This window comes from Diaphorobacter caeni (assembly GCF_015354245.1).
In the GTDB taxonomy this organism is placed as follows: domain Bacteria; phylum Pseudomonadota; class Gammaproteobacteria; order Burkholderiales; family Burkholderiaceae_C; genus Diaphorobacter_A; species Diaphorobacter_A caeni.
Genome location: NZ_JADKYZ010000006.1, coordinates 115080 through 172376, shown reverse-complemented (window position 1 = coordinate 172376; position 57297 = coordinate 115080). Strand labels below are relative to the sequence as shown.

Below are 57297 nucleotides of genomic sequence, written 5' to 3'. Positions count from 1 at the left end.
GCCTTCTGGAAGGATTCCTGGAAGGTACGGCCGATGGCCATCACTTCACCCACGGACTTCATCTGCGTGGTCAGGCGGTTGTCGGCAGCCGGGAATTTCTCGAACGCGAAACGAGGAATCTTGGTGACCACGTAGTCGATCGATGGTTCGAACGATGCCGGCGTCTTGCCGCCGGTGATTTCGTTCTTGAGCTCGTCGAGCGTGAAGCCCACGGCCAGCTTGGCGGCGATCTTGGCGATCGGGAAACCCGTGGCCTTCGACGCCAGAGCGGACGAACGCGACACGCGCGGGTTCATCTCGATGACGATCATGCGGCCGTCCTTCGGATTCACCGAGAACTGCACGTTGGAGCCGCCCGTGTCCACACCGATCTCACGCAGCACTGCCAGCGAGGCGTTGCGCATGATCTGGTATTCCTTGTCGGTCAGCGTCTGGGCGGGAGCCACGGTGATCGAGTCACCGGTGTGCACGCCCATCGGGTCCAGATTCTCGATCGAGCAGATGATGATGCAGTTGTCCGCCTTGTCGCGGACCACTTCCATCTCGTACTCCTTCCAGCCGAGCAGCGATTCTTCGATCAGCAGCTCATTGGTCGGCGAGGCTTCCAGACCGCGCTTGCAGATGGTCTCGAACTCTTCCGAGTTGTAGGCGATGCCGCCGCCCGTGCCGCCGAGCGTGAAGCTGGGGCGGATCACGGTCGGAAAGCCCACCTGCTTCTGCACAGCCCAGGCTTCGTCCATCGAGTGGGCGATGCCCGAGCGTGCCGATCCCAGACCGATGCGGGTCATCGCATCCTTGAACTTCAGACGGTCTTCCGCCTTGTCGATGGCTTCGGGCGTCGCGCCGATCAGCTCCACCTTGTACTTGTGCAGCACGCCGTTGCGCCACAGGTCGAGCGCGCAGTTCAGCGCGGTCTGACCACCCATGGTCGGCAGGATCGCGTCGGGACGCTCCTTGGCGATGATCTTCTCGACCGTCTGCCAAGTGATGGGCTCGATGTAGGTAACGTCGGCGGTGGCCGGGTCCGTCATGATCGTGGCGGGGTTGCTGTTGATCAGAACGACCTTGTAGCCCTCTTCGCGCAGCGCCTTGCAGGCCTGCACGCCGGAGTAGTCGAACTCGCAGGCCTGGCCGATGACGATGGGGCCGGCGCCGATGATCAGGATGGTCTTCAGGTCTGTGCGCTTTGGCATTATTTGTTCTCCTTGGCCTTGGCCATCAATGCCGTGAAGCGGTCAAACAGGTATCCGATGTCGTGCGGGCCGGGCGAAGCCTCAGGGTGACCCTGGAAGCAGAACGCCGGCTTGTCCTTGTGCTCGAGGCCTTGCAGCGTGCCGTCGAACAGGCTGATGTGCGTGGCGCGCAGGTTCGCAGGCAGCGAGTCCAGCTCCACCGCAAAGCCGTGGTTCTGGCTCGTGATGCTCACGCGGCCGTTGTCCAGGTCCTTCACGGGATGGTTCGCGCCGTGGTGGCTGTTGTCCATCTTGAAGGTCTTGGCACCGGCGGCCAGCGCCATGATCTGGTGACCGAGGCAAATGCCGAAAGTCGGCTTGCCCGATTCCACGATTTCCTTGACGGCGGCAATCGCGTAGTCGCAAGGCGCTGGATCGCCAGGGCCGTTCGAGAGGAACACGCCATCGGGATTCATCGCCAGCACTTCGGCTGCCGAGGTCTTGGCAGGCACGACGGTGAGCTTGCAGCCACGTTCAGCCAGCATGCGCAGGATGTTGAACTTCACGCCGAAGTCATACGCCACCACATTGAAGCGCGGCGCGGTCTGCTTGCCGTAGCCCTGACCCAGCACCCACTCAGCCTCGTCCCACGTGTAATTCTTTTCGGTGGTGACGACCTGTGCGAGGTCCAGACCCTTCATGCTCGGAGCGGCCTTGGCGGCAGCCACGGCCGCATCGATGCGCGCCTGCGTGACTTCTTCACCGTCGGCCAGGCCGACGATGGCGCCGTTCTGCGCGCCCTTGTCGCGCAGCAGTCGGGTGAGCTTGCGGGTGTCGATGTTGGCGATCGCAACGGTGTTCTGGCGCACAAGGTATTGGGGCAGCGTCTCTTCCATGCGGAAGTTGCTGGCCAAAAGCGGCAGGTTCTTGATGATCAGACCGGCAGCATGGATCTTGTTGGCTTCGACATCCTCGGAATTGACGCCGTAGTTACCGATGTGCGGATACGTCAGAGTGACGATCTGCTGGCAGTAGCTGGGGTCGGTGAGGATTTCCTGATAGCCGGTGAGCGAGGTGTTGAACACCACTTCACCGACCGTGGTGCCGGTGGCACCGATCGAGTTGCCAATAAAGACCGTGCCGTCTGCGAGCGCCAGAATGGCGGATGGGAAGGTTCCCTTGAGAGACAAAAGCACTGGGTTCTCCGAATGGTTACGGGTCGCCCGGGAGCCTGCGGGCATGCCTGTGACATGTCCTGCTGACTGCTGCGTTGAATAAGTTGCTTTGATGCGGCCGGGCGACTGATTTCTGGAAAGCCGCTAATTATAACGCGTGGGGATTAACCCTGATAGGTAGGACGGGTGCGCAACCCGGCTCGGGCATGCTCGCCCTCGCCGGATCACGCATCCAGAACGCCGCAAGTCAATCACTCGACCGTTGCGCCCGACTCCTTGTCGAGCTTGGCATGCTTGCGGCCACCGTGGACTACGACAAGCTGCTCACCCAAAGCGACCACTCGGGCCTTGGTCGCATCGTCGACCGCTGGCTTGAAGAGAACATGGTCGAGCAGATCAACCCGCCCGTGATCACCAACAGCCTGCTGCCGCTGATCGGCCTGACCGCAGCAGGCATGGGCATCAGCTACACGCCCAAGGACTGCCTGCGTCCGCTGATCGACGCGGGACAGCTGCAGCTGCTCGCCACCATAGACCCCGGCCCGGCCGTGCCCTACGTCGCGCTCTTCAAGCCCCAACTCAAGAGTGTGTTGGTGTCGGATATCTGCCTGCTCGCACAAGAGTGTTGCGATTTTTCGGGGATGTTCACTGCATGAGACGGGTAGGAAGCGCCCCAGCTCGGGGGCGGGTAAATCAGGTCGGAAACACCTGAAAACTTATGAGTTTTCGCCTATTCTCCGGTGCAGGAAGCGACCCACAACAGACATTCGTCCATCAACCGCATAGCGGTCTGTCATACTCCGTGAACAACTAGGCCAGCAAGCCTACCGGGTTTCATGGAATTTTATGTGCAAATCGCACGAAGGAGATTCAATGAGCCCACAGTTACCTAACCCCTCATTCAGCGGGAAGCCCCACGGCGCCCGTTAATTCGAACGTTAGAGCTCATGAATCCAGTTGAGTTGCGCGAAAGAATCCTAGATGCGTTTGAAGCCGTGCGGCACCCAGAGCGAAATCAGATCGCGCCTCACATTTGCGAAGAGTGCAACGAGCTTGCTGACGATTTTTTCCCGTATAAACCAATGGACATTCCGCCCGATGTCTTTCATAGGCACGTATGGGACATGCCACTTCTGTCAGCGGAAGCCAAACGCTATTTCTTTCCCGCTTGGCTGATTTATGGTCTTGATGCCAGCGGGCCCTGGCTATGTGATGCGGCGAGCGCAGTTCTTTATGCTTTGACGAACTCGGAACATCGCTGGGATCCGATCGAGCCATACTCGCGCGAACAGTGGCTAGCGTTTCAAGATTGGCTCTCATACGCCGCAGGGATCGCCGATGATATCGATTCCGAAGCAATTGAAGCAGCAAAGGAGCGCGTCACGAATGAGCTCTAACCTTTCATTCTCGCGGACCGCCTTCGGCGGCCGCTGAATTCAAACGTTGAATGTCAGCGTCTTGATTCCATCAGCGACGGCTTCTGGCCGAAAGCCGCAGTAGACAGCAAGCAACCCGAGTCATCGAAGTCCCAAGCTGCCTCGACAAGTCGAAACTGCACATCGAGGGTATGAAATGCCCGCTCCGAAGCCTCGCCGGAGGGCGTGGGCGTCCCCGCCCCGTGCCTCGGCATCTGCGCCACCAGCGAGGAGCGCACGCCGAACACCACGTCGCTTTCGAGATACTGGTCGCCCTCGCGAAAGATGTGGGTGACGAGGGTTCGGTAGCCCGGCGCTTCGATCATGAAGTGGACGTGCGCGGGGCGCCAGGGGTGGCGGCCCGAGGCGCGCAGGATGTCGCCCACCGGGCCGTCGGTGGGCACGGGGTAGGCGACGGGCAGGATGGAGCGGAAATGGATGCGCCCTTGCCCATCGGTGCGGAAGTTGCCGCGCGCCTGCATCTCCTGATCGGGGCGCTGCACGTCGTAGAAGCCATCGCTGTCGGCCTGCCAGGTGTGGACCAGCGCGTTGGCGATGGGCTGGCCGTTCAGGTCACTCACCGTGGCGATGACGTAGAGCGGCTCGCCCTGCGCGCCGTTGGCGATGTCGTCGCCGTGCGCGTAGCTTGGCGCGCCGTCCACGTAGAACGGGCCGAACACGGTGGCCTCGGTGGCTTGAGGCGGGAACTTGTTGTTCTGCGCGACGGCGAGCATCGAGAGGCCGAGCACGTCGCTCAGCAGAATGAATTCCTGACGCTTGTCGTCACACTTCTGGCCGGTGGCGGTGAGAAAGCCGATGGCCGCCATCAGTTCGGACTCGGTCAGCTCGACCTTGCGGGCGTAGTCGTGCAGACTCTGCACCAGTTCGGTCAGCAAGTACTTCAGGCGCGGCTGGGTGCAGTCGGCAAAGCGCGCGATGACCTCGGGGGTGATGCTCAGGTGGTCGATATTCTTCATGGGTTCATCTCCTGGTGGATGCGATGTCGAGCTTCAGCTGCCGCGCCGTGGGGAACAGGGACCAGCCCCAGCGCTGCTGCGCGTAGCCCCACAGACCTTGCTTGAACTGGATGGTCACGGCAATGGCGAGCAACCCGAGTCCCATGAGATACCAGCTGCCGTAGTCCGCAAAGCACTTGTTGAGCGCCCAGAACAGCAGCGCGCCGATGATCGGGCCTTCGATGCGGCCGAGCCCACCGATCATCACCATGAAGATGGCAAAGGCCGTCCAGTTCACGCTGAACGCCGCGTTCGGGCTGATGCGCAGGTTGCCGACGAAATACAGCGCCCCTGCCAGTCCCGCGCCAAAGGCCGCGACGATGTAGACCGCGAGCTTCATGCGCCCCACGTCGATGCCCTGCGACTTGGCCGCCACTTCGTTGTCGCGGATCGCGAGCAGCGCAAGGCCGCGCTTGCTGCGCAGAAACAGATAGACCAGCACGACCACCAGCACCACGCAGGCCAGCGCCATCCAGTAGGTGGTCGATTCACGGGTGAACTTGCTGATGCCGCGCAGCGCCGTGAGCGTGGTGCCCGAGCCGCCGCCGACGGCGGAGATGTTGGAAAAGCTCAGGCGGAACACCTCGGCGATCACCCAGGTGCCGATGGCGAAGTAGCCGCCCTGCAATCGGAACGCAAGGCGCGAGACGGGAATCGCGATGATCGCCGATGCCAGCGCGCCGAGCACGATGCCGACGAAGGGATTCACGCCCCAGAAGTTGCCGAGCATGAGCATCACGTAGCCGCCGAAGCCGAAGAACGCCTGCTGGCCGATGGACACCATGCCGCCGTAGCCGGCCAGCAGGTTCCACATCATCGCGAAGATGAAGTAGCAGGCGATCTCGACGAACTCGCGCATCCAGCTCGATTCGCCCCAGAACGGCAGACTGGCCGCGACGATCACCAGCGCCGCTGCGATCACGGCGAAGCTCTGGCTCGCGCGCGTCTGGCGCTGCACGCTGAACGCCGGAGGTGCGGAAGTGCTTGCATGCATGGCTCACTCCTTCCGTTCAATCAAGCTGCAGCTTGAGTTGTTGCGCGACCTCGCCCCAGCGCTGATTTTCTCGACGTATGCGCCGCGCCGCTTCTTCGGGACTGTTGGCCAGCGGCTCCAGATCCAGGGTCGCCATGCGCTCGCGCACCGTCGCCGACGCCATGGCCTTGGCCACTTCGGTCTGCAGGCGATTCACGATGGCGACGGGCGTGCCGCGCGGCATGGCCATCATCTCGGCGAACTCGGCCGCATAGCCCGAAACGCCCGACTCCGCGACGGTCGGCACCGACGGCTGGCTGCTCAGGCGGCGCGAGCCGGAGACCGCGATGGGCACGAGCTTGTTGTCCTTGATCATCGGACTCACCACGGGCGATGCCAGAAAGCCGCAGGGCACGGCGCCGCCCAGCACATCCTGCATCGCGGGACTCGGGCCGCGATAAGGCACATGCTGCATGGTCACACCGGTGCGCGCGAGCAGCATCTCCATCGCCATGTGGCCGGGCACGCCCGCGCCGCCCGATGCATAGCTCATCGGCGCCTTTTTGGCGTTGGCCAGCAGATCGTCCAGCTTGCGCACGCCGACGGACGGATTGCACACCAGCTCCTGACTGAAGGCAGCAAGCTGCGTGACCGGCACGAAGTCCTCCATCGGCTTGAAGGTCAGCTTCTTGTACAGGTGCGGATTGATGGTCAGCATCGTGTCGGGCCCGAGCAGCACCGAGTGCTGATCCGCCGCACGCAGCACTTCCTGCATGCCGATGTTGCCCCCTGCTCCGGGCTTGTTTTCAACGATCACCGGCTTGCCGAGCGCCTGCTGCAGCTGCGGCTGGATCACGCGGGCGATGATGTCCCCGGGCGCGCCCGCAGGAAAGGCCACGATCAGCCGCAACGGCTTCGTGGGCCAGTCCGCATCCGCCGCGCATGCACCAGCGGCCAGCATCGCCGCCGCGCAACCCACCGTCCACATACGAATCGAGCTTTTCATTTGTTTGTCTCCTTCATTTCCGTGTTGAATGTCCAAACCCCTGCCGTCACCAGGCGCCGATGAGAATCCCCGCCTCGACCTCGCGCCGGTTCCACGCGGCAATCGCCTTCGGGTCCATCGTCGGGAAGCGCCGCCGCTCCCGCAGCCAGCCAAACATGCGCTCCAGCATCTGCTCGCGCACGGCTGCGAATCGCGGGTCGCGTCCGAGATCGTTCAACTCCAGCGGATCGGTCTCGAGGTCGAACAGCATCGGCGGCAGGTCTTCGACATGGACGAACTTCCAGCGCTTGTCGCACAGCATCGTCATGTGGCATCGCTCGACGGGCTGACCCAGCGGCAATCGAACGGCGTCGCGGAACGCGTAGCTGTTCTCGCAGACCACGAACTGCTTCCCTTTGGCGGTGCCCGGCGCGCGCAGCATCGGCAACAGCGACTGCCCTTCGAGCCACTGCGTCGGCGGCTCGATGCCCAGCGCCTCGAGGATCGTCGGCACGATATCGATGCACTCCACCAGTTCGCCGCTGACGCCGCCGCGCCCCGCGTCGGCCTGCGCGCGCGGATCGCAGAGGATCAGCGGCACGCGCACGATGGGTTCGTGGAAAAGCTCCTTCTCGCCCAGCCAATGGTCACCCAGATAGTCACCGTGGTCACTGGTGAAAATGATCAGCGTGTCCTTGTCCAGCCCCTGCTCCTCCATGAAGGCGAAAAGGCGTCCCAGCTGATCGTCGACCTGCTTGACCAGCCCCATGTAGGTGGGGATGACGGTGTCGCGCACCTCGTCCCGGGAAAAGCTCTGGCTGGCGGTGTCGCGCCGAAAGCCCTCGATGACCGGATGCGCCTGCTCGCGCTCGGCCTCCGAGCGCGCGGCGGGAATGACGTCCTGCGGACCGTACATCGCGTGATAAGGCGCTGGCGCCACATAAGGCCAGTGCGGCTTGATGTAGGAGAGATGAAGCACCCACGGCTGATCGCCCGCCTCGCGCATGAAGTCGATCGCCCGGTCCGTGGTGTAGGGGGTTTCGCTGTGCGCTTCCTTGATGGCGGCCGGAGCGCCGGCCCAGCGCATCTGCCAGCCGCTCAGCACCTCGCCTCCGGACCCGCGACCCGAGTTCGCGAAATCGTGCCACGGGTTGTCCGAGACATAGCCGCGCTCGCGCAGCCAGTCGCAATACGCATTGCCGCTGACCTTGAAGCCCGGCGGCCAAATGCCGTCGTCACGGGCATAGGGCTCGAAGCCGCCCTGCATCGCCAGCATTCCGGCACCCTGAGTGACATCCATCCCCAGCCTGCGCGCACCCTCGGTATCGGCCTCGACATGGGTCTTGCCCACCAGCGCGCAGCGCACGCCCTGCGAACGCACGTGGTCGCCCAATGTCATTTGCCCCACGGACAGCGGCACGAAGTTCCACATCGCGCCGTGGCTGCTGACATAGCGCCCGGTGTAGGTGGACATGCGCGACGCGCCGCACACCGCGCCTTGCACGTAAGCCCGGTCAAAGCGCACGCCCCGTTTGGCCAGCCCATCGATGTGCGGCGTGTGCAGCTTCGGATGGCCGTAGCACGACAGATAGTCGGCACGCAGCTGATCGCACATGATGAAGAGCACGTTGCGCAGGGGCTGCGCGTCGCGTGGTATCTGTTTCATGGTGAGCCTCCTGATTTATCCTGTCCTGGTTCATCGTGTCTTGGGGAACAGCCCCTGCGGCCGAACGGCGAGCACCAGCAGGAACATCAGATGCCCTGCCCAGATGCCCCAGCCCGGGTCGATGCGAAAGCCGATCTGCTGCACGATGCCCAGAAGCATCGCTCCGGCGAGCGTGCCCCAGAAGCTGCCCATGCCGCCGATGATCACGGCCTCGAACGCGAAGAGCAGCAGCAGTGGTCCGTCGGTGGGAGCGACCGTGGTGCGCATGCTCTGCAGGCCACCGGCCAGCGCGACGAGCACGAAGGCCAGCGCGGTGGCAAGCGAGTAGACGGTGCGCGCGTTCAGGCCCATGAGCTCGGCGATCTCGCGGTCGTCCGAGACGGCGCGGAACGAGCGACCGAGATCGGTGGCGCGGAACATCCATTGCAGCCCCGCCGTGCAACCCACGGCAAGCGCGAGGATCAAAAGGGGCAGCACGCCTATGCTCATGTCCGCACCGAGCGTGAACGATTCGGTGGCGAACGCGCCGGTGTCCACCGAGCGCGGATCGGCAGAGAACACCTGCAGCAGCAGGTTCTGGATGAACACCGACATGCCGAAGGTGACCACGAGCGAGGGCAGCGGGTCCTTGCCGAGCACGCCGTTGAGCACGTTCCGCTGGAGCGCGTAACCGAGCAGCCAGGCCAGCGGCAACGTGGCCACGAGCGCCAGCCACGCCGGCAGGCCGAGGCTTGCGAACGACAGCACGGCATAGGCCGCGAGCACCATGAAGTCGCCGTGCGCGGTGTTGGTGAGCCGCATGACGCCGAACATCAGCGACAGCCCCAATGCGAACAGGCCGTAGAGACCGCCGAGCAGCACGCCGCTGATGATCATGTCCATGATGGCAACTCCGTGAAAGATGTGAACGAGGAAGGGGCTCGCATGTTCAGACTCCGAAATACGCCTGGCCGATGGCCTCGCGGGAGAGTTCGGACGATGCGCCCGAGAGCGACACGCGCCCTTCCTGCAGGCAGTACAGGCGCTGCGAGACCTTCTGCGCCATCGAGATGTCCTGCTCGACGATCACCACCGACATGCCTTCGGCGGTGATCGCGGGCATGGCGTCGTAGATCTCGCGGATGACCACGGGCGCAAGGCCCAGCGAGATCTCGTCGCACAGCAGCAGATCGGGGTTGCTCATCAGCGCGCGGCCGATCGCCACCATCTGCTGCTGGCCACCCGACAGCGACGCGGGCGAAATGCTGCGCTTTTCCTTGAGGACGGGAAACAGCCCGTAGACGCGCTGCAGGTTCCACGGGCCCTGGCGCTTGGCCTGCGCGCCCATGAGCAGGTTCTCCTCGATGGTGAGCGAGGGGAACAGGCGACGGCCTTCGGGCACCATCGCGATGCCGTCCTTGACGATGCGCGAGGGATGCGCGCCGCCGATGGACTGGCCCTTCCAGCGGACACTGTCGGGCGTGGCGGCGACAAGGCCCGTGAGGCACTTGAGCAGCGTGGACTTGCCCGCGCCGTTGGCGCCGATCACGGCGACCAGTTCGGAGGGACGCAGTTCGATGTCGACGCCGAACAGCGCCTGCGCGTCGCCGTAGAAGGCCTTGAGCGCGTGGGTGGACAGCGTGGAGGATGCCGATGACCGGGATGATGTGGACTGCATGATCGTCAGGCCTCCATGCCCATGTAGACGCGCTTGACGTCGGGGTCGTTCATCACCGCATGCGGCTCGCCCTCCGCAAGTTGCTTGCCGAAATTGATCACGAAAAGCCGGTCGGCCACGGCCAGCAGCGCGTGCACCACATGCTCGATCCAGATCATCGTCACGCCGCTGGCCTTGATGCGCTTGAGCTCATCGACGAGCTGCGCGGCCTCGTGCTCCGTCAGTCCACCCGCGATCTCGTCGAGCAGCAGCAGGTCGGGCCGCGTGGCGAGCGCGCGGGCCAGCTCCAGCCGCTTGCGGTTGAGCAGCGTGAGCGATCCGGCAGGGCTGTTCGCGTACTTGAGCAGACCGGTCTGCTCGAGCACGGCGACCGCGGTGTCCCACGCGTCCTGCTCCTTCTGCTCGCCACCGAACGCGGCGGCGGTCACCAGGTTTTCGAACACGCTCATGTTGCCGAAGGGCTGCGGCACCTGGTAGCTGCGGCCGATGCCGAGATGGCAGCGGCGGAACGCGGGCACGCGGGTGATCTCCTTGCCCTCGTACAGAATGCGCCCCGCATCGGGCAGAACGTCGCCCGAGATGAGGTTGAACAGCGTGGTCTTTCCTGCGCCGTTGGGGCCGAGAATGCCGAGCAGCTCGCCCTTTTTCACGCTGACGCTGATGTCGTCGGTGACCTTCAGCGCGCCGTAGGATTTGCTGACCGATTCCAGTGCAAGCAAGCTCATGTGTGGCCCCTGTGCGGTGTGCGGTTTGGTGCGGTTGGAGGTGATCGTTCAGAACGGAACGACGGCCTTCACCCAGAACGCCTTGCCGTCGGCGCGGTTGCGCACGCTGGTTTCCATCTGGTATTTGGCGGTGACGAACCAGCCCTTGCCGCTGTCGTACTTGATGTTCGGTCCGATGGCGAACGCCCTGCCCTTGTTGTTGGCCACGGTGCTGCCGTGCAGCTTGTCGTTGCTGACCTGCTGGTAGAGATAGCCGCCCATGCCCGCCACGAAGCCGTTGCCGAAACCCCAGCCCACCGAGTAGTCGGCGATGAACTCCTGGCCCGAGCGGTAGTCGGTGTCGGAGTTCTTGAAATTGAAGGTGTACATGCCCTTCAGGTCGGCGTTCAGGCCGCTTCTGTCCATGTAGCTGAACCCGGCCACCGGCTGCACGGCCCAGTAGTTGCGGCCGATGTTGGCGATGTTCTTCTTGTCGTAGTCGCCGGTGGGCGCATAGATGTCGAGCGCCAGCAGCGTATGCATCTTGTCGCTCAGGTGCCAGCCCAGCGCCGGGCCGAAGGTGATGTCGCCGATACCGGTCTTGTGCTGCGAGATGCCGGGCGCGGGCGTCACCTTCAGGTCGACCAGCGGCACGATGGCGTGGAACGCGAGCGATGCGCCCGCCACCGTCTCCTTCGTCACCCACACGACGCGCGGCGCGATCACGTTGGCGCGCACCTTGAAGCCGTCGGGCGTGACCGTGTTGCCGTTGTTGTCACGCACGCGATCGGCGCTGTAGACCTGCCCGAACGCCATGCCGTAGAGGCCCGGCGGCGGCAGTGCGCAGCAGGCGTAGTTCTCGACGCCGACGGGGTAGATGCTGCCGCCGCCCTCGGTGGCCTGCGCCGCGCCGCAGACCAGCAGCGCGCAGGCTGCCGCCACGGCGGACAGGGCCACTGGTCTCGCTGCCGATGTGAGTGTTGTCATGAAGGTCTCCTTGGGTGTCTCTCTGTGTTGATGCGCGTGACGGGGGTGGATCACTGCAGCAGCGACATGGCGCCACCCGTGGGAATGTTCGTGGCCGAGCCGTTGTTGACGATCACCAGATCGACCTTGCGCTGCTGGCCCTTGACCCACTGGCCGAACACCAGCGGCGTCTTGCTCACGTTCTTCATCGGACCCTGACCGCCCCACTTCACCGGGCCGACGACCGAGTTGATCGACGTGGCCGCGACGGCATCGCGCACATCGGCGGGCTTGAGCGACTTGCTGCGAGAGAGTGCGTTCGACGCCACCTCGAACAGCGCATGCGCAAAGCCGATGGGCTGGGTCCACTGCTTTTTGGTTCCGGCTTCGTAGCTGTCCGCCAGCGCCTTGGCCGATTGCTTGGTCAGCGACGAGGTGAACGGATGCGATGGCGACCACCAGACCTCGGTGGTCAGGCCAATGCCCAGATCACCGAGCGCTTCGATGGCGCTTGGAAACAGCAGCGCCTTGCCCAGCGTGATGACCTTGGGCTTGAAGCCCTGCTGGCGTGCCTGCGTGAGAAAGGTCTTGGCATCGGGCGGAATCACCACGCCGGTGACGATCTCGACACCGTCGCGCTTGAACGCGGAAATCTGCGCCGAGAAATCCTGCGTGCCGCTCTGGAACCGGCCCGGATCGGTGAGCGGGAAACCCATGGTCTGCAGCGGTTTGGGAAAGCCCAGATTCTTGTCGCCCCAGGCGTTGCCGTCACCGTCATTCGGAAACAGGCCGCCGACCTTCTTGTTGGTGGCGAGTCCCTTCCAGCCATTGGTGTAGGCGCCGATCACGTCCTCGAGGCCCCAGAACAGGTGGTAGGTCCAGTCAAAGCCCTTCTTGGGATCGCCGTTGCGCCCGAAGAACCACGGCTGCCACGGCACGACGCTCGAAATGCACGGCACCTCGTTGAGCTCGCAGGCATCGCTGACCGGATTGGCCGTCTCGGGCGTACCGGCGGTGAGCACCAGCGCCACCTTGTCCTTGAGGATCAGGTCGTTGGCCACTTCGCCCGCGCGGTTGGGGTTGGACTGGCTGTCCTTGAGCACGATCTCCACCGCGTGCTTGGCGCCGTTGACGGTGATGCCGTCCTTGAACGCTGCCTTCATCTGCTCGATCACCCATTTGTCCGCCTCGCCAAAGGGTGCGAGCGGGCCGGTCTGCGGCGACACGTAGCCGATCTTGAGGGTCTGCGCCGCACGCAGAAGCGGCGTGGCCGATGCGGCGGCGAGCGCCACCAGACCTTGCGAAAAATGCCGACGTTGGAGGTTCGTGCTCATGTGGGTCTCCTGATGGTTTTTGAACGCTGTCGATGAGAGATGGATCAACCTGGCCGGCGGCCTTCAAACGCGTTCTCCAGCAGCGCGTCGATGGCGTTCGCTTCGAGCGGGCGAGGATTCGGGTACTGGCTCTGCAGGGCGAGATCGCGGGCACGGCCCAGGTCGGCGCGCTGCATGCCGATGTCCTTGAGCGCGGTCGGTGCGCCGTTGGCGGCGGCCAGATCGAACACGGCCTGCGCGGCGGCGAGCGGACGGTTCGCCTCCGCCTCGCTCACGCCCATGGCGCGGGCAATGCGCCGCATGGCGTCCGGCGCGGCCGCGCTGTTGTAGGCCAGCGCATGCGCCAGCACCACGGTGTGCACGGGGGCATGCGGCAGGTTGAAGGTGCCGCCCAGCGTGTGGCAGAGCTTGTGGTGCAGACCCATGCCCACATTGCCGAGCACCGCGCCGCACAGCCACGCGCCCTTGAGCGCGTCTTCGCGTGCGCTCAGGTTGGCGGCGTCCTGGGTGATCACCGGCACGGCGCGGGCGATGGAGCGGATGCCCTCCTCGGCCATCAGGTCCATGACCGGATTGCCATCCGCCGCATACAGACTCTCGGCAGCATGGGCGAGCGCGTTGATGGCGCTCGTGACCGACATGCCCACCGGCAGTCTCAATGTGAGCAGCGGATCGTAGATCACTGTTTTGGGCAGCACGCGCACGTCCTTGCCGGTGCGTTTGACGCCGCCTTCGGTCAATCCGAAGATCGGCGTCATTTCAGAACCGGCATAGGTCGTGGGAATCGCGATGATCGGCAGGCCGGAATCGAGCGCGATGGCCTTGCCCAGACCGATCGTCGAGCCGCCGCCCACGGCCACCGCGCAATCGGCACCGAGTTGGCGTGCCAACTCCTGCGCGGCGCGGGCGGTCTCCATCGGCACATGCATGACGGCCTTGTCGTACACCGTCACCGCCAGCTCGCCCAGCCGCGTGGCCACGTCCTCGGCGAGCGCCCGCTGCTCGGGCGTGCACAGCACCATGGCGCGTTTGGCACCGAGCTGCTGCACCTCGGCTCTCAAGGAATCGATGCTGCCCGCCGCAAAACGCACGCGCTGGGCAACGCCGTTGAAAACAAAATCGCGATCCGACATGGCTGGCTCCTTGATGTGATTTTTTGAAGAGAAGGCTCAGTCCATGCTCAACTGACGCTCGCGCACCAGCTGGGTCCACTGCTTGTTCTCCGCTTCCAGCGCCTTGGCGAACTGCTCGGGCGTGTTGCCGATGCCGCTCAGGCCCTGCTCCTGCAGACGCGCGGAGAAAGCCGGGTCCTGCACGATGGCGCGGATTTCCTTGTTCAGGCGCTCGACCACCGGCTTGGGCGTGGCGGCGGGTGCGAGCAGACCAACCCAGGAGTTCACGTCGAAGCCCGGATAGCCGCTCTCGGCCACCGTGGGCACCGAAGCGAACGCGGCCACGCGCTGCGAGCCGGTCTGCGCCACCGCGCGCAGCTTGCCGCCCTGCACATGCGGCTGTGCGAGCACGGCGGAGAGAAACATCATCTGCACTTGACCGCCAAGCAGATCCTGCATGGCCGGGCCGCCGCCCTTGTAGGGCACGTGCATGGCCTGCATGCCCGAGACCGACTTGAACAGCTCGGCCGTCAGGTGATTGCTCGAGCCCGCGCCGACGCTCGCGTAGTTCAGCGCCTTGGGATCGGCCTTGGAGAGCGCGACGAGGTCCTTGACGCTCTGGGCCTTGACCTGTGGATTGACCACGAGGATCAGCGGATTGCGTGCGATCTGCGTGACCGGCGTGAGGTCCTTCGCGGGGTTGAAGGTGAGCTTGGGATAGGTCAGCGAATAGGTGGCGTAGCTGTCGAACACCATGAGCAGCTTGTAGCCGTCGGGCGTGGCGCGAGCCACCTCCGCCGCGCCCACCGTGCCGCCCGCACCGGCACGGTTTTCCACGATCACCGGCTGGCCGAGTGCGCTCTGCAGCTTGGGCTGCAGCTGACGGGCGACGGTGTCCACGATTCCGCCGGGCGGGAATGCGACGATCAGGTGGACCGGCTTGTCGGGCCAGTTCTGCGCCATCGCGGCCGAGGCGCAGAGCATGGCGGCGCTGGCGATGCTCCACTTGAGGGCAGCGTGGCCGCGGTGGATTGTCTGTGTGCTCGTCGTCTTCATGTTGTGTCTCCTTGCATCCCCGTTGGGTTCATGGCCTTCGCGTTGTGGCGAACGCCGCCGTTCAGCGCTTGAAATGCGGAGGAATGACCGCATCCACATTCACCCAGACGCTCTTGACCTGGGTGTACTCACGCATTGCCTCGAAGCCCATTTCGCGGCCGTAGCCCGACTTGCCGACGCCGCCGAACGGCGATGCGGGATTGACGCGCTTGTAGCTGTTGATCCACACCATGCCGGCGTGCATTTCGCGGGCGAACTTGTGGGCGCGCTGCAGGTTGTTGGTCCACAGACCCGCGCCGAGGCCGTATTCCGTGCCGTTGGCGATCTGCAGGGCTTCCTCGTCGTCCTTGAAGGTGATCACCGTGACGAACGGGCCAAAGACTTCTTCCTGCGCGATGCGGTCGCGCCAGCTCTTCACGCGCACCACGGTCGGCTCCACGTAGCAGCCCGACGCGAGCGCGCCGCCCGGGGCCTTTCCGCCGCTCAGGATCTCGCCACCCTGCTCGCGCGCCACGTCCACATAGCCGAGCACGCGGTCGCGGTGCAGCGCGCTGGTGAGCGGTCCCATCTCGGTGTTCGCGTCAAGCGGATTGCCCAGACGCACGCTCTTGGCCAGCGCCACGAAGCGCTCGAGAAACTCGTCCGCGATGCGCTCGTGCAGCACCAGTCGCGAACCGGCGATGCAGGCCTGGCCCTGGTTGTGGAAGATCGCCCAGGCCGCGCCGTTGACCGCCGCGTTCAGGTTGGCGTCCTCGAACACGATGTTCGCGCCCTTGCCGCCGAGCTCGAGCTGGATCTTCTTGAGATTGCCCGCGCTGGCCTGCACGATGCGCTGGCCGGTGGCGGTGCTGCCGGTGAAGGCGATCTTGCCGATGTCCTGATGCTCGGCGATGTACTGACCCGCCACGCTGCCCAGGCCCGGCAGCACGTTGACCACGCCGTCGGGCAGACCTGCTTCGGACAGCAGCTCGGCGATGCGCAGCGAAGTCAGCGGCGTGATCTCGGCGGGCTTGAGCACCACGCAGTTGCCCGCGGCCAGCGCAGGGCCCAGCTTCCAGCTGGTGAACATCAGCGGGAAGTTCCACGGAACGACCTGCCCCACCACGCCGATGGGCTCGCGCAGCGTGTAGTTCAGAAAGCCCGCCTCGACCGGAATCTGGTCGCCCTGCAGCTTGTCGGCCATGCCGCCGAAATAGCGGAAGTTGGCGGCGGTGCGCGGCACGTCGAGGCCACGCGAGTCGCGGATGGGATGGCCGGTGTCGAGCGTCTCCAGCCAGGCCAGTTCTTCCGAATGCTTTTCAACGAGATCGGCCAGACGCAGCAACACGCGGCCACGGTCGGACGCGGCCATATGGCTCCATGCAGGGAACGCCGCCTGCGCGGCCTGCACCGCCTTGTCCACATCGGCCTTGCCGGCCATGGCCACGTTGGCGATGGGCGTGTTGTCGTGCGGGTTGAGCGTGGGCAGCGTCTCGCCCGATTCCGCATCCACGAACTGGCCGTTGATGAACAGTTGGTGGCGAATGGACTTCTGATCGAATGCTGCGGTTTCAGCGTGGGTAGCGGTATTCATGACAAGCCTCCGGCCAGAGTCGAGCGCGCGGCGCGCCGACCCGAAAGATTTCAAAGAAAAAGGATGAGAAAAGAACGAGCTGAGCCTGCGCCGCTCAGAACTGCACCGGGATCTCCGGCGCGTCGCCCTTCTGGATTTCGTAGACCAGATTCGGCGAGCCGTTCTCCCACACCAGCAGCATCGAGCGCTTGGGGCTGAAGCCCTGGTGGCGGCAGTAGGCGGGCATGGCGGCGATGTCGCCTGCCTTCATGATCACGCGGGCCAGCGGCTTGCCGGTGTTCTTGTCCGAGCAGTTCCACTGGATCTCGTCGCTCATCTGGAAGAACCACTCCACGCGGTCATTGGAATGCAGGATCGGCAGGATGTGCTCTTCGGTCGTCGGGCACATGTAGCTGTGCTTGACGACGCTGGTGAACGAGGGGTTCCACGTGACCTGCGAGCGGCTCAGGAAGGCGAACAGGTTGAACGCGTGGACCTCGTTCTCGAAGCCGGGCTCGGGATGCAGCTCGGGCTCGTTCTGGGGCACGTCGGCGAAGCTGCGGTTGACCGGCGCGCCGCGTTCGTCCGAGCGCAGCTTGAGGTCGTCCTTGAGACCCACGCAGCGCTTGGCGAGTTCGCGGGCACGCGTCACCGCCGCCGTGTTGTTGCCATGCTTGCGGCCGTAGGGCGAGCCGGTTTCCAGCGGCGCGGCGAACGGATCGAAGCCTTCGTTGGTCCAGTCGTCGAGCATCTTCTCGAACACGTCGCGGATCTGGTCCACCGGGAAGTTCTCCAGCAGATCGACACCCGATTCCTTCATGGTCTCGTTGAACGCGCCGGCCTGCATGTCCACCGACTTGTAGTGGTTCACCGTGCCGATCACGTCGTCAAAATTCACGCCGCCGTAGAAGAAGCCCCAGGCCACGTCACGCATCAGCGCACGCAGAAAGTTGCCGATATCCATGGTGTGCGAGAGCGGACGGCCGTCCCGCGTGGTCCAGGTGATGTGAACGAAATACTCATCGCGGCGAAAGCCGAACGAGCCCAGCTGGAAGGTGCAGTAGCCGAGGTCTTGCGAAGGGTCTGCCGCCGATGTCTTGCGGGCTTGCGCTACGGTGTTCATGGTGTGTCTCCTTGAGGCGATGAATGTGATGCGGATGCGGATGAAGGACGTCGATCAGGTGAGCTGGCAGATGTCGTGCCAGCGCTCGATAGAGAGCTCGCCCTTGCAGGTCTGCAGGATCGCGACGCCGGGCTTGGTCGTGCGGATCTGGTAGGCCGTGTTCTTGGGCAGCAGCGCCTGGTGGCCACGCCCCAGCTTCATCCAGCCCATCTTCTTGCCCTGCGGCTCGCCCTTCACGAGAACGGTGCCGTTCTTCTCGACATCTGCGACGATCTGTTCACCTTGGAGCTGCACCAGATGGATCTCCATGTCGCCATCCATCGACAGCACGAACTCGTCATGAGCGCAGGTGTACCAGGGCGAGTTGCCTTCGGCGCGGATGGTCTCCAGCACGTAGATCTGGTTCTGGCCGAAGACCACCTTTTCCCAGGGCTTGGACTGGCCCGCGATCTCGAAGCAGTTCGAGAAGGCGTAGTTGCGGACGTCGTCGGTGATGTTCTCGACACGGCCCTTCTCGTAGGAGTTCAGGGAACCGAACTTGGTGGTGTACTGGCTGCTGCTCATTTCGATGTCTCCTTGCGTTGCTGGTATCAAAGAAGCGTTGCGCTTGACTGCAATGTAGGGAGGATCGAACATGCGGTGAATACACCAAAACGGCACTGCATTGTTCTGTGTTTCCGAACAATGGTAGGTACTATCCCTAGTCGTTCTAGGAGAGATACAGGCAATCCTCTGGCCTGTTGGGCGGTTCAAGAAACACGTTGACGCACATTCGGGTGCGCATCACGACTCATGTTGCACCGCACCCTGAAACCCGGCCACGGAACACCCGCCAATGGATCTGCTCCTGAACATCGAAGCCTTTGTCCGCGTCGCGCAAACCCAGAATTTCTCGGAGGCCGCCAGACAGCTGCGGGTCGCGCCCTCGGTGGTCACCACGCGCATCAAGCAGCTCGAGGAACATGTGGGAACGCCGCTGTTCCACCGCAGCACGCGGCTGGTGCGGCTCACCGAAATCGGACAGGCTTTCGTGCGCGAATCGACCGAGCTCGTCAACCGCTCGCAGAATCTTTTCGACCAGATGCGCGACGTCGGCGCCACGCCGTCCGGCGTGCTGCGGGTGCATGCGCTCACCGGTTTCGTGCTCGGGCGCTTCGCCACGGTTCTCAAGAGTTTTCAGGACGCCTATCCCGACATCCGCCTCGAGATGAGCGTGAGCGACGAGGTGGTCGATCCCGTCGCGGCAGGCGTCGATTGCGCGCTGCAGATCTTTCCGCCGGCGTCGATGGAGCTGGTCTCCAAGCAACTGTTTCCGGTGCGCCGATTGTTCTGCGCCACCGAAAAATACCTCAAGGAAAACGGCACGCCCACCGACCCGCGCGACCTGCACAAGCACCGCCTCGGCCTCTACTCACGCTACCCTTCGCGCGACCGCTGGGCCTTCCACCGCGCGGGCGAACAGATCACGCTCTATCTCGACGCCTCGCTGCTCACCAACAGCGTCCACCTGCTGCGCGACTTCGCGCTGGAAAGCTCGGGCATCGTCTGCGTGCCCACCTTCGTGGCCACTCCGGCGCTGCTGAGCGGTGAACTCACCCCGGTGCTGAGCGACTACCAGCTCTCGTCCTTCTGGTTCAGCGCCGTGTTTCCCCACACCTCACGCAACGCCTTCAAGCTGCGCCTTTTCATCGAGCACATCGCCGCGCCCTACAAGCGCACGCCCGCGTGGGACGAGCAACTGATAGCGCGCGGGATGGTCGGGCAGGATTTGATACTGGAATGATCAGGCGGCCACGGGTTCGAACACCTTGCCGCAGGGATCGATGCGAATACCCGGAGCAAGCTTGGTCCATGGAAGGTTCTCCAGCACCATCGGCATGGATCCAGGCGCCGCGGCGACGATGATCTCGCGGCCGATGGGGGTGTAGTCCGCACGGAAGTGCACCGCGCTCTTCACCACCAGAATGTCCTGCGCCGTAGGCTCGATCCCCACGAAGCGGAACATCGCCTGATCGGCCATCTGCACCTTCTGCGACGCCACGACGATGCGTACTCCGTCGATGCGCAAGCAGGCGGACGGGCCGAGATCGAGCCGGAAGCCACGGTAGTACGGCCCCGTCGCGTTGACCTTGCCATCCGAGATTTTCTCCACCACGAACTCAGCCTCGAAGGGCGCATCGTCCGCAATGCCGGATTTCCCGCCAAGCGCCAATCGCACGCGGTTGCCCTCGCCCGCCTGATGGGCCTTGGCTGCAGATTCCGCATCGACGATCAGGCCAATCGCGGCATTGACGGCCTTGCAGGCGACCAGCGCACGCAGCATGCCGGTGGAGTCCGAATTGCTGCCCGCGCCGGGGTTGTCCTGGGCGTCGGCAATGATCGTTGGCTTGCCGCTGCCCGCGTGGGACTGTGCGTAGCGAACGGCTTCTTCGGGCGCAAACAGCTTGCCCGCGAAGCGAGACTCGGCATCGAGCGCTGCCTGTGCGACCGGCGTGAGCAGCGCCTCGGCCTCTGCCTCTGTGTCGGCATAGGCCCAAAGCACGGGCGAGCACTCGGGAAAATCGGCCGCCGGGAACCCTGTGGCGAACGACAGATGCGTGTTCGCCGTTTCGGTCTGCTCCATCTGGCGATACAGGCTGCGAGCCGGCTCAATGTCGGTGCACTGCCAGCAAATGGGCACCAGATACGGCAGCCGCTTGACCGCCAGCGCAGGCCGTTTGCCCGTCTTCAGGCGTCGGGTCAGCAACTCGTAGGCACGCACTCCGGTGTCGTACATGTCGACGTGGGGATAGGTGCGGTAGGCCACCAGCACATCCGCGCTCTGCAGCATCTGCATCGTGACGTTGGCATGCAGATCGAGGCTGGCGACGATCGCCACCTTCTCGCCCACCAGCGCGCGCACGCGGCGCAGCAACTCGCCCTCGCCATCATCGAAATGCTGGGCCACCATCGCGCCGTGCAGGTCGAGGTAGACCGCATCCACCGGAAGCGCCGCGGCAATGCCGTCGACGATCATCTGCGCGATGCGCTCGTAGGTTTCACGCTCCACATGAGCCGAAGGGCTCGCCGCACACCAGGTGGTGGGAACGACTTCATCGCCGGCTGCCAGTGCCTTTTCCACAAAGCCTGCCGCAGGAATGTTGGAGCCCTGAATGGAGCCCCAGAGCTTGTCGCCCGAAACCATTCCCGGCCAGCCGCCGCCGGCCTGGAACGCAGCCCAGTCCGCCAGATCGGGAGCAAAGGTGTTGGTCTCATGCTGGAAACCGCCGTAAACAATTTTCGCCATGGTGTCCTCTTGGAAAAATGAAGCGTCGCGAGCCTTGCGACATCTACGGAAACGATCAATCAATGAGCCAGCGCCGCTTGCGCTGCGGGCTCGAACGAGCGGAAGTTCTGAAAGTCCCAGTGCCTGCCCGGCGCCGCGTCGATCAGGGCCTGCGTGTAGGCATGCTCGGGCTTGCCGAGCACCTGCTGCACGCTGCCGGACTCGACGATGCGCCCGCTCTTCATCACGATGATGGAGTCGCAGATCTGCGCCGCCACGCGCAGGTCATGGGTGATGAACAGCACGCCCACGCCAACGCGCGATCGCACCTCTTCGAGCAACCCGAGCACCTGCGCCTGCACCGACACGTCGAGCGCCGACACCGCCTCGTCGGCCACCAGCACATCCGGCTCCATGACCAGCGCGCGCGCGATGCAGATGCGTTGCCGCTGACCGCCGGAAAACTGATGCGGATAACGCTCCAGCGATTGCCTCGGAAGCCCCACCATGTCCATGGCCTGACGGGCTTTTTCGAGCGCCTGCTCGCGCGGCATGCCGTAGTTGACAAGGCCTTCGATCACCGAATCGCCGATGCGGCGACGCGGGTTCAGGCTGCGGTACGGGTCCTGAAAAACGATCTGGATGCGCTTGCGCAGCGGCAGCAGGGCACGGCGGCCAAGCGTCGTGATGTCGTCGCCCTTGAGCCGGATCTCGCCGGAACTGGGATCGATGAGCCGCACGATGCAGCGCGCGACCGTCGACTTTCCGGAACCCGATTCACCCACGATGCCGAGAATCTCGCCGCGTTTCAGAGTCAGCGCCACATCGCTGGCCGCATGCACCTGCTCGGGCTTGCGCAAAAAACCTCTGGCCTTGGGGTAGATCTTCTCCAGCGCGTTGACCTCAAGCACGGCCTCGGCCTCGGGCTGTGCGCGCGAATGGGGCACGAGGCTGGGCACGGAGGACACCAGCATGCGCGTGTATTCCTCCTTCGGAGCCGCGAGAATCTGCTCGCGCGTGCCGGTCTCGACCACCTTGCCTTGGTTCATGACCAGAATGCGGTCGGCGATTTCCGCGACCACGCCGAAGTCATGCGTGATGAAGACCACGGCCGTACCGTGCTTTTGCTGCAGTTCCCTGATGAGCGCCAGAATCTGCTTTTGTGTGGTGACGTCCAGCGCCGTCGTCGGCTCATCGGCGATCAACAGACGCGGCTTCAGGATGAGTGCCATCGCGATCACGATGCGCTGGCGCTGGCCACCCGACAACTGATGCGGGAACGAGTCGTAGATGCGCCGGATGTCCGGCAGGTGCACGGCCTCCAGCATCTCGAGCACCCGCGCGCGACGCTGCGCGCCGTTCATGCTGGTGTGCAGTTTGAGCACTTCCTCGATCTGCTTGCCCACGCGATGCACCGGATTCAACGCGGTCATCGGCTCCTGGAACACCATCGCCAGCTGCGATGCACGCAGAGCGCGCATCTGCCCGGCATTGAGCTGCAGAAGCTTGCGGCCTTCGAGATCGATCTCGCCCGAGGACACCTGCAGGCTCTCGGCAGGAAGCAGCCCCATGATGGCCAGCGAGGTCAGCGACTTTCCCGAGCCGGATTCACCGACGATGCACAGCGTCTCTCCGGCGCGCACCTGCAAGCCGAGATCGCGCACCAACAGCCTGGGCTGTCCTGCCGCATCGTCGCCGCCCTTGAGCCGGATGTTCAGATCCTTGACGGAGAGAACCACTTCGCTGCTTGCTTCGCTGCTTTTTTGTTCTTGCGTATTCATTGCCATACCCTTGATATCCCTTGAACTGAACGCATTCACATGCGCTTGGCCATGCGCGGGTCAAGCGAATCACGCAGGGCATCGCCCAGCAGATTCACGCTCAGCACGGTGAGAGAAAGCAGCACGCCGGGGTACAGCACCAACCCGGGAATGAGCTGAAAGTAGGCTCGCCCTTCGGCCATGATGTTGCCCCAGGACGATGTCTCCGGAGGCACGCCCGCACCCAGGAAACTCAGGATCGCCTCGGTCAGGATGGCGGATGCGAAGATGTAGGTGCACTGCACGATCAGCGGTGCGATGGTGTTGGGCACGAGATGGCGCATCATCAGCGTCGGCAGCGGCGTGCCGAGCGTCTGCGCGGCCTCCACATAGGACTCGTTGCGCACGCTCAGAATCACGCCGCGCACCAGACGCACCACGCGCGGCACTTCGGGCACCGTGATCGCGATGAGCACCGTGAGCAGGCTCGAACCCGACAGCGACACCAGCGCAATCGCCAGCAGAATGCCGGGGATCGCCATCAGCCCGTCCATGACGCGCATGACGATGGCATCGACCCAGCGGAAGTATCCCGCCAGCACGCCCACGAACAAACCGATGACGAGACTGAACGCCGCCACGCCCAGCCCCACCAGCAGCGAGACGCGCGCGCCATACAGAATGCGGGTGTAGACATCGCGCCCATAGGCATCCGTCCCAAGCCAGTGCTCCGCCGTGATGGGCTTGAGACGCTGAGCCGGGTTGATGGCCGTGGGGTCGGAGGACGTGAGCAGCGGCGCGCAGATGGCGATGAGAACCAGCGCCGTCAGCACCAGCAGGGACAGCATCACCGGCCAGCTCTTGAGCGTGGCGACGAGGTGCGCGCGCGTGGGTGAAACCGTGGCTTCGGCCGGCGTTTCCGGTGTTGCAGCGGGGGACATGGATAGTTGGGACATGCTGAAGAACCTCAGTAACGAATCCGTGGATCGAACACGGTGTAGGACACGTCCACCACCAGATTGATCAGCACATAGACCAGTGCGAACAGCAGGATCAGCCCCTGAATGACGGGGTAGTCACGAGCAAGAACGGCCTCCACCACCAGACGGCCCAGCCCCGGAAGGTTGAACACCGATTCGGTGACCACCACCCCGCCGATCAGCATGGCGATGCCCACGCCGATGATGGTGACGATGGGAACCGCCGCATTGCGCAGCGCATGCCCCAGCAGCACGGCGCGTTCACCGAGGCCCTTGGCACGCGCGGTGCGGATGAAGTCCTCGTTCATCACCTCGATCACGCTGGTGCGCGTGATGCGAGCGATGAGCGCGATGTAGACCGTGCTCAGCGCAAGCGTCGGCAAGGTGATGGAGCGCAGGAACGGCCACAGGCCCTCTTCCAGCGGCTTGTAGCCCTGGACCGGAAACCAGCCAAGCCCCAGAGAGAACGTGAGGATCAGCACATAGCCCGTGACGAACACCGGTATCGAAAAACCCAGCACCGACGCGGCCATCACCATGCGATCAAGCAGTTTGCCCTGACGCCACGCCGCGAGCACGCCCAGAGGAATGGCCACCACGATGGCGACGATGATGGTGCTGATGCACAACGCAATCGACGGCCCCATGCGCTGCCCGATCATCTCGGCCACGGGCGTCCCCGACAGCAGCGAGGTGCCGAAGTCGCCCTGCAGCAGCTGACCGATCCAGTGCAGGAACTGCATGTAGATGGGCTCGTCGAGCCCCAGGTTCTTGCGGATGGCGTCGAGCTGCTCGGGCGTCGCGGAGTCACCCGCCAGAATCGCGGCAGGATCCCCCGGCGTGAGCCGGAGGATGGCGAAGACGACGGCTGCCACCACAGCCATCACTGGCAGCGCGGCTGCCATACGTTTCAGTATGAACGCGAACATGACGGTTGACTCTCTCTGATGCTGAAGACTGGGCTTACTTCTTCTGGACGTTCCAGAACACCGGCACCGGAGACTCGAGCATGCCGCTCAGGTTCTTGCGATAAGCCGCCGGCACGTAGTACTGGCCCATGGGCAGCAGCACGCCTTCGTCGATCACCAGCTTCTGGATCTGGCCTGTCAGTTCCTTGCGCTTGGCTTCGTCCGGAGTGCGCGAGAACGCGACGCGCAGGCGTTCGATCTCGGGCACATCGGGCCAGCCGAACCATGCACCCTTGCCGTTGGCGGCCACGCCGAACGCGCGCAGCGGATCGGATGCCTCGGCCATCACGTTGTTGGTGGCGAAGATGTTCCAGCCGCCTTCCTTCGGCGCGGACTGCACGGCGCGGCGGGTCACCACCGTCTGCCAGTCCATCGCCTGCATGTCGACCTTGAAGCCTGCAGCGCGCAGCGCCTGGCCAATCACCACCGGCTGCGAGTTCACCGAGGGCGTGTCGGTGGGCTGCAGAATCACGACGGGCGTACCGTCATAACCAGCCTCCTTCAGCAGCTCCTGCGCCTTCTTCACGTTGGCCTTGAGGGTGACGTCCGCCCCTTCCTGACTTGCATAAGGCCCCTCGCAGCCGAACAGCGCCGCGCAGGTCTTGTAGTACTTGGGGTTGCCGATCACGGCATGCAGCACGGGCTCCTGGCCCACGGCGTACATGGCCGCCTGCCGGATCTTCTTGTTGTTGAACGGCGCATGCAGATGGTTCATGCGCATGACGGTCTGGTAGCCCTGCGGGTCCAGCACCTTGATGGCGATGTCCTTGTTGGCGTTAACGATGGGCTCCAGATCGAACGGCAGCTGCTCGAGGTAATCGATCTCTCCGTTGGCCAAGGCGTTCACCGAGGTCATCGAGTCGGGGGTGGCGATCCACTTCACGCGGTCCACCAGCACCTTCTTGCCACCGGCGAGGCCGCTTGCGGGCTCCGCACGCGGAACGTAATCGGCGTTCTTCTCGTAGACCACCTGCACGCCGGGCTTGAATTCCGCCGTGACCATCTTGAACGGGCCGGAGCCGATGTACTGCGTGATCGCCTGCGTGGGCGGCGTGTCGGCGATGCGCTTGGGCATCATGAACGGCACCACGCCGCTGGGCTTGGCCAACGCACGCACGGCCAGATCGCTCGGCTCCTTCATGGAAATCTGGAAGGTCGAAGCGTCAACCACCTTCATGCCCGCCATCTCGCTGGTCAGCAGCTGGCCCATCTTGTCCTGCGTTGCCCAGCGCTTGATGGAAGCGACGCAATCCTCCGCCGTCACCGCGCCACCGTCATGCCACTTCAGGCCGTCACGCAGCTTGAAGGTGTAAGTGCGTCCATCATCCGAGGCCTTCCACTCCTGCACCATCTGGGGGCGGATCTTGCTGTCCTTGTCGGTCGCGAGCAAGGTGTCGTAGATCATGTAGCCATGGTTGCGCGTGATGTGCGCCGTGGTGATGATCGGATCCAGCACGCGCAGGGGCGAGTGCATCACGGCGTTGATCGTGGTCTTGGTCTGCGCCACGGACATCAGTCCGCAGGTCACCAAGGACACCGCGATGGCGGCCTTGCTCAAGTGATGGAAAGCTCGGGTCATGGTCTCATCCTCCTGGTTGAAAAAATGGCGTGGTTCGCGGTCGCATCGGCCGTCATGCCGCAGAGATCCGTCCGGCATCGAGCGCGCTGGAAAGCGCCTGTCCTTGAACGAACAGACGGTCGAATTCGTCGGCTGGCATCAGGGCTCCGCCGGTGGTCCATACGATATGGTTGGCCGTTGGCATGAACGCATCGAGTCCGGTGGAGCGCAGATACTGCTGTCCCTCCTTGGAGCCCAGCAGCGCGCGAGGACCGCTCACGGCGGCTGCGGCGGAAGGCTCGACCTTCAGATCGGCCATGCTCTTCAAGCGCCACAGATCCATCACCATGCGCTCATCGGATGCAACAACCATGCCTGCCAGACGCGTGCGCATCATCGAATAGACCAGCTCCGAAGCCTGCGGCACGGCGAGGCCATCGGCAATCGTGCGGTTGTGCTGGCCTGCGTCGTAGATGCTGATGCCCTCCACGTCCGGGTTCTGCATGCGCACCAGAAAGCACGAGGAATCCTCGGGCTCGACGAAGAAGCAATGCACATGTTCTCCGAACACGTGCTTCAGGCCATAGCAGACCCCACCCGGCGCACCGCCGACACCGCAGGGAATGTAGACAAACAGCGGATGCTCGCGATCCACGCGCACGTTCAGGTCCAGCAGTTGCCGCTGAAGCCGCAGCGCTGCGACCGCATAACCGCAGAACAGCGATGGCGACTTCTCGTCATCCACAAAATGCGAAAACGGATTCTCACGCGCCAGATCACGTCCGGTGGCCACTGCTTGCGCGTAGTCGCCGGGATACTCATGCACGGTCACGCCATGGCTTCGCAGCAGGCGCTTCTTCCACTCCTTGGCTTCAGCGGACATGTGGACGCTGGCCCTGAAGCCCAAAGCGGCGGACATGATGCCGATGCTCATGCCGAGGTTGCCAGTCGAACCCACGGCAACCTCATATTGGGCAAAGCATTCACGCGCCGTCGCCGACGCCAGCTGCTCATATCCATCGTCATCCTTGAGCAGCCCACGCTCCCGCGCAATCTTCTCGGTGAACTCAAGCACCTCATGGAAACCACCCCGCGCCTTCACCGATCCGGCGACGGCGAGCTGATGGTCCGCCTTCACCCAGAACGTACCGTACTCATCCGCGCCCGGCGCGATGACGTCAGCGGAGAGTGACAGCAATGGGGATTCGACGATGCCTGCGCTCTTGTCGAGTTCAGGGAACAGCTTTTTCAGCAGCGGCGCAAATCGGGCCAGGCGCTGCTCCGCCGCAAGCACATCATTGATAGTAATATTTCCAACTTCAACCTCCTGTGCTTGACCGCCATATTCCGGATTGATCCAAAGCGCAGGCGCTTGACTCAAGCCGATATTCGAATGACCCTGCATCAGTGATTTCCCCTATAAAAACAAGGCACCTTGTGCTGCTTTGCCAGATGTTGCGAGTAGGTTCATTCTGTGGACTGCCTCTATCGATGGCAAGTCAATGCTGTCAATCCATGCATTAGTAAAACTAATGAAAAACACACTTTCTCCCTCACTCCTCACCTGGCTCCGATGCTTTGATGCAGTGGCCCGAAATGGCAGCTTCACCATCGCGGCGCGAGAGCTGCATGTCACTCAGGGCTCCATCAGCCAGCAGGTCAAGAAGCTCGAGGAGTACCTTGGCATCACCCTGCTGCATCGCGGGGGGAAGACGCTTTCACTCACGCGCGAGGGAGCTCGCCTCTCGCTGGTCTCGGGGCAGGCGTTTCAATCACTCAACCAGGCCGTGGACAAGCTGCGCCAAACCCATTCGCGCAAGGACGTGCCGCTGAATCTGAGTTGCTCTCCGTCCTTCGCCATGCTGTGGCTCACGCCGCGCGTGGGCGATCTGCTGCGCGAGCAATCGGGCATGTCGGTGCGGATCTACGGCGAGTTTCACAGCCTCGACCGCTTCGGCATGAGCGTGAGCGGCATTCAGGTCGGCATACGCTTCGACCCCGGCCACTATTTCGACCTGCATGCGGACCGCTTTCTCGACGAACTGCTGGTGCCCGTGGCATCACCGGACTTTCTGAGACGCCACCCAGAAATCCAAAGCGTGCAGGACATCCCCACCGACGCGATGCTGCACGACGCAAGCGCGTGGCACAACGCACCGGCCACGGTCGAATGGGACACCTGGCTTGAAGGCATGGGAGAGACACCGCCCAAGCACAGCGGCGTGCACTTCAACCTGTCGCAGCTCGCCATCGTTGCAGCCCTCAGCGGTCAGGGCATCGCCATGGGACGACTCGCGCTGGTCTACGACGAACTGGTCAGCGGGCGGCTGGTGGTGCCCTTTCCCTTGGCCTTCGCCGTGCCATCAAAGGCGCACTACCACTTCATCTTCAGGAATGAGCCCACGGGAACGAACGCGCATCTGCGAGATTGGCTGCACAGCGCAGGCGAGCAGTTCACCGCAGACCGCGATGATCTGCTGGAACGCTTGGATGTGCAGACGCTTTCATCTTGAAGACCATCGCATGCGGGGTTCACCGCGGGCGCCACTGCCGATGACGACTGCGGCATTTGATGCCGAACCCCTTATGCCACGAACGCTCCACCGATATGAAGCTCCATTTCAAGCGCCATCCGAAGTACCTTCTCACCCAACGCACGACCCATGCGTAAGTGACTATTCACACTTACGTAATCAGAAATGACGTGATGTCAGGCTTTTCGACCGCAGATTGAAAGACAATCTCGGCCACCATGATCGTTCGTCCCAATTTGCATTGGCTGCGCATGCTGTTCGTATTGCGCGGCTCGGTGCTCCCCAAGATCGCTCCTCAGCTGATCGCCGCAACTGCTTTCGCCATTCTCGTCACCTGGTTGCATGGTTCCATTCTGAGCTGGAAGGTGTCGCTGAACTTTGTCCCTTTCTCGTTGATCGGCTTGACGCTGGCGATCTTTCTGGGGTTTCGCAACAGCACCTCCTACGCACGCTACTGGGAGGCCCGAACGCTCTGGGGCACGGTGCTCAATGGCTCGCGCACGCTGATCCGGCAAGCGCTCACGCTCACCAAAGATCAACAGCACACCGCCACGCTGATCAACCGGCTGTGCGCCTTCCCGCATGCCATGAAGCACCAGCTGCGTCGCACCGATGCGCGTGCCGATCTGGAGAAATTCCTGCCTCCGGCTGAATGCGAACGCGTGGCGAACTCCGCCTTTCCCGCCAACATGACGCTGCTTCTGGTCGGCGAATGGCTCGGAGAACGTCTGCGCGATGGCAACATCCAGCCGGTGATGGAGACATCGTTCGAGCGGCCACTTGAAGTGTTGACCGCGGCCATCGGCGGCTGCGAGCGCATTGCGAGCACGCCCATTCCGTTCACCTACTCGGTCATCGTTCACCGCAGCATCTATCTCTACTGCTTCTGGTTGCCGTTCGGCCTGCTGGACGCCATCGGCACCATGACGCCGGTGATCGTGTGCTTCATCGCCTACACCTTCTTCGCGCTCGAGGCGCTGGGCGCGGAAATCGAAGACCCGTTCGGCACCGCGCCCAACGACCTCGCACTCAATGCGATGGCGCACATGATCGAGACTTCACTGCTCGAAATGGTGAACGAAAAGCCCAGAACGGCGAAACCCGAGGTCAAGGATTTCGTGCTGCTGTGAAGCCCGGATGCGGCATGCAGTGATGCGATGATGCAGTGAAGGGACGCGCCCCTGAAATCAGTCAGGGAGCGCGCCGGAAAAAACAAAAAAGGCGGAGCATGCTCCGCCTTGGTTCCTGCCGCGCAAGCGCGGCCTCGTTCGTCTCTTCAGCGCCCCAGAATCAACTGCGCGATCACGCCGGACGCGATGGTCACGAGCATGTAGTCGCCACCATACTGCACCCACTGCTGGCCGCGCCCCGGTTTCTTGAGTCCATGGTGCTGCCAGTCATTGACGACATATTGGTGTCCACGGTACTGCTGCGGCACACGCCCACCCTGACGCCACTGCTGATCCGGTCCCGCACCGCGCGCATGCTGCTGCTCCGGCGAATGTTGCTGCGGCCCCTTGTGAGCCTGTGCGGGAGCGGGCTTCGGCGCCGCGCGCACGGGAGCCTGATGCGATTGCTGGCGGCCGGCATCCCGCGATTGCGGAGCCGATCGTTGTTGCTGCTGCTCATGCTGCGGCCCCTGACCGCGCTGCGGTTGCGCGTTCGCCATGGGCGCGCACAGCCCGAACGCGAAAGCCGATGTCGCCAGAAAGGTACCGATCTTCGATGCTTGCATTGTGTTTTTTCCTCACTTCGAATGGATGATTCAATGCTAGCGCCAAGGGCGGCCCAATTGGGTATCTGCTCGGTAAACTCCTGCAATAGTTCTTGTAGGCGACGTTTCGGTCATCATCACAAGGATGGGGAAAGCTGCGAGGCAGCGCAGGACATCGCGCGCTTTTCCGTCATTCACGCTTCCGCGCGCAGCTCGATTGCCAGCATTTCACCGGTCGCACACAGCACGTCCCCCGCGTGCAGGCTGAGCGCCACGCGCACCTTGCGCCCTTCCACGCTCTGCAGTTCACCACGCACCAGCAATTCGACGCCTTGCGGAGTCGGGTTCTTGAAATCCACCTTCAGCGATGCCGTCACGAAACGCGGTGGTTCGCTTTGCTCCTCGATCGCTGCACCACGTTCACGCACTGCAAATGCCGCAGCGGAGGCGGTTCCGTGGCAATCCAGCAGCGACGCGATCATGCCGCCATACACGTGGCCAGGCACGCCTCCGCTGTATTGCATTCCAGGCGTGAAGCGCGCTTGCGAGATTCCTTCGCGCAGGTAGCTCTTGAGTTGATACCCCGCCGGATTCCCGTGTCCACAACCGTAGCAGTGTGCGTACTTGGGCGGGTAGCAATCCTGAATCGCCTTCATTCCATCCTCCTGTCACTTGTTGAGCTGCGGGCCGTCACAGGAGGCCCAAGCAGAGCATAGAACCGGGGATTTGAAAAAAAACTCAATTGAGCATGAAGATGGCCGGAAACATACTTCAGCAAGATGGCTGGCGGATGCGTGGACGAATGCCTGCCAGACAGCCCATTCTTGAAGTTGGAAGGACGGCAAACGATGCCAGAACAAGCGAACGAGGGAGCGTTGAGCGGAATCCGGATACTGGATCTCTCTCGTATCCTCGCAGGTCCCAGTGCAACGCAATTGCTGGGGGATCTGGGTGCAGACGTGATCAAGGTCGAGCGCCCCGATGAGGGCGACGATACCCGCAAGTGGGGGCCGCCCTACATTGCCGATCGTGATGGCAGCCCCACGAACGAAAGCGCCTACTATCTCGCGGCAAACCGCAACAAGCGCTCCATCGCCATCGACATCGCGAGCGAAGAAGGCCGGGAACTCATTCACCGGCTGCTGGCCAAGGCCGACGTGCTGGTCGAGAACTACAAGGCTGGCGGCCTGGCCAAATACGGTCTGTCCTACGAACAGCTGCGCGAACGCTATCCGCGACTGATCTACTGCTCCATCACGGGCTTCGGTCACACCGGCCCCTACGCCAGCAGGCCGGGCTACGATTTTCTCATCCAGGGCATGGGGGGCATCATGAGCCTGACCGGCGTGCCGAACGGAGAGCCCATGAAGGTGGGCGTGGGCATCGCCGATGTGATGACCGGCATGTACGCGACGGTCGGCATGCTGGCGGCGCTGCAGCATCGCGACAGAACAGGCCAGGGGCAGCACATCGACATCTCGCTGCTGGATACGCAGATCGCCTGGCTGGTCAATGCGGGCACCAATTATCTGGCCGAGCGCAAACTGCCGACCCGGCTGGGCAACGGACATCCCAACATCGTGCCCTATCAGGTGTTCCCCACCGCAGACTCGCCGATGATTCTCGCGGTCGGCAACGACGCGCAGTTTCGTCGCTTCTGCCAGGTGGCGCAGGCCGATGCGCTCGCCGACGATCCGCGTTACGCCACCAATGTGCAGCGCATCGCCCATCGCGAGGCACTGGTCGATCAGGTCGCCGAGCTGCTGAAGAAGCATCCACGCAGCCATTGGCTGCAGGAGCTCGAAGCGGCGGGTGTGCCCTGCGGGCCGGTGAACGATCTGGACGATGTCTTCAGCGATCCCCACGTCATTGCACGCGGCGCCGAACTGCGCATGCCCTGCGCCTGGGCGGAGGGCGGAGAGATCAGCCTGCTGGCGAATCCGCTGAAGATGTCCGTCACGCCGCCGAGCTACCGACGCCCTCCCCCGCGCCTGAACGAACACGAGCAAAGCGTGCTGTGCGATTGGCTCGGCGAGCCCTGAATTTTTCAAAGAACTCCATTCATAGAACTCCATTCATCTTTCTTCCGGAGACTCCTCATGTACGAACTTACCAAAGAACAATTCGACCTTCAGGCACGCGCACGTGAGCTTGCACAGACGGCCTTTGCGCCGACGGCCGCCGAGACGGACCGCACCGAGCAATATCCCTGGGACAACATTTCCAAGCTGCGCGATGCAGGCTTCATGGGAATGACGCTTCCCAAGCGCGCGGGCGGCCAGGGCCTCAGCTATCTGGACGCGGTCATCGTCGTCGAGGAAATGGCCAAGGCCTGCGCGACCATGGGCCGCATCACCGTGGAAGCCAACATGGGGGCCATCGGTGCGATCGCCACTTACGGCACGCCCGAGCAACTGAACATGGCGGCCGAGCTGGTGCTGGGTGGCGACAAGCCCGCCATCTGCATCTCCGAGCCCAATGCCGGAAGCGCAGCGAGCGAGATGGCCACACGCGCCGATCGCAAGGGCGATGAATACATCCTCAACGGCGAAAAATACTGGATCACCGGCGGCGGCGTGTCCAATCTGCATCTCATCTTCGCACGCGTCTTCGACGACGGCGTGGACCAGGGTGTGGGCGCGTTCATCTGCGTGCGTGACCGCACTCCGGCCGACCAGCTGGTCATTGGACGCCGCCTCTACGCCATGGGCGTTCGCGGCATTCCCGAGACGCATCTGGAGTTCCGCAATCTGCGTGTGCACAAGTCCATGCTGGTGGTTCCGCCAGGCGGGCTCAAGCGCGGCTTCGCTTCGCTGATGAACGCCTACAATGCGCAGCGCGTCGGCGCCGGCACCGTGGCTCTGGGCATTGCGCAGGGTGCCTTCGAGGAAGGCATGGCCTATCTGAAGACACGTGAACAGTTCGGTCGTCCCATCGCCGAATTCCAAGGATTGCAGTGGATGCTGGCCGACATGTCCACCCAACTGGAGGCGGCGCGTCTGATGCTTCGCCACGCAGCAGCCAGCGGCGAGCATTTCCCGGACCTCGACAAGGCCGCACGCGCCAAGATCATGGCCGCCGAAACCGCCAACAAGGTCACCAACGATGCGCTGCAGTTCTACGGTTCTTCGGGCTACGGACGCCACAATCCCATGGAGCGCCATGTGCGCGATGCCCGCATGTTCACCATCGCTGGCGGCACCGCGCAGATCCTGCGCACGCAGGTCGCCTCCAAGCTGCTGAACATGAAGCTGCCGCAGACCCGCGATGGATACGCCGCTCAGGCCAAGTCCTGAACAGACAGACCTCGCGCATTTCACACTCGAACAACACGGAGACCCACCCATGATTGACATGCCAGCCAAGTTCCAGCAATTCATCACCGACTTCACCAAAGTGATCGACCAGCACCACGGAGACGAACCCACCATCCTGGAGAAAGGCGGAGCGGTGCTCAAGCAGCTGATCGAGACCGACGACTGGCTTCCAGAGCGCTATGCCAAGCCCGATCCCCAGTACTACCAGCAGTACCTGCTGCATGCGGATCCGCAGGACCGCTTCTCGGTGGTGAGCTTCGTCTGGGGCCCGGGCCAGAAGACGCCAGTGCACAACCACACAGTCTGGGCTCTGATCGGCATGATGCGCGGATGCGAAGTCGGCGAATTGTTCGAGTACGCGGAAGACGGCAACAGCATGCGCTCGCTGGGTTCGGAGCAGCTCAACCCGGGCGATGTGGACTGCGTATCGCCCACCATTGGCGACATTCACCGCGTCTCCAATCTCTACGAGGACCGCGTGTCCATCAGCATCCACGTCTACGGCGGCAACATCGGTCGCATCTCGCGGCACGTGTTCGTCGTGGAAACCGGTGAGCGCAAGCCCTTCATCTCCGGCTACTCCAACGAAGCGGAATTGAAGGCCGCCTGAAGCCAACAGCGCTCCCGGAAATCGTGCGCGCCCTGCCGCGCATCGCCTTTGTCCGACGTTGATCGTGTACCATCCAAGCGCTTCCATATGGCATGGAAGCGCTTGATGACCAACGCGACGCACGCAGTGCTGCATCGGTGAACGCAAAGGGAGACAGACACTGTGAATCTGGGTGGCAAGCAGGACTATCCGACGCTCAAGCAACTCGAGCTGCTGCTCGCTCTGGTGCAGTCGGATGGCATCTCCAGCGCAGGCGCCAAGCTGGGCCTGTCGCCATCGGCCACCAGCCACGCCCTGCGTGCCCTGGAATCCGCACTCGGTGCCCAGCTCATCGACCGCAGTGCCCCCGGAGCACCGCTGACCTACGCCGGCGAACGCATTCTTCCGCTGGCCAAGGAAGTCTTCGCCTCGATGCAGCTGATGAAGTCCATCGCGCGCTCGGACGCGGACCTCAAGACAGGGCAGCTCTACATAGGCTCTTTCGGTGCCAGCGGCACGCTCAGGGCGCTTCCTCCGATCCTCAAATCCTTTCGCCTGAAGCATCCCGGTGTCGATGTGCACATCATCGAAAAGCCAGAGGAACAGACCAGTCTCGATCTGATGGAGCACCGCATCGAACTGGCGGTTGTCCCGCTGCCCAAACTCGAACTGGAGACACAGACACTCGCCATGGACGAGCTCGTCGCCGTTCTGCCCGATGGCCACCCGCTCGCACGGGAGGACGTGGTGCAGCTGAGCGCGCTGATGGAGTACCCATTTTTGCTCACCCGCGCAGGATCCAAACCACTGATCTACCGGCTGCTGCTCAAGCACGATCTCAAGCCGCGCATCGCGCACGAACTGCACCAGATCACCTCGATACTGCAGTATGTCGCGGACGGTCACGGCGTGTCGATACTGGCCCGGCTCGCGTTGCCCGACGCCATACCCGGCATCGTCTACAAGCCGCTCACGCCCACCACGCAACGCTACATCGCGCTGGCCTGCCAGAACTCCAACCGACTCTCGCCAGTGGCCCGCGCGTTCTGGAACGAGGCCGCGCGCATCGGTTGACCGAGCGGCGCTCAACGCGCCATTCGGTGAGTCACGAGAAGACCTCCTGCGACATGAAAACTGACGCCTGATTGCGCGCCATCCGCGACGCGTTTGCATCCTTTAAAAATATCCAGTTTCAGCCTCAAGAAAAGCTAGCCAACGGTCTCGCTGCATTCAATACATTGTGATCACGGAACGACTTCGCGCACCTCATCGGGCAAGAACGCGAAGCACCGGGTTCAACATGCGTTCAGAATCTAAGGAGACATTGGTGAAGCGCACTTTTCTGTCAGCGGCCCTCATTGCGGCCAGCATTCTCACCATCGGCACACAGGTCGCCGCACAGGACTTCCCCAAGAAGGGCAAGGCCATCAACCTGATCGTTCCATTCGCGCCAGGAGGCGCTTCGGACATCCTCGCGCGTCTGATCGGGCAAAAGCTCAACGAGCAATGGGAAACACCCGTCATCGTGCAGAACAAGCCCGGTGGCGACATGGTGATCGCGTTGCAGTCGGTCGCGCGTTCGGAAAAAGATGGCTACACCATTGGTCTCACCACCAGCAGCTTCGCGCTCAACAAGGTGGTCAAGAAGGACTTCCCGGTGGATCCCATCGCGGATTTCTCATTCATCGGCACCATCGGCCAGTCCCCTTATCTGCTCGCCGTCGGCTCGGACTCGAAGGTCACGAGCTTCAAGGAACTGGAAGCCGCATCACGCGTGAAGAGCAGCAACTTCAGCTACGCGTCCTGCTGCTTCGGCACCTACTTTGCGGCCGAGATGATCAAGAACGCGACCAAGCTCGATGGCGTGCATGTGCCCTACAAGGGCAGCTCGCCCGCGCTCAACGCGATCCTGTCCAAGGAAGTGGAATACATCATCGACACCACGACGGCGACCAAGCCCTTCGTCAACTCCGGCAAGCTGCGCCCGCTCATGGTGACGGGCCGCAAGCGCTCCCCGTCCTTCCCCAATGTGCCGAACATGACCGAGGCCGGCGTGCCAGGCGACTTCGAAGTGGGTGTCTGGTACGGCTTCGCCTTCCCCGCAGGCACACCGGCGGACATCGTCAAGAAGACCAACCAGGCCTTGAACAAGATTCTCGCCATGCCTGATGTGAAGGCCAAGATCGAGAGCTTCGACATCGAAGTCATGCCTTCCACGCCCGAGCAGATGACCGCGCGCGTGACCAGCGATCTGCAGTCCTACATCTCGGCGCTGAAGACCGCCAAGCTGGACTTCGGCAGCTGACGATGACGGGGTGCCGAGCGCACCCCTTTCTTCGTCACCCGCCTTCCCTCTCTTCACCGATTTCAGATGCTGGATTTATATACCTGGGGCACACCCAACGGGCACAAGGTGCACATCATGCTGGAGGAATGCGATGCGATCTGTCGCCTCCATCCTGCCGACATCAACGACAAAGAAGCCTTCGCCGCCATCATGGCGCCGCTTGGCGTCAACCGCAAGATCCCGCTGCTGATCGACAGTGGTGCACCGGATGCCGATCCGGTCACGATCTTCGAGTCCGGTGCCATCCTCATTCATCTGGCGGAGAAATACCGCCGCTTTCTGTCGCAGGACGCTCCCGAGCGCTCGGCCGCCATGCAGTGGCTAATGTTCCAGATGAGTGCCGTCGGCCCCATGATGGGACAGCTCAGCCACTTTCGGGGACGCGCCCGTTCGGCACCCGCGGGCGAGAGCCCGGATGCGTACGCGCTCGAACGCTTCGAACTTGAAGTGCGACGCATCCATTCCGTGATGGAGCGGCATCTGCAAAGCAACGCCTACTTCGCAGGCCCGCAATACTCCATCGCGGACATGGCGATCTTTCCTTGGCTACGATTGTCGGAAAAGCTGGGCATTGATGTCGCCGCCTACCCTCATCTGAAGGAGTGGCGCGAGCGCATTGCCCTGCGCCCTGCCGTGCAACGCGCACTGGCCCTTCCCGAACTCACTGAGGCGATCAAGACATGACAGCAGCCAACACATTCGATCTCATCGTCATCGGCGCAGGCTCCGGCGGCATCGCGGCATCCCGACGCGCGGCCAGCCACGGAGCCAAGGTGCTGCTGATCGAAGGCACCCGCGTGGGCGGCACCTGCGTGCTGCGTGGCTGCATTCCCAAGAAGCTCATGATGTACGCCTCGGAGATGAGCAGCGCCTTCAGCGAGGCCAGCGCCTTCGGCTGGAGCGAGGTGACATCGCAATTCGACGTCGCCCGCTGGACGCAGGCCAAGGACAACGAACTGAACCGGCTCGAGGGCGTGTATCGCCAGATGCTCGCGAACTCCGGTGTGCAGACGCTGCTCGGCCATGCGCGCATCACCGGAGAGCGCACGGTGGAGGCGAACGGCGAGACCTATCGCGCCGAGCGCATTCTGATCGCCACCGGCGGTGCGCCCTCCATCGATGGCATTCCAGGGCTGGAGCAGGCCTGGACGTCCGACGACGTCCTGCAGTTGAGTGCGCTGCCGAAGTCGCTGTTGGTGATCGGCGCAGGATACATTGCCGTCGAGTTCGCATCGATTCTCGCCCGTCTGGGCGTGCATGTGTCGATGGCCTATCGCGCCGATCTGCCACTGCGCGGCTTCGATGAGGATCTGCGCGCGCAGGCGGCGCAGGCACTCGAATCCTTGGGCGTGACGCTGCATGCCAGCGCGCGCTCCCAGGCCTTGTCGAAGCATGCCGGCGGGTTCGCACTCCGCCTCGAAGATGGCACGGAACTGCAGGCCGACGCCGTGCTCAACGCCACGGGTCGCAAGCCGAACATCCGGGGTCTGGGTCTCGAGAGCGTGGGCATAGCGACCGATGCGTCGGGAGCCATTCCCGTGGACGCCGACAGCCGCACCACGGCGCCCGGCATCTGGGCCATCGGAGACGTCACCAATCGCGTGAACCTCACCCCGGTGGCGATTGCAGAAGGCCGGGCCTTTGCGGACACCGAATTCGGCGGCCGGCACATCCAGGCCAATCACGCCAACGTGGCCAGTGCCGTCTTCTGCTCCCCGCCCATCGCGACCATCGGGCTCACGGAAGCGCAAGCCATGGAACGCGGGCCGACCGACGTCTACGTGAGCCAGTTCCGCCCCATGAAGAAGGCCTTCGTCGGCAGCCAGGAGCGGACGTACATGAAGCTCATCGTCGATCGCACGACCGATCGCGTGAGCGGCATTCACATGCTCGGAGCCGATGCACCGGAAATCATCCAGGGTCTGGCCATCGCCATCAGCGCGGGTGCCACCAAGCGCGATTTCGACAACACCATGGCGATGCATCCCACGTCGGCGGAAGAGTTCGTGCTGATGCGCGAGCCGGCACGTCGCCACGGTTGACGTTGACGTTGACGCGATCAGGAAATGCCGTGACGCCGGGGAGTGCAACCTTCCCGCGTCACATGCGCCCTCCTCAGCTGTTCCAGTCCACCGTGCTGAACGAGGACAGCAGCAGCGCGGTGAGCGCATCCTGCTCATGGGATGCCCGCGTGATCAACGATACGGGCCGCTCGAAATTGGGTAGGCGCACCACATGCAGATTGGGACTGGCGTGCCAGGCGGCGCCGCGAATCAGCGGCACGATGGAAATGCCCAGCCCCTGACTGACCAGTGCCGCAATCGCGTCCAGCGCGTTGAGCTCCATCGACGGCTTGGTCATCACGCCGCGCTTCATCAGAAACTCGTCGATCAGCTGCCCCGCCCAGGTGCTGCGCTCGAACGCGATGTAAGGCGTGGACGACTTGAAGGCCTGCACCAGATCCTGATAAGGAACCTCGGCGGGGGTGAGCAGCGCGAAGGGTTCGCTGTAGAGATAGTGGACGCTGAGGTTGGTGGGAAAGCGCTGCGGCGGCTCAGTCACGATGGCCATGTCGAGCGTCCCGCGGTTCACCTGCGTCACCAGTTCGCCCGAAATGCCGGCCATGATCTTCACCTCGAGCCCCGGGTTCTTCAGCGTCATCTCCTTGAGCAACTGCGGCAGCACGCCGCCCAGCGCACTGTTGATCACGCCCAGCGACAGAAAGCCCCCAATGGGGCCACCGCCCTTGATCGCCTTCATTTCCTCGTAGATCGAGACCATCTTCTCGGCCAGCGGCACCATTTGCCGCCCGGCCGATGTGAACTCCAGCGAGCGCTTGGTGCGCACGAACAAGGCGATGCCCAGCTCATCCTCCATGTTCTTGAGCTGAACGCTGACGGCGGCCTGGGAAAGATGCACTTTCTCAGCGGCGGCGACGATGGTTCCATTTCGATGCAGCGCCAAGAACGAGCGCAGCGATCTGATCAGCATGAAGGAGCTCCGGAAAAGGGTCGATCCCCGGACGCCGTACGGCCCGGGGACATCACACCGTGCAGAAAATCAGACGGCAGGCTTGCGCGGCAACACGCTGGCGTAGGCCGCCGGATCAATGCCCTGTTCGCTGAGCACCTCGTCGGTGTGCTGCGCGAACGCGGGCGGGCGGATGCGGTAGGTAGCGGGCGTGCGCGAGAGCTTCACGGGCGAGCCCGTACCGCGGTAGTCATCGATGTCGACGATCATGCCGCGATGGTGCGTGTGCGGATCGGCCACCACCTGATCGATGGTGCGCACGGGCCCGCAGGGCACGCCGGCGGCGACGAGCTCCTGAGACACCTGCTGGCCATCGCGCTGGGACAGCAGTGACACCAATTCATCGCGCAGCGCATCGCGGTTCATGTTGCGCGAGGCGTTGGTCAGGAAACGCTCATCCGTGCCCAGCTCGGGCTTTCCGAGCACCTTGCACAGCGTCACGAACTGGCGGTTGTTGCCCACGGCCAGGAACAGCGGAACGGTGCGGGTCTCGAACGCGTCATAAGGGCAGATGTTCGGATGGCGGTTGCCCGAGCGCTGCGGCACCTTGGCGTTCAGATAATAGTTGGGCAGATGCGGATGCAGCATCGACACGCCGGAGTCGTAGAGCGTTGCCTCGACGAACTGGCCTTCGCCGCTGCGGTTGCGCTCCTGCAGCGCCAGCAGAATGCCGATCACGCCATTCATGCCGGTGACCATGTCGATGATCGGAACCCCCATGCGCAGAGGCTCGCCCTGCGGCTCTCCGTTCACGCTCATCAGGCCCGTCATCGCCTGCACGGCGGCGTCATAACCGGGCTGTCCACCGTAGGGGCCATCGGCTCCGAAGCCGGAGATGCGGCAATGCACCAGTCGCGGAAAGCGCTTGCGCAGCTCATCACCGCCAAGGCCCCACTTCTCGAGCGTGCCGATCTTGAAGTTCTCGATGAACACGTCCGCATCTTCCAGCAGACGCAGCAGCAGTTCCTGCCCAAGCGGCTGCGTCACGTCGATGGGCACATCGCGCTTGTTGCGGTTCACGCCGATGAAGTAGCTCGCGGCATCACCCACGAACGGCGGGCCCCATGCGCGGGTCTCGTCCCCCATCGGGGGTTCCACCTTGATCACGTCCGCGCCGTGGTCCCCCAGAATCTGGCCGCAGAACGGCCCGCCCAGCACACGGCTGGCGTCGATCACGCGGATGCCCGCCAACGCGCCGGCTTTCATCTTTTCATTCTGCATGTGCAGCTATCTCCTTGGTCAGTTGTTGTGCGAAGTCGGGATAGGTTTCGCGAAGCTCATCGAGCACACGGCCACGCAGCAGCGCCAGCGTTGCGGCGTCGGGCGATGGGGTCACGCTCAGTTGCGGGTCCACATCGAACGCGAAGCCCGTCGCGGACTGGATCTCGTCCAGCGTGTGTCCCGGATGCATGTGCAACAGGCGAAAGCGCGCCTTGGACGGATCGAACATGAACAGCGCCATGCCCGTCAGCAGGGCATAGGGCCCCCCTTTGCGATACACGTCCGGCTCGCTCACGCCCGGCGCGCTGATGAAATCCACCTTGTCGACAAATACGCGCGGTGAATGCTCTTCGCGAAACAGGATCACCTTGGGAACGGTGAAGTAGAGATAGGCAGAGCCGAAGGAACCCGGCCAGCGCACCTTGGTCTGCGGATAGTCGCCAATGCCGACCAGGTTGATGTTGCCCTGTCCATCGATCTGCCCGCCCCCCAGAAAAAAGGCGTCGATGCGGCCCTGTCCGGCGCAATCGAACAGCTCTGCCGAGCCGTTGGTGAACAGGTTGTGCTTGACCGATCCCAGAATGGACAGCCGCACCGCCGGCTCGTTAGCGGCCTCCTTTTGCGCACGCAGCAGCATGGCCGCGGCGGCGGGAATCGGGGACGATGCACCCACTGCCACATGGCGCGCACCATCGAGCAGCGAGGCGATCGTGACGATCAGACGCTCACGCAAAGTCACTTCGTTCATGCATACACCTCTGCAATCCATTGCTCAAAGCCTTCCTGCGTTCTGGCCATCTGGGCGTAGCGCTGCAGCTGCGCCGTGTCCGGTGCGTACTCGCCCCACAGGCCGTAGGGCCACGCGCCCTTCTCCGCCACGGCGATGCCATCCACGTAAATGGCGGGCAGCACACCGGCCGCCGTGGTCTCGTCATCCAGCAGGCGATGCTCCACGATGCGCTCCACTGTCACGAAATTCCTGCGGCTGGCATAGGCCATGGCCGCCAGTTCACGCCTGCGGCCAATCCAGACATTGCCCTCCCGATCGGCCATCGGCGCGTGGAACACCGACACATCGGGATGCAGCGCCGGAATCGCGACCACGGGATCGGACTGCGCCGCGAACGGGTTCTGCATGACATGCCAATCCTGGCGATGCCGCAGCACGTCCGTGCCGATCAGTCCACGCAAGGTGGTGAAGGGCGACCCCTTCTGCGCCGCCATCAAACCTGCGTGGATCGCCGGGCAGGTGCTGTCCTTCATCTGGATCGACCGGTTGGCAATCGCGCGCATGAAGCACGGCGCGCCACCCGCCTCGCCCAGACTGACCGCACTGGTCTCCAGGCTGCGCACCAGCCCCGATCCGATCAGTATGTCGAACGACAGCCCGGCCGTCGGCACGCCCACCAGATCCAGATCGCGCGGCGCGCGGCGCAGCAGCGCGGGAACGATGGCCATGGGCACACCGGCGTAGTCGACGGGCATGGCAAGCCGGCAGCCATCGCTGATCTGCGCAGCGATGTCATCCACGCTCATCGGTGCCATTGTCTGTGGCATGTTGTCTCCTTTACCTTTGCTTCAAATGATCCGAGTTTCGATGGCAACGATGCCGAACGCCCGCATCCAGATCGATACGTTACCAAGCAAGCGTTGAAAAAAAACTCAATTGAGGATGAATTACCGACATTCCAGAATGACTCGAGCATGTCCGACCCCGCTCAACCCGCAGGGCTCGACTGCCGATCGCCAAGGAAACGAGACGCCAAGTCCGGAAACTGCCACCGTCTCCTGCGCGGTCGATATCAACGAGCAACGCAAGGAGACACAAAAACATGGATCGCAGACAACTTCTGGCAATGGCCGCGTGTGCCTCAGTGGCTCCGACGAGCCTGGTCATGGCCCAGCAGCGCTATCCCGCGCAGCCCATCAAACTCGTCGCGCCCTTCCCCCCGGGTGGCACGGTGGACATCCTCTCGCGCGCGATGGCCGATCAACTGACGCAGGAGCTGGGTCGCTCCACCATCGTGGACAACCGCGGTGGAGCGGGCGGAACCATCGGGGCGGACATTGTCGCCAAGGCTCCGGCCGACGGCTACACGGCATTGTTCGGCGCGGTCCACCATGCCATCGCCCAATCCGTCTATCCCAAGCTGGGCTACGACATTCGGCAGATGACCCCGGCGGCGTTTCTCGGCCGCGTGAACCATGCCGTGATCATCAACAACGCCTTGCCGGTCAAGAACATCGCCGAGCTGATCGCCTTGCTCAAGGCACATCCGGACAAGTACAGCTACGCGACTCCCGGCGCCGGCACCATGCAGCACATGATGACCGAGTACTTCAAGAGCGTCACCGGCACCGAGATGCTGCACGTACCCTACCGAGGCTCCGGCCCCGCCATCGTCGATCTGATCGCGGGCAACGTGCATGTGATGTTCGAGACCATGCCCTCCGCGCTGCAGCACATCAAGGCTGGCAGCGTCCGAGCGCTGGCCGTCACCTCCTCCAAGCGCGCACCTTATCTGGCGCAGATTCCCACGGTGTCCGAAAGCGGCGCGCCCAACTACGATGCGACCAGTTGGTATGGCATCTACCTTCCGCAGAACACGCCCGCGCCCGTCGTCCAGACCATCAACGCCGCCGTCAACTCGGCATTCCAGAAGGCATCCTTCGTAGACCGCTGGACGAGCCTCGGCGCAGATACCGGCGGCGGAACGCCGGAAACGCTGGCGCAGCTGACCACATCGGAAGTGTCCCGCTGGGCTGCCGTGGCCAAGAGTGCAGGCATCAGCGTGGGCTGAATCGGCATCTTTCAATACGGGCATCGACGCTTGCAAGCGCGTGTTGGCGATCCCCATAAGGTCCAAGAGAGGTTTGAAGCGCGACGCTTCAAACCTCTTTTTCCTTGCATCTCAGATGCGTTTTTGCGATCTCAGTTCTGCACCAGTCCCGAACTCACGATGAGCGGCGTCCAGGTCGCGAAGTCCGCCTCCATCACCTTGCGGAAGTCAGCGCTGGCCTTGTATTCGATATCGATGAGCTTGCCCATTTTTTCTCTGAGCGCAGGTGACTCCATGGTCTTCTTCACTGCCTCCTGAAAGCGTGCATTGAAAGCCGGGCTGTTCTTGCTGGAGCCCAGAAAGCCCAGCCACATTTCGGCCTCCACATTTGCAACGCCCTGTTCAGCCATCGTGGGCACATCGGGGAGCAGCGAGAATCGCTTGCTGCCCATGACGCCCAGCACCTTCAGCTTTTTGCCCTTGTGGCGCTCCACGAAATCACCCACGGTGTCCAGCCCCGAATCAATCTGTCCGCCCATCAGATCATTCGCCATGGGTGCTCCGCCCTGATAGGCGATCGGGTTGGCCTTGAGATGCGTGGCCGCCGCAAAGCGCAGTCCTGCCAGATGGGTGAGCGAGCCGGGCCCCATGTTGCCGTAGACAAAGTCTCCCTCCTGCTTGCGCAGGTCGATGAATTCCTTGAGGTTGTTGGCCTTGTGCTGCCAGGGCACGGCCAATCCCGCAGGCATGGTGCCCACCTGCGCCAGCCCCACGAAATCGTCCTTGAAGCTGAAGTCCTTGGCATTCTGGAAGACGATGGAATTCACAAGCACGCCGGTGAAGGCCAGCACCACGGCCGCTCCGTCACCGGGCGCCGCCTTCAGCGACGACAACGCGATCCGGCCACCGGCTCCGGGCCGATTCTCGACGATGGCCATGCGTCCCATATGTTCCTTGAGCCCGTCCGTCAGCATGCGGGCGATGACGTCAGCGCTGCCGCCTGCGGAATAGGGAACGATCACTCTCAATGCCGTTTCCTGGGCCTTGGATGTCATGGGCAATGCGGCCATGATGGCGGCCAGAGAGAGGGCCAGTCGGAAATTGCGTTTGTTCATTGTCTGTCTCCTTGTGCTCGCGTTCTTGGGCGCGAATGTATGTGGTGGGTGGGGTTTCACGAAAACCAAGGGATGGCTGCGATGCTCCTCCTTCTTGCCATGTTCCGGGCGACGCGAGAGCCTCGTTCACTCGGCCTTGATGTTGGCTTGCTTGACGATCTTTCCGTTTTGCTCGAAAGCGGAGCGAAGCGAGGCGCCGAATTGCGATGCGGTTTGAGAAAGCGCCACGTTGTCCAGTTTCTGGACCCGATCGCGCAGCTCAGGTTGCTGCAGCAACACGTTGACTTCCGCGTTCAGGCGCTGCACCGCCTCGGGCGAGATGGAGGCGGGTGCGACAAATCCAAAGAGCGAGGTCATGTTGGCGTCCGCGTATCCCAGCTCTCCCAGCGTCGGAGCGTCCGGCCATGCCGGCAGACGCTCAGGTGAGCCCACCGCAATGACGCGCAGCTTTCCTCGCTGAATCAAGGCGTTCACCGGCTCCGATGGATTGATCAGCAGGATGTCGAACTGCGCTCCCACCGCATCGGGCAGCAGTTGGGAATCGCCCTTGTACGGCACCGGCACCAGATCGCTTGCCGTCTGACGGCGAAGCTGCTCGATCATGATGTGACCGACCGATCCGAAGCCGAGGCAGGCCATGGTCACGCTGCCGGACTTCGCCTGAGTGATGGCGTCCGCCAGCGTCTTGCCCTTGAACGCTTCGGTGGCGCAGACGTATACCGGCGAGTACATCACCGGCGCCACGGCAGCGATGTCCTTCATCGGGTTGAATCCGACTTTCACGAGATGCGGGCTGAGCGTGATCGGACTGATGGGCGTGAAGGCGAACGTGTTGCCATCGCCGCCCGTCTTGACCATCGCGTCGATGCCCATCGTGCCGCCCGCGCCAGGCCGGTTGTCCACCACGATGGACTGTCCGAGCGCCACGGCCAGTCGCTGCGCCATCAATCGGGCGATGATGTCCGAGACGCCGCCTGCCGGATAGGGAACGATGAGGCGCAGGGTCTTCTGAGGCCAGTTCGCGGAGGCAAGTGCGCCGCCACCGGCAGCCCAGAGGGCTCCTGCTGCGGCCAACCGGCTCAATGCCTTGCGTCGCCCTTGGCTGAAACGGTTTTTCATGGTGTCTCCTTGTTTGAGTTGGCAAACCAGCGGCGCACCAGACGCTCCCAGAAGCGAGCGCCCAATGCGATGTTGTCGTCGTTGAAGTCGTAGTGAGGGCTGTGCAGGGTGACGCCCGGCTGGCCGTTGGCACCGTTGCCGATGAAACCGTAGGCACCCGGAATCTGTTCGAGCATGAAGCCGAAATCCTCGGCCGTCATGGCGGGCATCACATCCGGATGGGCACGCTGCTCGCCCACCATCTCCCGCATGACATCGCCCATGAAGAGGGCTTCGTCGCGTGTATTGCAGGTGCTTGGATAGCCGGGCTTCCAGACCACGGTGGCCTTGGCGTCATGTGCGGCTGCCACATGGCTTGCGATCCGCTCGATCCCCTCGAGCATGCGCTTGAGGGTCAGCGGCGAGAGCGTGCGGCAGGTGCCATAGATGGCCGCCTCGTCGGGAATGATGTTCTCGATCGTTCCGGCCTCGATCTTTCCGACCGTGAGCACCGCGCTGTCCAGCGGGTCGATGGCCCGCGAGACCAAGGTCTGCAGCTGACCCACGATGGCACAGGCCACGGGGATGGGATCGACCGTGGTATGGGGCAACGCCGCGTGGCCTCCACGTCCCTGCACACGGATTTCGAAGCGGTTGGCGGAGGCCATGATCGGCCCGACGCGGACTCCCATTTCTCCTGCTGGCAAGGAAGGCCAGTTGTGCAGGGCGAACACCGCATCGCAGGGGAACATGGTGAACAGCCCCTCCTCCATCATCAGCCGTGCGCCTGCACCGCCCTCCTCGCCAGGCTGGAAGATCAGGTGCACCGTGCCATCGAAATCCGGCCGCTCGGCTAGCAACGTGGCGGCACCGAGCAGCATGGCCGTGTGGCCGTCGTGGCCACAGGCATGCATCCGGCCGTCGCTTTGGCTGCGATGATCGAAAGCGTTGAGCTCCTGGATCGGCAACGCATCCATGTCGGCGCGAATCCCGATCGCCCGCGCGCTGGCGCCCTGCGCCCCACCTTTTCCGACGATGGTGGCGACGATGCCCGTGCGGCCAAGCCCCCTGTGCATCGGCACACCGAGCGCCGACAGGTAGGCCGCGATCCTGTCCGCCGTGCGATGCTCCTCGAACTTCAGTTCGGGATGCGCATGCAGGTCGCGCCGCAACGCCACCAACGCTCCAAGGTAGGCGGAAAGCGGGCCCGCTTCGGACTCGGGCACAAGAGCGGGAGTCTGGGTCATGACAGCGTCCTCAGGCATTGCGCACCACCACGGAGCGGACGCTCAGATAGGCCTCGAGCGCTTCGGGCCCACCTTCGGAGCCGTATCCCGAATCCTTCATGCCGCCGAAGGGCAGCTCCGGGCTGGTGGAGGCGGGCATGTTCAGCCACAGCATTCCCACCTCGACCTTGCGCCCCAACAGATCGGCATTCTTCAGCGATTCGGTGAAGCCGTATCCCGCAAGCCCGTAAGGCAGGCGGTTGGCTTCCGCGATGGCGTCATCCAGATGGTTGAAGCTGCGGATGGCGGCGATCGGTCCGAAGGGCTCTTCATTGAAGACCCTCGCATGAAGAGGTACGTCCGCCAGCACGGTGGGTGACCAGAAATTGCCTGCGTCGCCGATGCGCTTTCCGCCCGCGAGCAGCTGGGCGCCCGCCCGCTGGGCGTCCTCCACGAGGTCTTCCATCGCGCTGACGCGACGCGGGTTGGCGAGAGGCCCCATTTCCGTGCCTGGATCGAGCCCGTTGCCGACTTGCACCGCCTGCGCTTGGCGCGCAAGGGCTTCCGAGAAGGGTCGCACAAGGCTCTCGTGGACGAGGAATCGCGTCGGCGAAATGCAGACCTGTCCCGCGTTGCGGAACTTGGCCGATCCGCACGACTTCACGGCCAGCTCAAGGTTCGCGTCCTCGCACACGATCACCGGCGCATGCCCGCCCAGCTCCATGGTCACGCGCTTCATGTGCGCACCGGCCAGGGCCGCCAGTTGCTTGCCGACGGCCGTCGACCCGGTGAACGTGACCTTGCGGATCACGGGATGCGCGATGAGATGGCTGGAAATCTCGGCGGGATCACCATAGACCAGCCCCAGCACGCCTTTGGGCAAACCCGCATCGGCCAGCGCTGCCACCAGTGCCGCCGGCGCTGCGGGTGTCTCCTCCGCCGCCTTCGCAATCACGGAGCATCCTGCGGCCAGTGCGGGAGCCAGCTTGAGAACCAGCTGGTTGATCGGAAAATTCCACGGCGTGAATGCGGCCACCGGGCCCAGCGGATCGCGCACCACTGTCTGCCGGATCGCCGGATTGCGCCGCGACGGCACGACTCGTCCATAGACGCGCATGCCTTCGTCTGCAAACCAGTCGAGGATGTCTGCAGCGGCCAGTGTTTCGCCCGTGGCCTCGGATACAGGCTTGCCCTGTTCCTGCGTCAGCACCTGTGCGATGTGCTCCGCACGTTCACGCACCAGAGTCGCGGCCTGACGCAGGATCTGCCCGCGTGTCAGGGAGGTCATGTCACGCCATGTCTCGAAGCCGCGCTGGGCCGCCGCCAACGCACTGTCGAGATCGGCCAGGCTGGCCCGCGCCACGCGACCGATCTCGGAGCCAGTGGCGGGGTTGACGACGGGCAGCGTCGCGCCGTTGGACGCCGCTCGCCACATGCCGTCGATGAAGAGTTGTGTATCTGGATAGGTCATGGGTTCACCACGCCCCCGACGCGCGGGCGTGTCGGGAAACGGGGTCACAAAAGAGAGTTGCGAAGCGTCGTGAAGAGCGATGGCAGAGGCCTGCCACCGCGCCGCTCAGAGCGTGTTGACGATCTCGGCGCGAGGATTTGCAACGCAGCAGAGCGCCCAAAGCCGCGCCTGCAAGGCCGTGTGGAGATCGTCAGCACGCTCTCAGATCATCAGTTCGATGAGGAATGGCGTTTGTCTACCGAAGCTGCTCGCCATGAGATCGGCACAGGCCTCCAGCGTGGTGGCGCGTGCGGCTTCGACCCCCATGCCGTTTGCCATGCGGACCCAGTCGAGCGACGGGTTGCCCAGATCCAGCATGCTCATCGCCGTCTCGCCGGGAGTGGCGCCGACGTTGGCGTACTCGCCGATGAGGATGTTGTACTTGCTGTTGTTGAGGATGATGGTCGTCACCGGCAATTGCTCGCGCGCCTGTGTCCACAATGACTGCAGCGAGTACATGGCCGAGCCGTCCGCCTGCAGGTTGATCACGCGGCGCTGCTTGCCCGCACCCAGCGCCGCGCCCGTCGCGACGGGCATGCCGTCGCCGATGGCGCCACCGGCAAGATGCAGCCATTCGTGAGCGGGAGCGGCATGCGTGAACTTGTAGAAGCCTCGCCCGTACGAGATGCTTTCGTCCGAGACGATGGCGTTCTCGGGCATCAGCGCCGCCAGCGTCTGCGCCAGACCTTCCGGAGTGGGCGCACCACGCACGGCCTCGGGGCGCGGTCCGGGATCCGGCATACCCACCTGCGGAGCCCCCAGCGCCAGTGCCAGCGCCGCCAGTGCCTCAACGGGATCCTGATCGGGGCGCGAGAGCGTGTGGAACACCGCGTCGCTGCGATGCTGCACCGAAGGCATGCCCGGATAACCAAAGAAGCCGACGGGCGGAGCGGCGTTCACCAGAATGATGTGCCCAAATGGCTTGAGCGCCTGAATGGCGGCCTCCATGTTGTAGGGCACCCGCTCCAGTTGCAGGTGGCCCTGCCCGCGCGCCAGATGCGATGTCACATAGCTCGCCATCACCTTGGCGCCCGTGGCCTGAGCGATGCGCCAGGCGAGCTTCTGGCCCTCGGCCAGCACGGCCGGGCCGGCCATCAGCAGCAGAACGTCGTCCTGGTCGCGGAGGATCTTGGCCGCGCGGTCCACCGCGCCCAGATCGATCGATGGCGGCCGTGCCGCCGCCATCGGCACGCCGACCGCGCCGCCGTCCTGCCAGGACACATCGGCCGGCAGAATCAGGGTGGCGATCTGGCCCGGATAGGTCGATGCCGCACGCACCGCCTCGACCGCATCGCGGCCGAGCTCCTGCGTGCTGGTGCTGGTGCGCACCCAGGCCGACACCGTCTGTGCCATGCCCACCGTGTCTCCGGTCAGCGGTGCGTCAAACGGGCGGTGATAGATCGCCTGATCTCCCACGATGTTGACGATGCCGCTGCGCGCGCGGCGTGCGTTGTGCAGGTTGCCCATGCCATTTGCCAGACCCGGTGCACAGTGCAGGAGCGTGCATGCGGGCTTGCGCGCCATCCGATAGTAGCCATCGGCCATGCCCGTGACCACGTTCTCCTGCAGGCCCAGCACGCACTTCATGCCGGGCACTTGGTCCAGCGCCGCGACGAAGTGCATCTCGCTGGTTCCGGGATTGGCGAAGCAGGTATCGATGCCTGCGGCGAGCAATGTCTGAACCAGACTCTTGGCTCCGTTCATGTGTCAGTTTCCTTGTTGGTGTGGAGTGGTTCGGGGAAGATTTCCGCCGTCAGGCGGGCAGCGCCTGCGGACTTTTGCGGGCTAGCGCATCCGCCAGCGCTTCGCCCAATCGGCGGGTTCCCAATGCGACCTCGTCGAGCGTCGGCGTGGCGAACGACAGGCGCAGTGTGAAAGGATCGCTAGAGTCCACCTGAAAGCCTTCACCGGGGACGAACATCACGCCGCGTGCAATGGCCCGCTCCAGCAGTTCGGATGCGGTGACCGTCCCCGTGAGACGGGCCCAGATGAACATGCCGCCCGAAGGCTCGTGAAACGCCAACGCCTCACCCAGCTCTCGCCGCAAGCCATCGGCCAGCGCTCTGCACTTGGCTCCGTAGGCCGCGCAGATGTGCTCCAGATGTGTGGTCATTCGTCCGCCGGACAGATACTCCGCGGCGATGCTTTGCGTCCATGGGGAACTGCCCACATCCGCGCTTTGCTTGGCCACCGAACAGCGCCTGAGGATCTCGACGGGAGCGACGGCCCACCCCACTCTCAGGCCCGGGGCGACGATCTTCGAGAGACTGGACAGGTGCACGACCCAGTCCTGCGCACCGGGCACTTCGCCGGCCAGCGCCATCAATGAAGGCACCGCCTCGCCCTTGAAGCGCAGCCCGCCGTAGGGATCGTCCTCCACCAGCAGGAGCTGGTACTGAGCGGCCAGCTGCAGCAAGCGGATTCGTCGTTCGCGCGGCATGGTCGCTCCCGACGGGTTGCTGAAATTGGGAATCGTGTAGAGGAGCTTGGGCAACTGCCCCGAGACACGGGCGCTCGCCAGCATGCGCTCCAGGGCCTCGACATCCAGACCATCGGCAGTCACGGGGACCGACTGGACGTTGGCCTGATACGCATGGACGGCCTGGATGTTGGTCGAATAGGTCGGCTGCTCGACCAGCACCCTGTCGCCCTTTTCCACCATCACCCGCAGAACCAGATCGAAGGCCTGCTGCGAGCCCGTCGTCACGATGATGTTCTCGGGCCGGGTGCTCACCCCTCTGGTGTGCATCAGCCGCACGATCTCGTTCTTCAGTCCGGGCGTTCCTTCCGTCGCGCCGTATTCGAGGCAGCCCTTGCTGTTGGCGAAGGCTCGCTCGGAAGCCTGGCGCAGGCCCTCCTCATCGAACAGTTGCGGGTCGGGGTAGCCGCCTGCGAACGAGATCATGCCGGGCTCGCCGAGATGCTTGTAGAGCGCGCGGATCGGCGAACCCTTGGGATCGACGTAGACAGAGGCGAAGCGGTAGGAGGCCATGTGGTGTCCGGTGGGTTGCGCCATTTCTTCAAGGGAAATCCCTTGGGTCGAAACAAGGCAGTCTTTCTTAAAAGTCATTTTTGAGCGCGGGCTCGAATGGCATTGATTTCGAGTTCGATGCTGTTTTGAAGTGATTTTTCTACCGACGACCCAACCCGTAAAGCGATATAAAATTGCCACATGATGACTTTTATGAATCAACATGCTTCGCAATCGAATCCCGCCCATGGCCGCATTGATCGCATTCGAGGCTGCTGCCCGCCATGAAAGCTTCACGCTCGCCGCGCGGGAACTCTTTCTGACGGAAAGCGCGATCTCGCGGCAGATCAATGCCCTGGAGTCCAACCTCAACATCCGCCTGTTCGCACGCGTGAAACAGCGCGTCGTGCTGACCAGAGCCGGACGCCTGTACAGCGAACAGATCAGGGCATCGCTGCGCGCCATCGAACGCGATACCCTGTCCATCTCGGCGCACGGCAGCGGCGACGGCAGTCTGGAGCTGGCCGTGCTGCCCACGTTTGCGCTGGAATGGTTGATTCCCCGGCTGCCGGGCTTCTATGAAAAGCATCCCCAGATCCGCGTGAACATGGGCGTGCGCTCCAATCCGTTCTCGTTCAACGAGGAGCATTTCGAAGCCGCCATTCACCACGGCAAGCCGGTCTGGCCCTGGGCAACCTCGGAGCTGCTTTTCGGTGAAGAGATGGTCGTGATTGCACGCAAGGACCTGATCGGCGACAGCATCGGCAAGGCCGCTGACCTGCTCAAGTTTCCGCTGCTGTTCTCGACCACACGTCAGGAGTCGTGGCGGCAATGGTTCGATGCCGCCCAGCTGCCGCAGGAGACGATGCCCGAGCGCAGCGTCGGCTTCGAGCAGCATTCCATGATGATCCGCGCGGCCGAATCCGGGCTCGGCATCGCGCTGGTGCCGGAGTTCTTCGTGCCCAAGACCGCGTGGGACAACGGCGTGGTGCGCGCACATCCGTTGTCGATTCCCGCAGAAGATTCGTACTACCTCGTCTACCCCAACAACATGCGCCACAGCGTGCCGCTGGAGGCTTTCCGCACATGGATTCTCGAAGAGGCCCAGCGCTTTGCGCAGACCCTGCCACAGCACCCGCAAGCCCACGCCTGAAGCGCGAGCGACAGCGGGTCCTCAGTGCACGCGCACGCCGCTCTGCAGCTTCTGATCGATATAGAGCTGCAGGAGGCGCTGCGCCACGGGCCCCGGCACGCCTTCGCCGATGGGGACTCTGTCGATGGACACCACGGGAGTCACCATGCCCACGGAATCCGTGATGAAGGCCTCGGAGGCGCTTTGCGCCTCGGCCACCGAAAACGTTCGCTGCACCGTCCGGATGCCCGCTGCTGCTGCGATATCCAGAATGCTGGCACGCGTCACCCCATGCGGCAGCGCGTCGGACAGGCCGCGCGTGACCAGGGTTCCGTCGCTTTGCACCATGTGAAAGTTGGCCGAGCACGTCTCCGTGATCTCCCCGTCTTCGACGAACAGGGCATCGTCGAAGCCATCACGCACCGCCTGCGTCTTGGCCATGGACGAATACAGCAGCTGCACCGTCTTGACGTGGCGATTGGCCCAGCGTCCATCGGGAACCGTGCGCACGGCAATGCCGGTCTTCCATTTCGGATTCGCCAGCACGTTTCTGACCTGCGTGAACAGCACCACCGTGGGCCGCAAGCCATCGGCGATCACAAAATTCCGATCCTGCACGCCCCGCGTGATCTGCATGTAGACCAGCCCGTCGACAATTCCATTGCGCACACAGATCTGCCTGTGCAGCTCCAGCCACTCCCCCGCCGTCAACGGCATGGGAATGCCCAGAGCGGAAAGGGAGCGCTCCAATCGCGCCACATGAAAATCAAAATCGATCAGCTTGCCTTCGGCCACGGCCGTCACTTCATAGATCGCATCGGCAAACACAAAGCCCCGATCAAAAACGGACACCTTGGCCTGATCCTCCGGCAACCACTCGCCATCCAGATACACCGTTCTGCATTGCACACCGCCATCGCTCATGCACAGCTCCTTGTGAAAACAACCATTCTTTCCATCGATTCGACAGCAGTAAAGTGACTAGTTCGAATCACCTTGTGAGTTTTCTGAATCAACTGATCCGATGGGGATTCAGGGCATAAGCATCCAGACAGTCACTCGAGCAGGCACCAGAAAACAGCGCAGATTGGGGGCGGCCATCTCCAGTTTTTGCGGACACGCTCATCCACCAACGCAGTCCGTGGAATACGCGTGAATCACCGAAGTTGGCAACGCTGCAGTAGCGACATGGGTTCAACCACGACAGACTGCAGGAGTCCGTGGGGCATGTACCGCAAGCAGAAGCTGAGGCAAACTGCTGGCGGCACGTTGCCCACCTTGCGCAGGCAGACATATCCGCACTTCAACCGCTTGCCCTCCACCAAACTCGATGTGAACCACTTCAGGGAGAAGCGCCTTGTCTGAGCACGACCGCTAGGCCAGTACCGCTCTCACGGTGGGCTTGGCTTCCTTGATGGGCAAGTTGACGAAAGCAGCCAGCAGAGCCAAGGCGGCGTCGGCCCACCACATCCATTCGTAGTTGCCAGTCTGTACAACTGCCACGCCCCCCAACCAGGCACCGAGGAAACCTCCGATCTGATGAGTCAACAGCGTCAGTCCAAACAGGGTGCCGAGATACCTGGCGCCAAACAGCTTCCCGGTCAGCCCCGCGGTCGGCGGCACGGTGGCGAGCCAAGTGACACCCAGTACAGCCGCGAAGATGTAGAACGTCCAGGGTTCTTTCGGCGCCGCCATGTACAAAAGCACTGCCACGGCACGCGACGCGTACATCCAGAACAGGATCATCTTCATGCGCACGCGGGAGCCCAACGCTCCTGCCATGAGGCTGCCAAAGACGTTCGAGAGACCGATGATGGCCAGCGATGTGGATGCCACGCTCGGGCTCAAACCACACAGATCGACCACTCCGGGCATATGAGTCACCAGGAATGCGATATGAAAACCGCAAGTGAAGAACCCGGCATGCAGACACCAGTAGCTTTTGTCGCGAAATGCGATGGCGAGTTGTTGGCGAAGAGTCATCGTGTCCGGGGCTGCAGAGACTGCTGCGGCCTGAGCCGGTGTCTTGCGCAACCACCAAGCCATCGGCGCCGTGGTGAGCGCCATGGCTGCCATCGTCCACAGGGCACTCATCCATCCATAGGCCGACATCACTGCCTGATACAAGGGCGCGAAGATGAACTGTCCCATGCTCCCTCCCGCATTGATGACGCCTCCTGCAAACGAGCGTCGCTCCGCCGGAATGCGCTGGGCCGTGGCGCCGATTAGAATAGAAAAACTTCCCGCTCCAGCACCTGCGGCACTCAGCAGCCCCACTGCGAAAATCAGACCCCACTGGCTGGTGACTTGCGTCGTCAGTGCGGAGCCTGCCGCCAACATCAACGCGCCGAGGACGATCACGCGGCCAGGGCCCCAGCGATCCGCAACCGCGCCGAAAATGGGCTGCACGGCCCCCCACACCAACTGGGCGACTGCCATGACAAAACTGATGTTGGCGATCCCGAGGCCTGTGTGTGTATTCAAGGGAGAGAGGAAAAGTCCCATGGATTGTCTTGCCCCCATGGTGACCATCATGATGGCCGAGGCCACCAATACAAGAGTCCAGAATTTCCGATTTGTCATGTGTGAATTCGCAAAGAAGGAGAGGCGCGTTTCGAATGAAGCGCCACTATGTTCAATGCTCGATTCTCCTGAGCGACCGACCTGCGCACAACCGATTTAATCTTAGGCATAAAGTAGAAAATCTATTCCATGAAGTCCGCTTTACCGATCAAAGCACTGCTGGTTTTTGATGCCGTCATGAAGCATCAGAGCCTTACCCTCGCCGCGAGTGATCTGCACGTGACTCCCGGCGCTGTCGGGCAGCAGATACAGAAGCTCGAGGATTGGGTTGGAGTCCCCCTTTTCATCAGAACGGTTCGGCAGCTGCACCCGACTGCCGAGGCTCTGAAATACTGGGCCAGCATCAAACCCGCTCTGGCCCGTATCCAGCAGGCGAGCGATCAGCTTCGGCTAAGCCACGTCAATGAAGTCTGGTTGTCCATGCCGCCAACATTGGCCGCCAAGTGGTTCGCGCCTCGCATGGAGGGGTTTCTGAGCCAATATCCTGGAGCATCACTGCACCTGAGCGCCGACACCGCCTTGATTGACTTTGAGCGTGACCGGGTTGATCTCGCCATTCGCTACTTCGATGGACACGACCCCACTCTGGACGTGACGCTGCTGTACAGCGACGAGGCTCGCTTGTACTGTTCTCCCGAATATGCCCGCAAACTGCGCCTCAAAAAACCAGAGGACCTGGTTCGCGCAACCCTGCTGCACACCACGTTGCAGCCGCACTGGCAGTCCTGGTTTCACCGGTTCAGTCAGCTCACCGATAAACAGATCGCCGCCATACCGGGTCAGCAGCACTTCGATCAGTCCCTGTTGGCGATCGAGACTGCGCGGCATGGACAAGGGGTCGTGTTGAGCAGTGCCATATTGACTGAAACCGAGATACGCGACGGAACGCTTTTTGAGCCGTTCAAGCTGCCATTGAGCGTCGGCAAAGGCTACTACGTGGTTCACGCCAAAGGAGCAGACTTGCGCCCTGCGACGGCCAAGCTGAAGAGTTGGCTCTTGTCACTTCGGATTCAGGAAGACGGTTAAGAGCGTGCTTACGATCTCCACACGGTCCTGCAGGCGCGGCCTCGGGCCGTCTGCTGCGATGCAGCCAGTACCTGCCGGTACCAGCCACTACCAGCCATTGCCAGCCATCGCCGCAGGTCCCAAATGACCCGGATCCAACTTCATCGGAAATCTACTTTCTTCAACCCGAAAAGTGATGAACGGATCGAAACCACATCGTTGCTTATTCTTCGATGCCACTGCCACCGTCAGCGCGCCGGAAGGTTGAATCCTTCGCCAATTGCCCACGCAGAATACGTCGCAGCTCGATGATGGCCGGTGGTGTTTCTTGCACGCTGTGGCCCGAGGCGATCACCAGTTCCGACTCCGCGCCATCCCAGTGCGCACTGCTGTAGGGCACGATGCCATCACTGCTGAGCAGCAAGGGTTTGTCAGGTGTGTTGTTGCCGATGATGGTGTGAAAGCGCACGCCCGGTGCAATGGACAGCTGCGCAGTGGCGCGTACAAACGGGTCGCGGTCGCTGAGGTTGTCGATGCTGTTGGGTATGTGCAGCGATGCGCGACCTTCCTGCGGCTGGGTACGCTCGATATGGGTCGCCGCTTTGGCGAAGCTTTCCACCATCGAAAACGGCAACGTGATCAGGTTGGATGCCCAGCGTGCAATGCGGTGGTTGGCAAAGTCGGTGCC

At 63.1% G+C, this 57297-nt stretch carries 53 protein-coding genes (2 of these 53 running past the window's edge); 16 read left to right on the top strand and 37 right to left on the bottom strand.

Going from position 1 to position 57297, the window contains the following annotated elements; all coding sequences use genetic code 11:
- Both carB and carA read right to left on the bottom strand, forming a co-directional pair.
- Positions 1-1193, bottom strand: the beginning of a protein-coding gene (gene carB / locus ISG32_RS16075; protein ID WP_194772040.1) for a carbamoyl-phosphate synthase large subunit. 2053 nt of this gene lie to the left of the window's left edge; only the first 1193 of its 3246 coding nucleotides appear in the window; it begins with the start codon at positions 1191-1193; the stop codon falls past the left edge of the window.
- Entirely contained in the window at positions 1193-2368 is a 1176-nt protein-coding gene (carA, locus tag ISG32_RS16070; RefSeq protein ID WP_194772039.1) for a glutamine-hydrolyzing carbamoyl-phosphate synthase small subunit, read from the bottom strand. The genes carB and carA overlap by 1 nt, the downstream gene beginning before the upstream one ends.
- Before the next feature lie 269 nt (positions 2369-2637).
- Between carA and ISG32_RS16065 the strand changes: the two genes are divergently transcribed.
- Both ISG32_RS16065 and ISG32_RS16060 read left to right on the top strand, forming a co-directional pair.
- A complete protein-coding gene (locus ISG32_RS16065; protein ID WP_194772038.1) occupies positions 2638-3003 on the top strand; it encodes a LysR substrate-binding domain-containing protein in 366 nt (121 codons plus the stop codon).
- Positions 3004-3294: 291 nt separating this feature from the next.
- Positions 3295-3744 (top strand): hypothetical protein, encoded by a 450-nt coding sequence (locus ISG32_RS16060; RefSeq protein ID WP_194772037.1) that lies wholly within the window; start codon positions 3295-3297, stop codon positions 3742-3744.
- A 53-nt stretch (positions 3745-3797) separates the two neighbouring features.
- Here ISG32_RS16060 and ISG32_RS16055 read toward each other — a convergent pair whose 3' ends face one another.
- The 14 genes from ISG32_RS16055 to ISG32_RS15990 form a co-directional block, all read right to left on the bottom strand.
- A complete protein-coding gene (locus ISG32_RS16055; protein ID WP_194772036.1) occupies positions 3798-4739 on the bottom strand; it encodes an intradiol ring-cleavage dioxygenase in 942 nt (313 codons plus the stop codon).
- Positions 4740-4743: 4 nt separating this feature from the next.
- Positions 4744-5772: a branched-chain amino acid ABC transporter permease gene (locus tag ISG32_RS16050; protein WP_194772035.1), complete on the bottom strand. Its 1029-nt coding sequence runs from the start codon at positions 5770-5772 to the stop codon at positions 4744-4746.
- Positions 5773-5788: 16 nt separating this feature from the next.
- On the bottom strand, positions 5789-6757 hold the full coding sequence (locus ISG32_RS16045) for a Bug family tripartite tricarboxylate transporter substrate binding protein (protein ID WP_194772034.1): 969 nt from the start codon (positions 6755-6757) through the stop codon (positions 5789-5791).
- 46 nt (positions 6758-6803) lie between these two features.
- A complete protein-coding gene (locus ISG32_RS16040) occupies positions 6804-8402 on the bottom strand; it encodes an alkaline phosphatase family protein (RefSeq protein ID WP_194772033.1) in 1599 nt (532 codons plus the stop codon).
- Between the two features lie 30 nt (positions 8403-8432).
- Complete coding sequence (locus ISG32_RS16035; protein WP_194772032.1) at positions 8433-9284, bottom strand: branched-chain amino acid ABC transporter permease; 852 nt, start codon at positions 9282-9284, stop codon at positions 8433-8435.
- Between the two features lie 46 nt (positions 9285-9330).
- Positions 9331-10059, bottom strand: coding sequence for an ABC transporter ATP-binding protein (locus tag ISG32_RS16030; RefSeq protein WP_194772031.1), 729 nt, complete (start codon positions 10057-10059; stop codon positions 9331-9333).
- A gap of 5 nt (positions 10060-10064) precedes the next feature.
- Positions 10065-10784 carry an ABC transporter ATP-binding protein gene (locus ISG32_RS16025; RefSeq protein WP_194772030.1) on the bottom strand — a complete coding sequence of 240 codons (720 nt, stop codon included), beginning with the start codon at positions 10782-10784 and terminating at the stop codon, positions 10065-10067.
- A 48-nt stretch (positions 10785-10832) separates the two neighbouring features.
- The gene (locus ISG32_RS16020) at positions 10833-11750 is read right to left on the bottom strand and encodes a SphA family protein (RefSeq protein ID WP_194772029.1); all 918 of its coding nucleotides are present in this window, start codon (positions 11748-11750) and stop codon (positions 10833-10835) included.
- Positions 11751-11800: 50 nt separating this feature from the next.
- On the bottom strand, positions 11801-13063 hold the full coding sequence (locus tag ISG32_RS16015) for an ABC transporter substrate-binding protein (RefSeq protein ID WP_194772028.1): 1263 nt from the start codon (positions 13061-13063) through the stop codon (positions 11801-11803).
- Between the two features lie 44 nt (positions 13064-13107).
- On the bottom strand, positions 13108-14196 hold the full coding sequence (locus tag ISG32_RS16010; protein ID WP_194772027.1) for a maleylacetate reductase: 1089 nt from the start codon (positions 14194-14196) through the stop codon (positions 13108-13110).
- Between the two features lie 36 nt (positions 14197-14232).
- Positions 14233-15231 carry a Bug family tripartite tricarboxylate transporter substrate binding protein gene (locus tag ISG32_RS16005; protein WP_194772026.1) on the bottom strand — a complete coding sequence of 333 codons (999 nt, stop codon included), beginning with the start codon at positions 15229-15231 and terminating at the stop codon, positions 14233-14235.
- A gap of 61 nt (positions 15232-15292) precedes the next feature.
- Positions 15293-16756 (bottom strand): aldehyde dehydrogenase family protein, encoded by a 1464-nt coding sequence (locus tag ISG32_RS16000; RefSeq protein WP_194772248.1) that lies wholly within the window; start codon positions 16754-16756, stop codon positions 15293-15295.
- Between the two features lie 142 nt (positions 16757-16898).
- Positions 16899-17906 carry a hydroxyquinol 1,2-dioxygenase gene (locus ISG32_RS15995; RefSeq protein WP_194772025.1) on the bottom strand — a complete coding sequence of 336 codons (1008 nt, stop codon included), beginning with the start codon at positions 17904-17906 and terminating at the stop codon, positions 16899-16901.
- 54 nt (positions 17907-17960) lie between these two features.
- The gene (locus tag ISG32_RS15990; protein WP_194772024.1) at positions 17961-18470 is read right to left on the bottom strand and encodes a cupin domain-containing protein; all 510 of its coding nucleotides are present in this window, start codon (positions 18468-18470) and stop codon (positions 17961-17963) included.
- Positions 18471-18741: 271 nt separating this feature from the next.
- Between ISG32_RS15990 and ISG32_RS15985 the strand changes: the two genes are divergently transcribed.
- Positions 18742-19689, top strand: a complete 948-nt coding sequence (locus ISG32_RS15985) for a LysR family transcriptional regulator (protein WP_194772023.1) — start codon at positions 18742-18744, stop codon at positions 19687-19689.
- On the opposite strand, the gene ISG32_RS15980 is transcribed toward ISG32_RS15985, so the two are convergent.
- The 6 genes from ISG32_RS15980 to ISG32_RS15955 all read right to left on the bottom strand — a co-directional run bounded on the left by ISG32_RS15980 (position 19690) and on the right by ISG32_RS15955 (position 27842).
- A complete protein-coding gene (locus tag ISG32_RS15980) occupies positions 19690-21192 on the bottom strand; it encodes a M81 family metallopeptidase (protein ID WP_194772022.1) in 1503 nt (500 codons plus the stop codon).
- Between the two features lie 59 nt (positions 21193-21251).
- Positions 21252-22952, bottom strand: a complete 1701-nt coding sequence (locus ISG32_RS15975; RefSeq protein ID WP_194772021.1) for an ABC transporter ATP-binding protein — start codon at positions 22950-22952, stop codon at positions 21252-21254.
- Between the two features lie 35 nt (positions 22953-22987).
- Positions 22988-23887: an ABC transporter permease gene (locus ISG32_RS15970; protein WP_228529865.1), complete on the bottom strand. Its 900-nt coding sequence runs from the start codon at positions 23885-23887 to the stop codon at positions 22988-22990.
- Positions 23888-23898: 11 nt separating this feature from the next.
- Positions 23899-24840, bottom strand: coding sequence for an ABC transporter permease (locus ISG32_RS15965; protein ID WP_194772020.1), 942 nt, complete (start codon positions 24838-24840; stop codon positions 23899-23901).
- A 34-nt stretch (positions 24841-24874) separates the two neighbouring features.
- On the bottom strand, positions 24875-26392 hold the full coding sequence (locus tag ISG32_RS15960) for an ABC transporter substrate-binding protein (protein ID WP_407645071.1): 1518 nt from the start codon (positions 26390-26392) through the stop codon (positions 24875-24877).
- 118 nt (positions 26393-26510) lie between these two features.
- Positions 26511-27842, bottom strand: coding sequence for a D-serine ammonia-lyase (locus ISG32_RS15955; RefSeq protein WP_194772018.1), 1332 nt, complete (start codon positions 27840-27842; stop codon positions 26511-26513).
- Between the two features lie 97 nt (positions 27843-27939).
- Here ISG32_RS15955 and ISG32_RS15950 point away from each other — a divergent pair, with 97 nt between their 5' ends.
- Positions 27940-28950 (top strand): LysR family transcriptional regulator, encoded by a 1011-nt coding sequence (locus ISG32_RS15950; RefSeq protein WP_323745945.1) that lies wholly within the window; start codon positions 27940-27942, stop codon positions 28948-28950.
- A 239-nt stretch (positions 28951-29189) separates the two neighbouring features.
- Positions 29190-30101: a bestrophin family protein gene (locus tag ISG32_RS15945; protein ID WP_194772016.1), complete on the top strand. Its 912-nt coding sequence runs from the start codon at positions 29190-29192 to the stop codon at positions 30099-30101.
- A gap of 146 nt (positions 30102-30247) precedes the next feature.
- On the opposite strand, the gene ISG32_RS15940 is transcribed toward ISG32_RS15945, so the two are convergent.
- Both ISG32_RS15940 and ISG32_RS15935 read right to left on the bottom strand, forming a co-directional pair.
- Positions 30248-30706 carry an RcnB family protein gene (locus tag ISG32_RS15940; protein WP_228529863.1) on the bottom strand — a complete coding sequence of 153 codons (459 nt, stop codon included), beginning with the start codon at positions 30704-30706 and terminating at the stop codon, positions 30248-30250.
- Positions 30707-30879: 173 nt separating this feature from the next.
- Positions 30880-31341 (bottom strand): PaaI family thioesterase, encoded by a 462-nt coding sequence (locus ISG32_RS15935; protein WP_194772015.1) that lies wholly within the window; start codon positions 31339-31341, stop codon positions 30880-30882.
- A 192-nt stretch (positions 31342-31533) separates the two neighbouring features.
- Here ISG32_RS15935 and ISG32_RS15930 point away from each other — a divergent pair, with 192 nt between their 5' ends.
- The 7 genes from ISG32_RS15930 to gorA all read left to right on the top strand — a co-directional run bounded on the left by ISG32_RS15930 (position 31534) and on the right by gorA (position 38980).
- Complete coding sequence (locus tag ISG32_RS15930) at positions 31534-32727, top strand: CaiB/BaiF CoA transferase family protein (RefSeq protein WP_194772014.1); 1194 nt, start codon at positions 31534-31536, stop codon at positions 32725-32727.
- 57 nt (positions 32728-32784) lie between these two features.
- The gene (acdA, locus tag ISG32_RS15925) at positions 32785-33981 is read left to right on the top strand and encodes a 3-sulfinopropanoyl-CoA desulfinase (protein ID WP_194772013.1); all 1197 of its coding nucleotides are present in this window, start codon (positions 32785-32787) and stop codon (positions 33979-33981) included.
- 49 nt (positions 33982-34030) lie between these two features.
- Complete coding sequence (locus ISG32_RS15920; protein ID WP_194772012.1) at positions 34031-34612, top strand: cysteine dioxygenase family protein; 582 nt, start codon at positions 34031-34033, stop codon at positions 34610-34612.
- Between the two features lie 162 nt (positions 34613-34774).
- Positions 34775-35665, top strand: coding sequence for a LysR family transcriptional regulator (locus ISG32_RS15915; protein ID WP_323745944.1), 891 nt, complete (start codon positions 34775-34777; stop codon positions 35663-35665).
- Positions 35666-35918: 253 nt separating this feature from the next.
- Positions 35919-36896 (top strand): Bug family tripartite tricarboxylate transporter substrate binding protein, encoded by a 978-nt coding sequence (locus ISG32_RS15910; RefSeq protein ID WP_194772011.1) that lies wholly within the window; start codon positions 35919-35921, stop codon positions 36894-36896.
- 66 nt (positions 36897-36962) lie between these two features.
- Positions 36963-37622, top strand: a complete 660-nt coding sequence (locus ISG32_RS15905; RefSeq protein ID WP_194772010.1) for a glutathione binding-like protein — start codon at positions 36963-36965, stop codon at positions 37620-37622.
- Positions 37619-38980 (top strand): glutathione-disulfide reductase, encoded by a 1362-nt coding sequence (gene gorA / locus ISG32_RS15900; protein WP_194772009.1) that lies wholly within the window; start codon positions 37619-37621, stop codon positions 38978-38980. Before ISG32_RS15905 ends, gorA begins: the two co-directional genes overlap by 4 nt.
- A 73-nt stretch (positions 38981-39053) precedes the next feature.
- On the opposite strand, the gene ISG32_RS15895 is transcribed toward gorA, so the two are convergent.
- The 4 genes from ISG32_RS15895 to ISG32_RS15880 form a co-directional block, all read right to left on the bottom strand.
- The gene (locus ISG32_RS15895) at positions 39054-39929 is read right to left on the bottom strand and encodes a LysR family transcriptional regulator (RefSeq protein WP_194772008.1); all 876 of its coding nucleotides are present in this window, start codon (positions 39927-39929) and stop codon (positions 39054-39056) included.
- 69 nt (positions 39930-39998) lie between these two features.
- Positions 39999-41189: a CaiB/BaiF CoA transferase family protein gene (locus tag ISG32_RS15890; RefSeq protein WP_194772007.1), complete on the bottom strand. Its 1191-nt coding sequence runs from the start codon at positions 41187-41189 to the stop codon at positions 39999-40001.
- The gene (locus ISG32_RS15885; protein ID WP_194772006.1) at positions 41179-41937 is read right to left on the bottom strand and encodes a CoA-transferase; all 759 of its coding nucleotides are present in this window, start codon (positions 41935-41937) and stop codon (positions 41179-41181) included. The genes ISG32_RS15890 and ISG32_RS15885 overlap by 11 nt, the downstream gene beginning before the upstream one ends.
- Positions 41934-42746 (bottom strand): CoA transferase subunit A, encoded by an 813-nt coding sequence (locus ISG32_RS15880; protein WP_228529861.1) that lies wholly within the window; start codon positions 42744-42746, stop codon positions 41934-41936. The genes ISG32_RS15885 and ISG32_RS15880 overlap by 4 nt, the downstream gene beginning before the upstream one ends.
- A 275-nt stretch (positions 42747-43021) precedes the next feature.
- Here ISG32_RS15880 and ISG32_RS15875 point away from each other — a divergent pair, with 275 nt between their 5' ends.
- Positions 43022-43990, top strand: coding sequence for a Bug family tripartite tricarboxylate transporter substrate binding protein (locus ISG32_RS15875; RefSeq protein WP_194772005.1), 969 nt, complete (start codon positions 43022-43024; stop codon positions 43988-43990).
- 131 nt (positions 43991-44121) lie between these two features.
- Here the strand turns inward: ISG32_RS15875 and ISG32_RS15870 are convergent, their stop codons facing one another.
- The 6 genes from ISG32_RS15870 to ISG32_RS15845 form a co-directional block, all read right to left on the bottom strand.
- On the bottom strand, positions 44122-45084 hold the full coding sequence (locus ISG32_RS15870; RefSeq protein ID WP_194772004.1) for a Bug family tripartite tricarboxylate transporter substrate binding protein: 963 nt from the start codon (positions 45082-45084) through the stop codon (positions 44122-44124).
- Between the two features lie 126 nt (positions 45085-45210).
- Positions 45211-46203 (bottom strand): Bug family tripartite tricarboxylate transporter substrate binding protein, encoded by a 993-nt coding sequence (locus ISG32_RS15865; RefSeq protein WP_194772003.1) that lies wholly within the window; start codon positions 46201-46203, stop codon positions 45211-45213.
- A complete protein-coding gene (locus ISG32_RS15860; RefSeq protein ID WP_194772002.1) occupies positions 46200-47429 on the bottom strand; it encodes a M20 aminoacylase family protein in 1230 nt (409 codons plus the stop codon). Before ISG32_RS15860 ends, ISG32_RS15865 begins: the two co-directional genes overlap by 4 nt.
- Before the next feature lie 10 nt (positions 47430-47439).
- Positions 47440-48879, bottom strand: coding sequence for an NAD-dependent succinate-semialdehyde dehydrogenase (locus tag ISG32_RS15855; protein WP_194772001.1), 1440 nt, complete (start codon positions 48877-48879; stop codon positions 47440-47442).
- Between the two features lie 201 nt (positions 48880-49080).
- Positions 49081-50622: an acetolactate synthase large subunit gene (locus ISG32_RS15850; protein WP_194772000.1), complete on the bottom strand. Its 1542-nt coding sequence runs from the start codon at positions 50620-50622 to the stop codon at positions 49081-49083.
- 49 nt (positions 50623-50671) lie between these two features.
- Positions 50672-51934, bottom strand: a complete 1263-nt coding sequence (locus ISG32_RS15845) for an aminotransferase-like domain-containing protein (RefSeq protein ID WP_228529860.1) — start codon at positions 51932-51934, stop codon at positions 50672-50674.
- Positions 51935-52112: 178 nt separating this feature from the next.
- On the opposite strand from ISG32_RS15845, the gene ISG32_RS15840 reads away from it, so the two are divergent.
- On the top strand, positions 52113-53042 hold the full coding sequence (locus tag ISG32_RS15840; protein ID WP_194771999.1) for a LysR family transcriptional regulator: 930 nt from the start codon (positions 52113-52115) through the stop codon (positions 53040-53042).
- A 21-nt stretch (positions 53043-53063) separates the two neighbouring features.
- Here the strand turns inward: ISG32_RS15840 and ISG32_RS15835 are convergent, their stop codons facing one another.
- Positions 53064-53945, bottom strand: a complete 882-nt coding sequence (locus ISG32_RS15835; RefSeq protein WP_194771998.1) for an aminotransferase class IV — start codon at positions 53943-53945, stop codon at positions 53064-53066.
- Between the two features lie 303 nt (positions 53946-54248).
- On the opposite strand from ISG32_RS15835, the gene ISG32_RS15830 reads away from it, so the two are divergent.
- Entirely contained in the window at positions 54249-54386 is a 138-nt protein-coding gene (locus ISG32_RS15830; protein WP_194771997.1) for a hypothetical protein, read from the top strand.
- Between the two features lie 9 nt (positions 54387-54395).
- Here the strand turns inward: ISG32_RS15830 and ISG32_RS15825 are convergent, their stop codons facing one another.
- A complete protein-coding gene (locus tag ISG32_RS15825) occupies positions 54396-55604 on the bottom strand; it encodes an MFS transporter (RefSeq protein WP_194771996.1) in 1209 nt (402 codons plus the stop codon).
- Between the two features lie 129 nt (positions 55605-55733).
- On the opposite strand from ISG32_RS15825, the gene ISG32_RS15820 reads away from it, so the two are divergent.
- Positions 55734-56630: a LysR substrate-binding domain-containing protein gene (locus ISG32_RS15820; protein WP_194771995.1), complete on the top strand. Its 897-nt coding sequence runs from the start codon at positions 55734-55736 to the stop codon at positions 56628-56630.
- Positions 56631-56832: 202 nt separating this feature from the next.
- Here the strand turns inward: ISG32_RS15820 and ISG32_RS15815 are convergent, their stop codons facing one another.
- Positions 56833-57297 carry the end of an esterase/lipase family protein gene (locus tag ISG32_RS15815; protein WP_194771994.1) on the bottom strand. It continues 1497 nt past the right edge of the window, so 465 of the gene's 1962 nt are visible here — the last part of the coding sequence; its start codon lies beyond the right edge, outside the window; its stop codon occupies positions 56833-56835.

Coding starts and splice junctions, on each gene's coding strand:
- ISG32_RS15890 (WP_194772007.1), bottom strand. CDS start 41,189: ATGCAGAATGAAAAGATGAAAGCCGGCGCGTTGGCGGGCATCCGCGTG.
- ISG32_RS15820 (WP_194771995.1), top strand. CDS start 55,734: ATGAAGTCCGCTTTACCGATCAAAGCACTGCTGGTTTTTGATGCCGTC.
- ISG32_RS15985 (WP_194772023.1), top strand. CDS start 18,742: ATGGATCTGCTCCTGAACATCGAAGCCTTTGTCCGCGTCGCGCAAACC.
- ISG32_RS15860 (WP_194772002.1), bottom strand. CDS start 47,429: ATGACCCAGACTCCCGCTCTTGTGCCCGAGTCCGAAGCGGGCCCGCTT.
- ISG32_RS16045 (WP_194772034.1), bottom strand. CDS start 6,757: ATGAAAAGCTCGATTCGTATGTGGACGGTGGGTTGCGCGGCGGCGATG.
- ISG32_RS15960 (WP_407645071.1), bottom strand. CDS start 26,392: ATGTCCGTGGCGCAGACCAAGACCACGATCAACGCCGTGATGCACTCG.
- ISG32_RS15845 (WP_228529860.1), bottom strand. CDS start 51,934: ATGGCGCAACCCACCGGACACCACATGGCCTCCTACCGCTTCGCCTCT.
- ISG32_RS16025 (WP_194772030.1), bottom strand. CDS start 10,784: ATGAGCTTGCTTGCACTGGAATCGGTCAGCAAATCCTACGGCGCGCTG.
- acdA (WP_194772013.1), top strand. CDS start 32,785: ATGTACGAACTTACCAAAGAACAATTCGACCTTCAGGCACGCGCACGT.
- ISG32_RS15835 (WP_194771998.1), bottom strand. CDS start 53,945: ATGAGCGATGGCGGTGTGCAATGCAGAACGGTGTATCTGGATGGCGAG.
- ISG32_RS15980 (WP_194772022.1), bottom strand. CDS start 21,192: ATGGCGAAAATTGTTTACGGCGGTTTCCAGCATGAGACCAACACCTTT.
- ISG32_RS16040 (WP_194772033.1), bottom strand. CDS start 8,402: ATGAAACAGATACCACGCGACGCGCAGCCCCTGCGCAACGTGCTCTTC.
- ISG32_RS15990 (WP_194772024.1), bottom strand. CDS start 18,470: ATGAGCAGCAGCCAGTACACCACCAAGTTCGGTTCCCTGAACTCCTAC.
- ISG32_RS15880 (WP_228529861.1), bottom strand. CDS start 42,746: ATGCCACAGACAATGGCACCGATGAGCGTGGATGACATCGCTGCGCAG.
- gorA (WP_194772009.1), top strand. CDS start 37,619: ATGACAGCAGCCAACACATTCGATCTCATCGTCATCGGCGCAGGCTCC.
- ISG32_RS16050 (WP_194772035.1), bottom strand. CDS start 5,772: ATGCATGCAAGCACTTCCGCACCTCCGGCGTTCAGCGTGCAGCGCCAG.
- ISG32_RS15840 (WP_194771999.1), top strand. CDS start 52,113: ATGCTTCGCAATCGAATCCCGCCCATGGCCGCATTGATCGCATTCGAG.
- ISG32_RS16015 (WP_194772028.1), bottom strand. CDS start 13,063: ATGAGCACGAACCTCCAACGTCGGCATTTTTCGCAAGGTCTGGTGGCG.
- ISG32_RS16030 (WP_194772031.1), bottom strand. CDS start 10,059: ATGCAGTCCACATCATCCCGGTCATCGGCATCCTCCACGCTGTCCACC.
- ISG32_RS15950 (WP_323745945.1), top strand. CDS start 27,940: ATGCTGTCAATCCATGCATTAGTAAAACTAATGAAAAACACACTTTCT.
- ISG32_RS16035 (WP_194772032.1), bottom strand. CDS start 9,284: ATGGACATGATCATCAGCGGCGTGCTGCTCGGCGGTCTCTACGGCCTG.
- ISG32_RS15995 (WP_194772025.1), bottom strand. CDS start 17,906: ATGAACACCGTAGCGCAAGCCCGCAAGACATCGGCGGCAGACCCTTCG.
- ISG32_RS15850 (WP_194772000.1), bottom strand. CDS start 50,622: ATGAACGGAGCCAAGAGTCTGGTTCAGACATTGCTCGCCGCAGGCATC.
- ISG32_RS15870 (WP_194772004.1), bottom strand. CDS start 45,084: ATGAACAAACGCAATTTCCGACTGGCCCTCTCTCTGGCCGCCATCATG.
- ISG32_RS15885 (WP_194772006.1), bottom strand. CDS start 41,937: ATGAACGAAGTGACTTTGCGTGAGCGTCTGATCGTCACGATCGCCTCG.
- ISG32_RS16005 (WP_194772026.1), bottom strand. CDS start 15,231: ATGAAGACGACGAGCACACAGACAATCCACCGCGGCCACGCTGCCCTC.
- ISG32_RS15935 (WP_194772015.1), bottom strand. CDS start 31,341: ATGAAGGCGATTCAGGATTGCTACCCGCCCAAGTACGCACACTGCTAC.
- ISG32_RS15920 (WP_194772012.1), top strand. CDS start 34,031: ATGATTGACATGCCAGCCAAGTTCCAGCAATTCATCACCGACTTCACC.
- ISG32_RS15865 (WP_194772003.1), bottom strand. CDS start 46,203: ATGAAAAACCGTTTCAGCCAAGGGCGACGCAAGGCATTGAGCCGGTTG.
- ISG32_RS15905 (WP_194772010.1), top strand. CDS start 36,963: ATGCTGGATTTATATACCTGGGGCACACCCAACGGGCACAAGGTGCAC.
- ISG32_RS15825 (WP_194771996.1), bottom strand. CDS start 55,604: ATGACAAATCGGAAATTCTGGACTCTTGTATTGGTGGCCTCGGCCATC.
- ISG32_RS15940 (WP_228529863.1), bottom strand. CDS start 30,706: ATGCAAGCATCGAAGATCGGTACCTTTCTGGCGACATCGGCTTTCGCG.
- ISG32_RS15930 (WP_194772014.1), top strand. CDS start 31,534: ATGCCAGAACAAGCGAACGAGGGAGCGTTGAGCGGAATCCGGATACTG.
- ISG32_RS16010 (WP_194772027.1), bottom strand. CDS start 14,196: ATGTCGGATCGCGATTTTGTTTTCAACGGCGTTGCCCAGCGCGTGCGT.
- ISG32_RS15895 (WP_194772008.1), bottom strand. CDS start 39,929: ATGCTGATCAGATCGCTGCGCTCGTTCTTGGCGCTGCATCGAAATGGA.
- ISG32_RS15975 (WP_194772021.1), bottom strand. CDS start 22,952: ATGAATACGCAAGAACAAAAAAGCAGCGAAGCAAGCAGCGAAGTGGTT.
- ISG32_RS16020 (WP_194772029.1), bottom strand. CDS start 11,750: ATGACAACACTCACATCGGCAGCGAGACCAGTGGCCCTGTCCGCCGTG.
- ISG32_RS16060 (WP_194772037.1), top strand. CDS start 3,295: ATGAATCCAGTTGAGTTGCGCGAAAGAATCCTAGATGCGTTTGAAGCC.
- ISG32_RS15945 (WP_194772016.1), top strand. CDS start 29,190: ATGATCGTTCGTCCCAATTTGCATTGGCTGCGCATGCTGTTCGTATTG.
- ISG32_RS15875 (WP_194772005.1), top strand. CDS start 43,022: ATGGATCGCAGACAACTTCTGGCAATGGCCGCGTGTGCCTCAGTGGCT.
- ISG32_RS15965 (WP_194772020.1), bottom strand. CDS start 24,840: ATGTTCGCGTTCATACTGAAACGTATGGCAGCCGCGCTGCCAGTGATG.
- ISG32_RS16065 (WP_194772038.1), top strand. CDS start 2,638: ATGCTTGCGGCCACCGTGGACTACGACAAGCTGCTCACCCAAAGCGAC.
- ISG32_RS16055 (WP_194772036.1), bottom strand. CDS start 4,739: ATGAAGAATATCGACCACCTGAGCATCACCCCCGAGGTCATCGCGCGC.
- ISG32_RS15830 (WP_194771997.1), top strand. CDS start 54,249: ATGTACCGCAAGCAGAAGCTGAGGCAAACTGCTGGCGGCACGTTGCCC.
- ISG32_RS15970 (WP_228529865.1), bottom strand. CDS start 23,887: ATGTCCCAACTATCCATGTCCCCCGCTGCAACACCGGAAACGCCGGCC.
- ISG32_RS15955 (WP_194772018.1), bottom strand. CDS start 27,842: ATGCAGGGTCATTCGAATATCGGCTTGAGTCAAGCGCCTGCGCTTTGG.
- ISG32_RS15855 (WP_194772001.1), bottom strand. CDS start 48,879: ATGACCTATCCAGATACACAACTCTTCATCGACGGCATGTGGCGAGCG.